This window comes from Cupriavidus sp. 2SB (assembly GCF_005503625.1).
Lineage (GTDB): Bacteria > Pseudomonadota > Gammaproteobacteria > Burkholderiales > Burkholderiaceae > Cupriavidus.
This window is the reverse complement of record NZ_SCMX01000033.1, coordinates 1-56,910: the sequence shown is the minus strand read 5'-3', so window position 1 is coordinate 56,910 and position 56,910 is coordinate 1. Positions and strand designations below refer to the sequence as shown.

50 protein-coding genes (1 of these 50 only partly in view) are annotated in these 56,910 nt (G+C 63.6%); 22 read left to right on the top strand and 28 right to left on the bottom strand.

The window, feature by feature from the left end; genetic code table 11:
- Positions 1 to 742: the 5' portion of a helix-turn-helix transcriptional regulator gene (locus tag FFS21_RS16800; RefSeq protein ID WP_137925917.1), read on the bottom strand. 77 nt of this gene lie to the left of the window's left edge; only the first 742 of its 819 coding nucleotides appear in the window; the start codon lies at positions 740 to 742; its stop codon lies beyond the left edge, outside the window.
- Between the two features lie 497 nt (positions 743 to 1,239).
- Here FFS21_RS16800 and FFS21_RS16795 point away from each other — a divergent pair, with 497 nt between their 5' ends.
- From FFS21_RS16795 to FFS21_RS16785, 3 genes are all read left to right on the top strand, one after another.
- Positions 1,240 to 3,039 carry a methyl-accepting chemotaxis protein gene (locus FFS21_RS16795; RefSeq protein ID WP_137925916.1) on the top strand — a complete coding sequence of 600 codons (1,800 nt, stop codon included), beginning with the start codon at positions 1,240 to 1,242 and terminating at the stop codon, positions 3,037 to 3,039.
- A gap of 272 nt (positions 3,040 to 3,311) precedes the next feature.
- Complete coding sequence (locus FFS21_RS16790) at positions 3,312 to 4,454, top strand: DUF6402 family protein (protein WP_137925915.1); 1,143 nt, start codon at positions 3,312 to 3,314, stop codon at positions 4,452 to 4,454.
- Between the two features lie 4 nt (positions 4,455 to 4,458).
- Positions 4,459 to 4,824 carry a hypothetical protein gene (locus FFS21_RS16785; RefSeq protein WP_137925914.1) on the top strand — a complete coding sequence of 122 codons (366 nt, stop codon included), beginning with the start codon at positions 4,459 to 4,461 and terminating at the stop codon, positions 4,822 to 4,824.
- 82 nt (positions 4,825 to 4,906) lie between these two features.
- Here the strand turns inward: FFS21_RS16785 and FFS21_RS16780 are convergent, their stop codons facing one another.
- From FFS21_RS16780 to FFS21_RS16740, 9 genes are all read right to left on the bottom strand, one after another.
- Entirely contained in the window at positions 4,907 to 5,863 is a 957-nt protein-coding gene (locus FFS21_RS16780) for a phosphatidate cytidylyltransferase (RefSeq protein WP_137925913.1), read from the bottom strand.
- A gap of 2 nt (positions 5,864 to 5,865) precedes the next feature.
- A complete protein-coding gene (locus tag FFS21_RS16775) occupies positions 5,866 to 6,507 on the bottom strand; it encodes a lysophospholipid acyltransferase family protein (protein ID WP_137925912.1) in 642 nt (213 codons plus the stop codon).
- 8 nt (positions 6,508 to 6,515) lie between these two features.
- Entirely contained in the window at positions 6,516 to 6,944 is a 429-nt protein-coding gene (locus FFS21_RS16770) for a hypothetical protein (protein ID WP_137925911.1), read from the bottom strand.
- On the bottom strand, positions 6,941 to 8,311 hold the full coding sequence (locus FFS21_RS16765) for a phosphatase PAP2/dual specificity phosphatase family protein (protein WP_137925930.1): 1,371 nt from the start codon (positions 8,309 to 8,311) through the stop codon (positions 6,941 to 6,943). Before FFS21_RS16765 ends, FFS21_RS16770 begins: the two co-directional genes overlap by 4 nt.
- Before the next feature lie 14 nt (positions 8,312 to 8,325).
- Positions 8,326 to 10,101 (bottom strand): bifunctional alpha/beta hydrolase/class I SAM-dependent methyltransferase, encoded by a 1,776-nt coding sequence (locus FFS21_RS16760; protein ID WP_137925910.1) that lies wholly within the window; start codon positions 10,099 to 10,101, stop codon positions 8,326 to 8,328.
- 53 nt (positions 10,102 to 10,154) lie between these two features.
- Positions 10,155 to 10,763, bottom strand: coding sequence for a CDP-alcohol phosphatidyltransferase family protein (locus FFS21_RS16755; RefSeq protein ID WP_137925909.1), 609 nt, complete (start codon positions 10,761 to 10,763; stop codon positions 10,155 to 10,157).
- Positions 10,764 to 11,451: 688 nt separating this feature from the next.
- A complete protein-coding gene (locus tag FFS21_RS16750; protein WP_137925908.1) occupies positions 11,452 to 13,665 on the bottom strand; it encodes a xanthine dehydrogenase family protein molybdopterin-binding subunit in 2,214 nt (737 codons plus the stop codon).
- 40 nt (positions 13,666 to 13,705) lie between these two features.
- Positions 13,706 to 14,689 carry an FAD binding domain-containing protein gene (locus tag FFS21_RS16745; protein ID WP_137925907.1) on the bottom strand — a complete coding sequence of 328 codons (984 nt, stop codon included), beginning with the start codon at positions 14,687 to 14,689 and terminating at the stop codon, positions 13,706 to 13,708.
- Positions 14,689 to 15,258, bottom strand: a complete 570-nt coding sequence (locus FFS21_RS16740) for a (2Fe-2S)-binding protein (RefSeq protein WP_137925906.1) — start codon at positions 15,256 to 15,258, stop codon at positions 14,689 to 14,691. The genes FFS21_RS16745 and FFS21_RS16740 overlap by 1 nt, the downstream gene beginning before the upstream one ends.
- A gap of 213 nt (positions 15,259 to 15,471) precedes the next feature.
- Between FFS21_RS16740 and gcvA the strand changes: the two genes are divergently transcribed.
- Positions 15,472 to 16,365, top strand: a complete 894-nt coding sequence (gcvA, locus tag FFS21_RS16735) for a transcriptional regulator GcvA (RefSeq protein ID WP_137925905.1) — start codon at positions 15,472 to 15,474, stop codon at positions 16,363 to 16,365.
- Here gcvA and FFS21_RS16730 read toward each other — a convergent pair.
- The 7 genes from FFS21_RS16730 to FFS21_RS16700 are packed head-to-tail and all read right to left on the bottom strand — an operon-like array spanning position 16,362 to position 22,083.
- Positions 16,362 to 17,564: a CaiB/BaiF CoA transferase family protein gene (locus FFS21_RS16730; RefSeq protein ID WP_137925904.1), complete on the bottom strand. Its 1,203-nt coding sequence runs from the start codon at positions 17,562 to 17,564 to the stop codon at positions 16,362 to 16,364. The two genes, gcvA and FFS21_RS16730, sit on opposite strands and share 4 nt — an antisense overlap.
- Positions 17,554 to 17,955, bottom strand: coding sequence for a PaaI family thioesterase (locus FFS21_RS16725; protein WP_137925929.1), 402 nt, complete (start codon positions 17,953 to 17,955; stop codon positions 17,554 to 17,556). The genes FFS21_RS16730 and FFS21_RS16725 overlap by 11 nt, the downstream gene beginning before the upstream one ends.
- 5 nt (positions 17,956 to 17,960) lie before the next feature.
- Entirely contained in the window at positions 17,961 to 18,944 is a 984-nt protein-coding gene (locus tag FFS21_RS16720; RefSeq protein WP_249359447.1) for a Bug family tripartite tricarboxylate transporter substrate binding protein, read from the bottom strand.
- Between the two features lie 46 nt (positions 18,945 to 18,990).
- Complete coding sequence (locus FFS21_RS16715) at positions 18,991 to 19,794, bottom strand: enoyl-CoA hydratase/isomerase family protein (protein ID WP_137925903.1); 804 nt, start codon at positions 19,792 to 19,794, stop codon at positions 18,991 to 18,993.
- Positions 19,795 to 19,803: 9 nt separating this feature from the next.
- Positions 19,804 to 20,568: an SDR family NAD(P)-dependent oxidoreductase gene (locus FFS21_RS16710; RefSeq protein ID WP_137925902.1), complete on the bottom strand. Its 765-nt coding sequence runs from the start codon at positions 20,566 to 20,568 to the stop codon at positions 19,804 to 19,806.
- A gap of 1 nt (position 20,569) precedes the next feature.
- Positions 20,570 to 21,715 carry a thiolase family protein gene (locus FFS21_RS16705; RefSeq protein ID WP_137925901.1) on the bottom strand — a complete coding sequence of 382 codons (1,146 nt, stop codon included), beginning with the start codon at positions 21,713 to 21,715 and terminating at the stop codon, positions 20,570 to 20,572.
- 14 nt (positions 21,716 to 21,729) lie between these two features.
- Positions 21,730 to 22,083: a Zn-ribbon domain-containing OB-fold protein gene (locus tag FFS21_RS16700; RefSeq protein ID WP_137925900.1), complete on the bottom strand. Its 354-nt coding sequence runs from the start codon at positions 22,081 to 22,083 to the stop codon at positions 21,730 to 21,732.
- 264 nt (positions 22,084 to 22,347) lie between these two features.
- On the opposite strand from FFS21_RS16700, the gene FFS21_RS16695 reads away from it, so the two are divergent.
- Positions 22,348 to 23,913: a phage integrase family protein gene (locus tag FFS21_RS16695; protein WP_137925899.1), complete on the top strand. Its 1,566-nt coding sequence runs from the start codon at positions 22,348 to 22,350 to the stop codon at positions 23,911 to 23,913.
- On the opposite strand, the gene FFS21_RS16690 is transcribed toward FFS21_RS16695, so the two are convergent.
- Positions 23,910 to 24,926: a ParB/RepB/Spo0J family partition protein gene (locus FFS21_RS16690; protein ID WP_137925898.1), complete on the bottom strand. Its 1,017-nt coding sequence runs from the start codon at positions 24,924 to 24,926 to the stop codon at positions 23,910 to 23,912. The genes FFS21_RS16695 and FFS21_RS16690 overlap by 4 nt on opposite strands.
- Positions 24,927 to 24,930: 4 nt before the next feature.
- Positions 24,931 to 25,575 carry an AAA family ATPase gene (locus FFS21_RS16685; protein WP_249359451.1) on the bottom strand — a complete coding sequence of 215 codons (645 nt, stop codon included), beginning with the start codon at positions 25,573 to 25,575 and terminating at the stop codon, positions 24,931 to 24,933.
- Here FFS21_RS16685 and FFS21_RS32705 point away from each other — a divergent pair.
- Both FFS21_RS32705 and FFS21_RS16680 read left to right on the top strand, forming a co-directional pair.
- Positions 25,523 to 25,648 carry a hypothetical protein gene (locus tag FFS21_RS32705; protein ID WP_283205144.1) on the top strand — a complete coding sequence of 42 codons (126 nt, stop codon included), beginning with the start codon at positions 25,523 to 25,525 and terminating at the stop codon, positions 25,646 to 25,648. The genes FFS21_RS16685 and FFS21_RS32705 overlap by 53 nt on opposite strands.
- A 353-nt stretch (positions 25,649 to 26,001) precedes the next feature.
- The gene (locus tag FFS21_RS16680) at positions 26,002 to 26,205 is read left to right on the top strand and encodes a cold-shock protein (RefSeq protein WP_006159056.1); all 204 of its coding nucleotides are present in this window, start codon (positions 26,002 to 26,004) and stop codon (positions 26,203 to 26,205) included.
- A gap of 108 nt (positions 26,206 to 26,313) precedes the next feature.
- On the opposite strand, the gene FFS21_RS16675 is transcribed toward FFS21_RS16680, so the two are convergent.
- Positions 26,314 to 27,408 (bottom strand): replication protein RepA, encoded by a 1,095-nt coding sequence (locus FFS21_RS16675; RefSeq protein ID WP_137925896.1) that lies wholly within the window; start codon positions 27,406 to 27,408, stop codon positions 26,314 to 26,316.
- Positions 27,409 to 29,032: 1,624 nt separating this feature from the next.
- The gene (locus tag FFS21_RS16670) at positions 29,033 to 29,236 is read right to left on the bottom strand and encodes a cold-shock protein (protein ID WP_092139416.1); all 204 of its coding nucleotides are present in this window, start codon (positions 29,234 to 29,236) and stop codon (positions 29,033 to 29,035) included.
- A gap of 303 nt (positions 29,237 to 29,539) precedes the next feature.
- Between FFS21_RS16670 and FFS21_RS16665 the strand changes: the two genes are divergently transcribed.
- Complete coding sequence (locus tag FFS21_RS16665) at positions 29,540 to 30,868, top strand: NCS2 family permease (RefSeq protein WP_137925895.1); 1,329 nt, start codon at positions 29,540 to 29,542, stop codon at positions 30,866 to 30,868.
- 958 nt (positions 30,869 to 31,826) lie between these two features.
- Entirely contained in the window at positions 31,827 to 33,203 is a 1,377-nt protein-coding gene (locus FFS21_RS16655) for a sigma-54 dependent transcriptional regulator (RefSeq protein ID WP_137925893.1), read from the top strand.
- Between the two features lie 161 nt (positions 33,204 to 33,364).
- On the opposite strand, the gene FFS21_RS16650 is transcribed toward FFS21_RS16655, so the two are convergent.
- Together FFS21_RS16650 and FFS21_RS16645 are read right to left on the bottom strand one after the other, a co-directional pair.
- Entirely contained in the window at positions 33,365 to 33,697 is a 333-nt protein-coding gene (locus tag FFS21_RS16650; RefSeq protein WP_137925892.1) for a hypothetical protein, read from the bottom strand.
- An 852-nt stretch (positions 33,698 to 34,549) separates the two neighbouring features.
- Positions 34,550 to 34,753 (bottom strand): hypothetical protein, encoded by a 204-nt coding sequence (locus FFS21_RS16645; RefSeq protein WP_137925891.1) that lies wholly within the window; start codon positions 34,751 to 34,753, stop codon positions 34,550 to 34,552.
- 229 nt (positions 34,754 to 34,982) lie between these two features.
- Between FFS21_RS16645 and FFS21_RS16640 the strand changes: the two genes are divergently transcribed.
- The 5 genes from FFS21_RS16640 to FFS21_RS16620 all read left to right on the top strand — a co-directional run bounded on the left by FFS21_RS16640 (position 34,983) and on the right by FFS21_RS16620 (position 41,305).
- Positions 34,983 to 35,978: a YihY/virulence factor BrkB family protein gene (locus FFS21_RS16640; protein ID WP_137925890.1), complete on the top strand. Its 996-nt coding sequence runs from the start codon at positions 34,983 to 34,985 to the stop codon at positions 35,976 to 35,978.
- A 128-nt stretch (positions 35,979 to 36,106) separates the two neighbouring features.
- The gene (locus FFS21_RS16635; RefSeq protein WP_137925889.1) at positions 36,107 to 37,699 is read left to right on the top strand and encodes a peptide chain release factor 3; all 1,593 of its coding nucleotides are present in this window, start codon (positions 36,107 to 36,109) and stop codon (positions 37,697 to 37,699) included.
- A 153-nt stretch (positions 37,700 to 37,852) separates the two neighbouring features.
- A complete protein-coding gene (locus FFS21_RS16630; RefSeq protein ID WP_137925888.1) occupies positions 37,853 to 39,136 on the top strand; it encodes an MFS transporter in 1,284 nt (427 codons plus the stop codon).
- A 234-nt stretch (positions 39,137 to 39,370) separates the two neighbouring features.
- Positions 39,371 to 40,174, top strand: coding sequence for a DUF3800 domain-containing protein (locus FFS21_RS16625; protein WP_137925887.1), 804 nt, complete (start codon positions 39,371 to 39,373; stop codon positions 40,172 to 40,174).
- 222 nt (positions 40,175 to 40,396) lie between these two features.
- Positions 40,397 to 41,305 carry a mechanosensitive ion channel family protein gene (locus tag FFS21_RS16620; RefSeq protein ID WP_137925886.1) on the top strand — a complete coding sequence of 303 codons (909 nt, stop codon included), beginning with the start codon at positions 40,397 to 40,399 and terminating at the stop codon, positions 41,303 to 41,305.
- A 199-nt stretch (positions 41,306 to 41,504) separates the two neighbouring features.
- Here the strand turns inward: FFS21_RS16620 and edd are convergent, their stop codons facing one another.
- The gene (edd, locus tag FFS21_RS16615) at positions 41,505 to 43,331 is read right to left on the bottom strand and encodes a phosphogluconate dehydratase (protein WP_137925885.1); all 1,827 of its coding nucleotides are present in this window, start codon (positions 43,329 to 43,331) and stop codon (positions 41,505 to 41,507) included.
- A 266-nt stretch (positions 43,332 to 43,597) separates the two neighbouring features.
- Between edd and zwf the strand changes: the two genes are divergently transcribed.
- From zwf to FFS21_RS16590, 5 genes are read left to right on the top strand one after another with little or no spacing between them, the layout of a single operon-like run.
- Entirely contained in the window at positions 43,598 to 45,046 is a 1,449-nt protein-coding gene (zwf, locus tag FFS21_RS16610) for a glucose-6-phosphate dehydrogenase (protein ID WP_137925884.1), read from the top strand.
- 39 nt (positions 45,047 to 45,085) lie between these two features.
- Positions 45,086 to 45,775: a 6-phosphogluconolactonase gene (pgl, locus tag FFS21_RS16605; RefSeq protein ID WP_137925883.1), complete on the top strand. Its 690-nt coding sequence runs from the start codon at positions 45,086 to 45,088 to the stop codon at positions 45,773 to 45,775.
- Entirely contained in the window at positions 45,772 to 46,770 is a 999-nt protein-coding gene (locus FFS21_RS16600) for a glucokinase (protein WP_137925882.1), read from the top strand. The genes pgl and FFS21_RS16600 overlap by 4 nt, the downstream gene beginning before the upstream one ends.
- Before the next feature lie 16 nt (positions 46,771 to 46,786).
- Positions 46,787 to 47,497, top strand: coding sequence for a response regulator (locus FFS21_RS16595; RefSeq protein ID WP_137925881.1), 711 nt, complete (start codon positions 46,787 to 46,789; stop codon positions 47,495 to 47,497).
- A complete protein-coding gene (locus FFS21_RS16590) occupies positions 47,497 to 48,831 on the top strand; it encodes a sensor histidine kinase (protein ID WP_137925880.1) in 1,335 nt (444 codons plus the stop codon). Before FFS21_RS16595 ends, FFS21_RS16590 begins: the two co-directional genes overlap by 1 nt.
- Positions 48,832 to 48,932: 101 nt before the next feature.
- Here FFS21_RS16590 and FFS21_RS16585 read toward each other — a convergent pair whose 3' ends face one another.
- Entirely contained in the window at positions 48,933 to 49,868 is a 936-nt protein-coding gene (locus FFS21_RS16585) for a 2-hydroxyacid dehydrogenase (protein ID WP_137925879.1), read from the bottom strand.
- 396 nt (positions 49,869 to 50,264) lie between these two features.
- On the opposite strand from FFS21_RS16585, the gene FFS21_RS16580 reads away from it, so the two are divergent.
- The gene (locus FFS21_RS16580; protein WP_249359445.1) at positions 50,265 to 51,998 is read left to right on the top strand and encodes an OPT/YSL family transporter; all 1,734 of its coding nucleotides are present in this window, start codon (positions 50,265 to 50,267) and stop codon (positions 51,996 to 51,998) included.
- A gap of 52 nt (positions 51,999 to 52,050) precedes the next feature.
- Here the strand turns inward: FFS21_RS16580 and FFS21_RS16575 are convergent, their stop codons facing one another.
- The gene (locus FFS21_RS16575) at positions 52,051 to 52,245 is read right to left on the bottom strand and encodes a DUF1059 domain-containing protein (protein ID WP_137925878.1); all 195 of its coding nucleotides are present in this window, start codon (positions 52,243 to 52,245) and stop codon (positions 52,051 to 52,053) included.
- A 118-nt stretch (positions 52,246 to 52,363) separates the two neighbouring features.
- Between FFS21_RS16575 and FFS21_RS16570 the strand changes: the two genes are divergently transcribed.
- Positions 52,364 to 53,020, top strand: coding sequence for a DsbA family oxidoreductase (locus FFS21_RS16570; RefSeq protein WP_137925877.1), 657 nt, complete (start codon positions 52,364 to 52,366; stop codon positions 53,018 to 53,020).
- A 27-nt stretch (positions 53,021 to 53,047) separates the two neighbouring features.
- On the opposite strand, the gene FFS21_RS16565 is transcribed toward FFS21_RS16570, so the two are convergent.
- On the bottom strand, positions 53,048 to 54,124 hold the full coding sequence (locus FFS21_RS16565; RefSeq protein WP_137925876.1) for a porin: 1,077 nt from the start codon (positions 54,122 to 54,124) through the stop codon (positions 53,048 to 53,050).
- 478 nt (positions 54,125 to 54,602) lie between these two features.
- Positions 54,603 to 56,006 (bottom strand): class II fumarate hydratase, encoded by a 1,404-nt coding sequence (fumC, locus tag FFS21_RS16560; RefSeq protein WP_137925875.1) that lies wholly within the window; start codon positions 56,004 to 56,006, stop codon positions 54,603 to 54,605.
- Positions 56,007 to 56,258: 252 nt separating this feature from the next.
- Between fumC and FFS21_RS16555 the strand changes: the two genes are divergently transcribed.
- On the top strand, positions 56,259 to 56,630 hold the full coding sequence (locus tag FFS21_RS16555; RefSeq protein WP_130393972.1) for a hypothetical protein: 372 nt from the start codon (positions 56,259 to 56,261) through the stop codon (positions 56,628 to 56,630).
- Positions 56,631 to 56,910: the final 280 nt, after the last annotated feature.

Sequence of the window (56,910 nt, the reverse complement as noted above, 5' to 3'; positions counted from 1 at the left end):
CCCAGTTCAACGTGGCGCCGCGCTGCAGGGCCACGTACACCGCCTCGCCCTTGTTGCGCACATGCAGACGCTGGTAGAGCGTGCAGGCATGCGTCTTGGCCGTGGCCACGGAGATATTCAGCAGGCGGCTGACCGTCTTGATCGGATAGCCACGTGCCAGCAGGGCCAGCACTTCGTACTGGCGCTCCGTGATATTGAGCAGGTGCGAGCCGGCGGCGGGCGTTTCATGCGTGGTCACCGGCGCGGCAACGTGCGCGCCGACACCCGGCAAGTCCACCGGCACGCTGTGCAAGGGCACCACGATGGGGGCTGCGGCGTGGCGGGTTGCCAATGACTCCGCCTGGCGAGCCGGCGGCAACTGCGACGGGAAGCACTCCCCACCGGCCAGCACCAGCCGGATCGCGGCTTCGAGCGCATCCGCCGAGCAGGTCTTGGCCAGCAGGCCGCGCACGGCCTCGGGCAGGCCAGTATCCGGCAGCGGTGCCGGCACATGTTCGGCCAGCACCAGCACGCGCAACGGTTGCAGGCGCGTGCAGAGATCGCCCAGCATCTGCCAGCCCTGCGCGGCATCGGTCGGCAAACCGAAGATCAGCAGGTCGGCGTGGTGGGTCCAGGGGTCGGGTTCGTGCAGGCTGCCCGGATCGAGATCGACGAGATCGCCGGGAACATGCGCCTGCGCCAACAGGTGGCGTAATCCAAGGCGAAGCAGTGGATGTGGCTCGAGCAAGAGGATGGTGGCCATGGCCGTTCACTTCTTATTGGCGCGTCGCCGGGTTCGCACTGCCCCTGCGGCACGCTGGTTGGACGTGATCCGCTTTTGGCGCGGCTTCACTTCCATACGATCCCCATCGCCTCCCGAGCTTCGCCGCGCCCCGTCCTGGCTCGCTTGCTACGCCCTCCCTCGGAGAATGTTGGATCGCCCCGTTTGCGTATGTAACGCATTAGATGCTTCTAAATACAGATTCAAATTAAATTGAATTCTGATGTTCAGCATAGGAATGTCGCTGATCGAATGCAAGTTGATGTTGCAGTGCGGCGGGTTTTCCCTTGGTTGTATGGCAACTGCACCTGGGAGATATGACAAATGACCCGCCAGGCCCGAACGATCGTTCGATTCGCTGGAAAGTGATCCGGAAATCGCTATGTTGCAGCGCACTAAAGACTGCGCGAATTTCGCCGTCAATGCGTCGGCAATCCTCCTGCCCAAATCCGGGCCAACCTGAGAGAAGAGTTCAACACATGCTTTCCTCGCTCCGCGCGCGCATCGTGGCCCTATCCGTGGCCATCGTGATCGCAGCGCTTGCTGCCAACGCCTTGGTCAACCAGCTAGTGGCACGTGCCTATAACGACGAAGCCATCGACAACAACCTGGCCGCCGTGCAGACCGGTCATGTGGACGCCATTGCCGAATGGGTGGCCAGCCATACCCAGATGATCCAGTCCCTGCAGGATGCTGCGCTTCAGGAAGATCCCATTCCCTCGCTGCGTCTGGTGTCCAACGCCGGCGGCTTTATCAAGACCTATGTTGGCTACGCCGACAAGAGCCACCGCTTCTCCGATGCCGCCGGTCTCAAGCCCGACTACGACCCCACCGCCCGCCCCTGGTACAAACAGGCCGTGGCCGCCGGCAAGCCGATCGTGACCCCGCCATACATTGCGGCGAGCAGCGGCAAGCTGGTGGTGACGTTTGCGGTACCTGTCGTACGCGATGGCGTCGTGAAGGGGGTGATCGGCGGCGACGTGGCAATGGATGCCGTGACGGCAAATGTCCGTTCGATCCATCCCACGCCGAACAGCTTTGGACTGCTGGTGGCACGCAGCGGCCAGATCGTGGCGCATCTCGACGACAAGCTGACGCTGAAGCCCGTTTCCGATCTGGTGCCTGCGCTCGACGGCGAGAAGCTGGGCGCGCTGGTATCGGCCACGGAGCCTGCTGAAGTAAAGGTGGCGGGTGCCGCAAAGCTGCTGCGCGGCCGCGAGATTCCGGGCACTGACTGGGTGGCCGTGATCGCGCTGGACAAGGCCGAGGCCACGGCCGGCATGCGATCGGTGCTGATTGCCTCGCTGATCTCGCTGGTGATCGTGGCATGCGCGGCCGCCATCATCGTGGCCGGCGTGACGGCGGTATCGTTCCGCCGCCTGTCGGGCATTCGCGATGCCATGATCGCCATCGGCTCGGGCGATGGTGACCTGACCAAGCGGCTTGCTGCGGAAGGCACCGATGAAGTCGCGCAGATTGCACGCGCCTTCAATGCCTTCGCCGACAAGCTCGTCCACGTGATGCGCCAGATCCGCGACGCGAGCGAATCGGTACACGTCGCTGCAAATGAGATTGCGGAAGGCAACGCCGACCTGTCGCGTCGCACCGAATCCGCCGCCGCCAGCCTGGAGCAGACGGCTGCATCGATGGAGGAAATTACCGCCACCGTTGGCCAGTCGGAATCGTCGGCCCGCCAGGCGGACGATTCCGTCACGCGCGCGCAGCAGGTGGCCACCGATGGCGGCACGTCAATCGAAAACGCCATCGTCACGATGGGCGACATCGAGCGCGCCGCCGTCAAGGTCTCGGACATCATCGGCGTGATCGAAGGCATCGCCTTCCAGACCAACATCCTGGCCCTGAACGCTGCCGTGGAAGCCGCCCGCGCAGGCGAACAGGGACGCGGCTTTGCCGTGGTGGCCGGCGAGGTGCGCGGACTGGCCCAACGCAGTTCCCAGGCCGCCAAGGAAATCAAGACACTGATCGAATCGACGGTCAGCAGCGTCAACGCGGGTTCCGGCCAGGTACGCCTGAGCGGCGAAACCATGCGCGAGATCGTCGGCAACGTCGGCCGCGTCACGCAGATCATCGGCGAAATCTCCCAGGCCGCCCGCGAACAGACGCGCGGCATCCAGGAAGTGAACGTCGCCGTCAGCCAGCTCGACCAGATGGTGCAGCAGAACGCGGCGCTGGTAGAGCAATCGACAGCAGCAGCGGCAGCGCTGCAAGGGCAGGCTTCGACGCTGGCGGGCGTGGTGAGGACATTCAGGCTGGAGTGATCGAGCAGTTTGCGAAACTCTGCCGGTTCGCTCCCCTCTCCCGCTCGCGGGAGAGGGGAGAACACCACGGGTCGATCGAACCGGCGGCGTGCAGGACACCTGATTTTCGGAAATTTTCTATATCTGCCGTTACCAGTCTTAAGCAGTATGTTAGGCGCCCGACCCGGAGTGCCCAACTATTCCTCAAGATGACGACCGATCGGAAGTATCCATTTTTCGAGAAGGGCTTACTGTTACCGCGCTGGAAGTTGGAAAAGGAACCAGCTCACTGCATGGCAGTAGACGCAAAGGAATACTGTCTTGCGACGGATCGCTCACCACCAGCACTTCGCGATCAACCGCCAGCTCCCTCGGCACCCAAAAAGCCGCCCAAATCGAAGCGACCATTCAAAAGCCTGATCGAAGTCCTTCTCGACTTCAAAGAATGGCTGGACACACCCGCACCACCCAAGCCTCGGCCCCGACCCAAGGCCGTGCCGACACCAAGGCCGAAGGCAACACCAACGGGGCGGCCCTCGAAGAAGCCGGAGGTCAAGCCATTCGACCTGCTTGATGTTCCGGACGCCATGGACCGCATACATTGGCCCATGTCGGCCAAGGTCATACGAAAGTGGTTCGCTGGGGAACTGAACTACTGCACAACAATTGCGGGGGCTGCACACGGCATCAACCAGAACGGCAGGCCATTCCCCCCGAGCATGATCGATACAACAATGTTCTCGCTGGACTGGATACGGCAATATCCACGCGCCCGCGCTGCGCTTGAGGACCTGATCAACTACAGGATCTTTTCATCCTCCGCAAAACGAGTCCTCGCTTCCAAATTCAAAGACAAAGAGACTTCCCCATATTTTCGTGATGGCTGGCGGGACTGCGAGGGCGACTTGCATCGATTTCATGCAACGTATCAATTTCAGTTTGCACGAGTTGACACGGATGTCGCGGATAAATTCGCGATGCTCTTGCGAGGGGCAGCGCTGCCAAACGGCATATTCATGGATGATCTATATGGATCCCTGGGTGCATTCGCATTCTACGCGTCCATCGGTGAGCACTATTTCTATTCGCGTGGTGCTCATGGAGGCCGACTGGAGATCCATAGTGCATATCTATACATGCGCGATGTATTTACGTTCTTTGATAGGGACGCCGATACGCAGTACTTAGGGCATTGGAATAAGACGGGCTTCATCATTCCTATGCGAATAGCGATGGCGCATCACATCACGAACAGCGATTGGCTTATGTTTCCTGTTGCGCGAAACGGGGCCATATCAACTGCCGAAGTTTATTATCCGATTTGCAATCGAGACTACAGAAACTGGCAGTTCAAACACAAGCAAGGAGGTGATTTGATACTGTATTCAAATAAAAAGCTCATCAAGTTGTCAGAGCCTATTGTTGTTGAGGTTTGATCTAATGAAAAAGTGGAAAGCATGGAAGAATATTCTTGGAGCTGTGCTTTTGCTCGGTGGCGCCTGGTACCTTTGCGTCTACGGCTACGGCGCTCTTCTGCGGTCGAAAGCGACGCACTGCGAACGTGAAACGCATGGGAAGTACATTGCCGAACGTTGTGCGCTGCATCCCGAGTTTTGGGTGATATTCCGTTTATACGACGCGCAGAGCAACGAGTTGCTTGCAGAGCGTACCTATGATGATCCGACCTTTTCCTCGCCCATTTGGGAGGATGGCCATGTGGCCTATGACGTCAGCCCACAGAACGGTGATGGAATTTTGACATTGCCACCCTCATGGCTGGATAAATGGCGATCCAAATTGCCGTAGAAGTCCGCAAGTGCCGCCGGTTCGCTCCCCTCTCCCGCTCGCGGGAGAGGGGAGAACACCAGCGGTCAGTGCCCACGTTCGACTACACCACCCACCAATACCGCGTGATATGAAAGAACACCGGCGCGGCGAACACCACCGAGTCCAGCCGATCCAGCATGCCACCGTGGCCTTCGATCATATGGCCCCAGTCCTTAATACCGCGGTCGCGTTTGATGGCTGACATCACAAGGCCGCCCAGGAAGCCCATCAGCGCGATCACCAGTGCCACGGCGCCGGCCTTGAGCGGCGAGCCGTACGGTGTGATCCACCACAGCGCGGCGCCCAGTGCTGTTGCGCTCAGCACGCCGCCGATAAAGCCCTCCACGGTCTTCGATGGCGATAGCTGCGGCGCGATCTTGCGTTTGCCGAGGATCTTGCCCCAGACGTACTGCAGCACATCACTGCCCTGCACCACGATCACCAGGAACGCGATCAGCAGCAGGTTGCGATCCTCGAATCCTTCGATGGGCAGCGTGAGCAGCGCAGGCACGTGCGAGATGCAGAACACGCAGATCATCACCGCCCATTGCACACCGGCACATCGCTCCAGGAACCGTGTCGTTTCCGACGACAGCGCCGAGAGAATCGGCAGGAACAAGAACGCGTAGACCGGGATGAAGATCGAGAACAGCCCGTACCAGCCCGTGTACACCAGCACGTACTGCACCGGCAGGAAGAAGAAGAACGCGGCGACGATGGCGCGATGATCGCCACGGCGCGTGGTGGTGATTGTCACGAACTCGCGCAGCGCGTAGAACGACAGCAGCGCGAACAGCACCACGATGGCGCCGCGCCCCATGGCGAACACCACACCGAGGATGCCGATCATCCACCACCATGCGTTGATGCGCGATGTCAGGTTGTCGATCACGCCGTGTGGCTGCCCCTTTGCCACGCGCCAGCGCAGCACCGTTGCCACCACGGAAGCCAGGATCAGCACGCAGAAGGCGCCGGCAAACAGCAATTGGGTTTCGCGAATCATGTTCAGGGCTGGCATGTTCAATCGAGTTCCGGTGCAACAGACAGCAGGCCCGCACGGGCCCGTGCGAGGAACGCTTCCTTGGTTTCGTCCGCCTCGATCTGCAGCGGCGTGCCGAACGTCACCGTGCAGAGCAACGGCACGGGCACGATCTCGCCTTTCGGCATCACGCGGTTCAGATTGTCGATCCACACCGGCACGAACTCCACCTCCCCCGCCGGGCAACTGCGCGCAAGGTGATACAGCCCGCTCTTGAACGGCAGCAAACGTTCCTCCGTGGTGTTGCGCGTGCCTTCCGGAAACAGGATCAGCGATGCGCCATCGGCCAGCACTTGCGTCATCTGCGCCACGGGGTCCGGCGCCACGCCATCGCGCGCACCCGAGCGGTCGATCAGCAACGCGTTGAACACGTCGCGGCCGATAAACCGGCGCAGCGGCGACTTGAGCCAGTAGTCGGCGCCGGCCACGGGACGCGTCACGGTACGCAGATCGGGCGGCAGGCTGCCCCATATCAATACGAAGTCGCCGTGGCTACTGTGATTCGCGAAATACACACGTTGCCGCGCCATCGGCACCGTGCCATTCCAGCGTGCCTGCATGCCCGTGAGCAGTCGCGCAAACCCGATGATCGCGCGAGCAACGATTCTTGCCGTCCAGTTCATTCGATGTCCTATCTCAGCAGCAGGATGGCGATGGCGATGAGCCATTGCACGGCCATCAACGCCGCCGCGATTTTCAGAAAGCGCGTCGCGCCGCGCGCCCGGTCTGCCATCGGCCGGCCTGCGCGTGCGACAGGCATCCAGCCAAGCGTGGTCAACGCGGCGTCGAGGTCAGCCAGTTCCGCTGCATGCGTCGAAGCGAGTGCCTTGAACAACGTTCGATCGATTTCCACACGCACCAGCAGCCAGAGTTGCACCGCAGCCACCAGCGCGGCCATGCCACCGGCCACCTGCCAGAAGACGCCCGCCGAAGCCATGATGCCCGCCAGCGTTACGTTGAGCAGCGCCAGCACAAGCGCCGCGATATTGAGTCGTGCCGCGGCACGCAGCGCACCCGCCGTGGCGTGGGCAAGCCATCGCGCGGTATCGTCTTCCCTCATGCCACCTCCTCGTCGATATAACGCTGTAGCGCGGCAACACTGGTCGGCCCCAGCACCACGGGCCGTGACGCACGTAGTATCGACAACACCTGCTGGACATCGATGATCCGCCGATGCCGCGCGAGCCAGCACGCCACCACCAGTGCACTGCGCGAATAGCCGAGCGCACAACAGACCAGCACCGTGCGGCCTTGCTCATGCCACTGCTCGATCTGCGTCACGGCATCGCGCAGTTGCGCAGGCGACGGAACGGTCAGGTCGAGCACCGGAACGCAGCGATAGGCTGGCGTATGCGCGAGACGCGGAAACTCCGCAGTCAGGTCGAGCAGCGCATCGGCATTGGCCTGTGTCACTTCATACTGCGTGGGCAAGCGTCCGATCCAGACACGATCAGCCACATGGCTCACCGCATCGTGATGACGCGTCCACCAGCGCGAATTCAGGAAGGCGCCGCCGAGATACGGCGCGAGCGTCCACCACGCCGCCATCGACATCGATCCATCGGCGCCCTTGCCAAACGCATCGGCACGTCCCGTTCGATAAACGAGCGCCACGCACGCCAGCGCAAGCGCCACCCACGCCAGCACGAGCCATGCGGTCACCGACCATGCCAGTGCGATCAGCGAAAGAACCCCGGCGCCCAACGCACCCACGCCATAGCGTCGAGCAAGGCTACGTGCGCGCGCATCGGGCTTCGACGCCGCCACGGCGATTCGCACCCCGCTCACTTCCGCCTGCGCCAGCATCGCAGGCAACGGAAATGCGAACACGCACAACCAACCCACGAGCCAGCCGGTGGGCACATCGATCATATGGTGTTGATACGTGGTGAGCACCGAAACTCCGATCAGTGCGAACCACCCATGCAGCAACCAGCGCCAGCGCGCGGACAGATGCATCGCATAGGCCACCCACAGCACGACCAGCAGACTGATATGCAGCGATGGCGCCTGATTGAATGGCTTGTCGAACTCTCCGAGCAGCGCGAAGAGTTGGCCCGGCAAGCCATCGACGACAGGCCGCTCGAACGAGAAGCGCAGCGGAAACGCGATAAAGCACGCCACCGAGATCAGTTGCGCCATCAGCAGACGCTTGACGTGCACAATCAGTCCGGCGCGCGTCTGCCAGAGAAAGAACGATATGCCATACAGCAGGTCGATCGACCAGTAGGGAACGATCGTCCATGGCACGAACGGGATGTGGCGCTCCCACGCGTAGTGGAAGACCGCCACCTCCGCGCGCTGGCTCGCCACCCACGTGGCGAAGTTGTAGCTGGAGAAGAACAGCACCGCCATGCCGGCCAGCAGCAGGAGCGCGAGCTTCCAAGGGCGGCCTTCGGTCGCGGCTGCGGCTTCGGCTGCGGCCATGCGATCCGGCGACGTCACGCGCGGTCCTCTACGCGACGCGCAAGGCTGACCGTGAAGATGCCCCAGCGATCCACGCGTTGCGCAATCTTCTCGAATCCTGCTTCACGCACCAGCTGATCCATCTCGGCTTGCGAGCGGCGGCGCATGACCCAGGCCGACCCCGCGCGATGACTGGTCAGTGCGCGCGCAATGAACTCAAGTTGCGGATGCCACGGCTGGCCCGTGTACACGAGATAGCCGCCGGGTTGCACCGCGCGTCCGAGTCCGCCGAGCGAGCGCGCAATCATGTCGTTGTCACCGAATAGCTCGTAGAGACCCGAGACGATGGCGAGCGTCGGTGCGGGATCGAGCGCGGCGAGGTCATCGCCATCGAACGCATCGCCCTTGCGGAATTGCGCAATGTGCTCCAGCCCCTTCGCACGAATCAGCGCCTGGCCCTGTTCCACATTGATGTCGCTGTAGTCGCGCAGCAGGATCGATGCCACGCTCGCCCCATTGAGCCGCGCCTTCTGCGATGCCAGCGCCTCCAGCACATAGCGGCCATGACCGGCCGCGATATCGACGATGCGCACCGGCACGCCCACAGCTACCAGCCGCGCCATCGCCTCGCCGATCAGCTCCTCCACATGCACCTTGCGCTGGCGGATACCCTGCCAGCCGATGGCATCCAGATAGTTGCGGTCGGCCAGCTTGCCGATACCGAAACGGCCCGCTGGCGTGTTGCGATACACATAGTCGAGTGTCGAGCCCGAATCGAAACCCGTGGCATGGCCCAGGCGCACGCCTTCGGACATCATCCCGCCCAGCCGCAGGCTCGCGCGGGTGAGCGCCCAGTACAGCGCGGCCGGGCTGCCCGGCGGCAGTGGCTGGGCCAGGCGGTCCGCCTCGTCGCGGAACGCGCCCTGGCGATCCGCATGCCGCAACGAGACCGATGGCGATGGCGTATCGAATTCGCGCACGATGAAGTGGCGCGCGGCATCCACGGCCTTCGCGCGGTCGCGTTCACCGAGCGTGTCGTGATAGAAGCCGTCGAGCACCACCTTCTGCTTCACGCGTGAGCCAAGGCGTTCGAAGAAAGCATCCTGCGGGCCGCGATGCACCACCCAGTCGGCACCGGAGATCAGCAGTTGCGTCGGGACGGTGATCGCCGCAGCGTCGGCCACGATGCGTTCGGCGGTCTCGTAGAGATCCAGCAGGATGTTCACCGCGATGGGTCGCGTGATCAGCGGATCGGTCTCGTAGCTCGCAATGCGCGCGGGGTCGTGCGTCAGGAATTTCGCCTTCACATAACTGTTGACGAAGAACTTGCCGCGCAGCTTGTGCATCAGCTTCAACCCGGGCCGCGCAAACGGCACGTACAGCTTCACCTTGAATGCCGGCGATGCCAGCACGAGGCAGCGGATCTGCGGCGCGTAGTCATGCACCCATGTGGTGGCCAGCACGGCGCCCACGCTCTGCGCCACCACGGCCATGTCCCGCACGGCAATGCCATGCGTGGCGACGATGTGATCGACAAAGGTCTGGATATCGCGCACGGACGTGGCGAGGCTCGGGCTGTAGCCGCGCTCGCCCGGCGATCTGCCATGGCCGCGCGCATCCCACGCAAAGAACGCGTGATCCGGCAGGTTGAATTCGTCTACCAGATGCGCGACACGTCCCGAGTGCTCATGGCCGCGATGAAACAGCAGCACGGCGCCACGCGGTGTGGACGATTGCGCAGGCCAGTACCGATAGAACAGCGTCTGGCCATCGTGGGTATCAAACTGGGATTCGATCGGGGTACGCGGCATGGGCTGACTCCATGGTCGGTGATGTCGCGACTGCGTTAAGTTCGGTGCCGCGCTCAGCGCGCGGCGTTGGCTTGCGCTTCCTGCACGCCGCGCTGTACGCGCCGCACGATGGTCAGGATCGACAGCAGGCAAAGCGCCACCCAGATCCAGTGGCCATACGCGCCGGGCCCGAAGCCGAGTCCGAGCCATAGGCCCAGCGCACCGAGCACCAGCGCGCGGTCGCTCTTGCCGAGCGGGCCGTCATAGCGGCGACTCGCTCCGGCGAGCGGACCGATCAATCCCGCGCACTCGACCACCACCGCCAGGATCGCGAACGGCACGACCACGGTGCCGAAGGGCAACACGAAGGGAATGACGAGCGCGAGATCGGAGACGATGTCACCCAGCTCGTTGAGGTAGGCACCCAGCGCGCTCTGCTGGCCGTGTTCGCGGGCGAGCATCCCGTCAATCGCGTTCAGTGCCATGCGTACGAAGAGCCAGAGCGGCATCAGCAGGAAGATGCCGGGGAGCCATATCAACGCCCCCACCATCCCTGCCACGACGATCGAGCCCAAGGCAGCCACCGTGGTGACCTGATTGGCGGTCACGCCGCGATCTGCCAGCCGCTGGACCAGCGGCCGCAGCCATGCCTGGAATTTTGGTTTGATCTGATAGAGCGTCAATGCCTTCTCCCCTCGCCGGTATGCCGCGCGTGATTGCCGCGTCTGGCGGGGATGCTATCGGGGTCGTCTCGTTGTGTAAATAACGTCACAACGCCGCTTGCCCCAAATCAAACGCGTCCATCGATACCACGTATACCGGGGTCGCTGACGCTTGGCGCATCTATTCAGAAGATAACTATTTCCACCTCCCGAAAAGGACCCAAAAGTCTTCCGGCGAATGATCTGAATTTCGAGGTCTGCTTCGCGTGAAGGCGCACATTGTGGCGATGTGCGGCGCAGGGGTGCAACGCGTATACCTCGTATACGTATACGCTCAACGCGTTTCCATCCCGCTTCCGGCCACGACGCGAAGGCGTCCTGATCCCCCTCGCCGCAACGCAAAGCGTACTCACTGCTGCGTATGTTTTTCCTTTTAAATCAATGACGCAGAAACAGAGATGAAAAACGGCGTTTGGCGGGAATCAAGCGCCGCAAACGTGTGAGCACGCAGTGGAAGAGCGAATGGAAATTTCGCAGGGCAAGGCCGCGCAAACTGCGCTTCCGGTCCGCCAGGATCGGCCGGAAGCGTATGAGGCATTCGTGAGGTGCATTGTGGGATGAATGAAGGGGATCATCAGCGGCGCCTCGACATTCGTTCTATCGATTGCGCCGATACCGGCTTGGCACCCCGTCCGCGCCCCTTCCATCCTCATCCCATCAGCTTTTCCATCGTGATGGGCAGCTCGCGGATGCGTTTGCCTGTGGCGTGGAACACGGCGTTGGCCACGGCTGCCGCAAACCCGGTGATGCCGATCTCGCCGATGCCACGCGCGCCGAACTCGTTGAACTCCAGGTCCGGATAGTCGAGCAGGATCACGTCGATTTCGGGCTGGTCGGCGTGCACCGGCATCACGTACTCGGCGTAATTGTTGTTGCCGGGCATGCCGTTACGCTCGTCGTACTCGGTGGCTTCGAACAATGCCATCCCCACGCCCATGACGATGGCGCCCTCCACCTGGTTGCGCGCGGTCAGCGGATTGATGACGCGGCCCACATCGATGGCGCTGACCACGCGTGCCACGCGGATGCGCGAGATGCCCGGGTCCCAGCGCACCTCCACGAAATGGACGCCGAATGACATGTAGGAAAGCTTGTCGGAGTTCGGTGCGCCGTTCGAATGCGCAAATCCATCGGCGCTGGCAAAGCGCTGCACGTCGAGCACTTCGACGTAGTCCACGCTGCGTGTGCCATCGGTCAGCTTGCCGCCCTCCATCTTCAGACTCTCGGGCTTGGCGCCCGCAAATACGCCGCCTTCCTGCGTGGCGTAGGCGCATAGCTCCGCAACGGCATTGCGCGTGGCTTCGGCCACGGCAGGCAGCACGCTCGCGGTGGCCCACGAACCGCCAGCAACCGGTGCCGCCGGCGATGATGAATCGCCAATCTTCACATTGATCTTCTCGAACGGCAGACCGGTCAGTTGGCTGACGGTCTGCGCCATGATCGTGTACATGCCGGTGCCGATATCCTGCACGGCAGAGGTAACCTCCACCGTGCCATCGCCCAGCAGGCGCACGCGTGCTTCCGCCGGTGTGCGCCACGCATCCCAGTTGCACACCGCCATGCCGTAGCCAATGACTTCATCGCCATCGGTCATCGACCCCGGTTGTGGATGGCGTCGATCCCAGCCGAACTTTGCCGCACCCTGCTCGATAGCCTCGCGCAGATGGTTGCTCGACCATGGCAGGTCGTTACCTTCGTCGCGCGTGGAGATATTCGCGAGCCGGAACTGCAGTGGGTCCATGCCGCATGCCAGCGCCAGTTCATCGATGGAGGATTCCAGCGCGAACAATCCCGGTGCCGCGCCGGGCGCACGCATCGACGTCGGCGCGCCCCGATGCACGTTGGTCGTATGGTGACTCACGGTAACGTTGGGGCACGAATACACGCTCTGCGTCATGCCGCCGCAGTTCTCCACGTATTGATCGATGAAGGACGTGGTGTTGACGGACTCGTGCCGGATCGACGTGACCTTGCCCTCCACCGATGCCGACACACGCATGCGCTGGCGCGTCTCCGGGCGGTGCCCGGTGGTGGTGAACATGAACGGTCGCGGCACCACCAGTTTGACTGGTCGTTTCGTCATCTTTGCCGCCGCGCTGGCCGCTACGGAATGCGGCCACAGGAAAAGCTTCGAGCCAAAGCCGGAGCCGATGAACGGCGCATCCACGGTCACACGCTCGGGTGTCAGGCCAAAGACCTGCGCGATGGTATTGCGATGCACGGTCGCGCCCTGCGTGGCCTCGTACAGGTGCAGATCGTCATGCTCCCACCAGGCCAGTGTGGCGTGCATTTCCATTGGGTTGTGTGTTTCAACGGGCGTGCGGTACGTGGTATCCACTTTCACCGCTGACTGGTCGAATGCGGACTCTGCCGTGCCGCGCGTATGGCCCATGCCGGCATCGTGCAACCCGTTGGCGCGAATGCCGTGCTCCAGGTCCACGATGGCCTCGTCGCCGGCATACTGCGCCTTCACGCGATACGCGGCTTCGCGCGCATGCTCGAAGGTATCGGCCACGACCAGCGCCACCATCTGTCCGCCATAGTGGATCGTGTTGTCTTCGAACGGCAGGCGGTGTTCGTCGGTAATGGACGTAGTGAGGATCTTCGCAACGGAGATCCCGCTCCTTGGCGTCCGGTAGAGGCGCGGGAAATTATCGTGATGCAGGATATCGACCACGCCGGGCACGCGCCGCGCATCGTCGAGATCGAGCGCGACGATGCGGCCGCTGGCCACGGTGCTGTAGACACCGTATGCATGCAGCATGTCGGGGAACGTCCGGTCGGCGGTATAGAGCGCAGCGCCGGTAACCTTGAGACGGCCGTCGATGCGGCGCGGCGAGGCGCCGATAGCAGTAGGGTTCACGCGAATCTCCCGAAAGAAAGGGAAAGGGCGGGCAGGCGTATTACGCCATGAAGCGCGACAGGTTGCGGATCACCGCCTGCTGGCCGAGCAGCAGCTTGAAGCCGTTCTGCCCATACGACTGCGCGCCGGACATCGCCGCTGCGGCAGCGTCGCGAATCCGTGCATCGTCGATAGACTTGCCGCGCAGCACCGCTTCCGCGTTCTCCGCGCGCCACGGCTTGGTCGTGACACCGCCCAGCGCGATACGGATATCGCGCACGGTCGTGCCATCGAGGGCGATCACCACTGCACTCGATGCGAGCGCGAACTGGTACGAGCCCCGGTCGCGCAGCTTCAGATACGCCGAGCGGCTGTCAGGCATCGGCGGGTCCAGCGTGACGTGCGTGATGATCTCGCCGGGTTCGAGGGCGTGCTCCTTCCAGGGCGTATCGCCCGGCAGCAGGTGAAAATCCGCGAGCGGGACTTCGCGCCGCCCTTGCGGCCCCTGTATCTGCACCGAGGTGCCGATGGCCACCATCGCCACGCACATATCGGAGGGATGCGCGGCAATGCACTGCGCGCTGCCGCCAAGCACCGCATGGACGTTGCGATTCAATCCGTCGACGGCGGAACATCCCGATCCCGGCTCACGCTTGTTGCAAGGCGACACGCCATCGCGGAAATAGCCGCAACGCACGCGCTGCATGACGTTGCCGCCCGTGGTGGCCTTGTTGCGCAATTGCGTGCTGGCGCCCGAGAGAATGGCCTGGGACAAGGCAGGGTAGTGCTGAGCGATGTGGTCGTGGCGCGCGAGGTCGGTATTGCTGACCATCGCGCCGATCCGCACACGGCCGCCATCGAGCAGTTCGATCTGGTCCAGTCCGAGCTTGTGGATGTCCACGACATGCGCGGGCCGCATGACATCGAGCTTCATCAGGTCGAGCAGCGTGGTGCCACCGGCCAGATACACGGTATCGCCCGCCCGGGCGTGCATGGCAATGGCCTGTTCCACATCGGCCGCGCGTGCATAGTCGAAGTTTCGCATCAGGCGCTCCCTGTACGCTTGGCACGCGCATCCTGGATGGCGGTCACGATGTTCCGGTAGGCCCCGCAGCGGCAGATATTGCCGCTCATCGCCTCGCGCACCGATGCATCGTCGGCGGGAATCCGCTTGTCCTGCAGGACGCCCACCGCACTCATCATCTGCCCCGCAGTGCAGTAGCCGCACTGGTAGGCGTCGTGATCCCAGAACGCCTGCTGCACCGGATGCAGTGCGCCGCCTGAAGACAGGCCCTCGATGGTCAGGATGTCGTCGCCGTCGTGCATGACCGCCAGCGAGAGGCAACTGTTCACGGTCACGCCGTTGACGATCAGCGTGCAGGCACCGCACTGGCCGTGGTCGCAACCTTTCTTGGTGCCGGTGAGATGAAGCTGGTCGCGCAGTGCATCGAGCAGGATGGCATTGGCGGGTACGGTGAGCCGGCACGCGGTGCCGTTGACGGTCAGCGAGACAACATGCGTCCCGTCCGCCATCGCTTCAAGCGCGACGGTCGGCGGTGCAGGGGCAGGCACCGGCGCTCCGCCTTCGACGGGCACGTTCGTGGGGTCGTCCATGGCTTGTTCTCCTTTCGGTGCGCACGTGCTACCCGCATTGCACACTTGTCATGTGCAGCGCGCAGGTCCGGCGCGGTTGCCGCTCTTACTTTATTCAGACTTTCAGCGAATGCAAGAATGTACGGACATGGCTTCACGCCGCGTGTCCATGTGCGCCGGATCGGTGCAATCCCTCGATTGAGGATTTCTCAAGCGCATGCCAGAATCCGCGCCATGGATCGACTGCCCCCGCTCAATGCCATTCGTGCCTTCGAGGTCGTGGCGCGCCGCCTCAGCATCACGGTTGCCGCCGAAGAGCTGCACGTCACGCCCGGCGCCGTGAGCCGACAAGTGCGCACGCTGGAAGATGCGTTGGGTCTTCAGTTGCTCGTGCGCGGCCATCGACAAATCACGCTGACGCGTGCGGGCGAGGAGTATTACCGCGGCGTGACCAAGGCAATGGATGCGCTGCGCGATGCCACCTCGCGCCTCACACGGCGTACGCGCCGCACGCAACTCAAGATTCGCGCGTACACCACGTTCGCCATGCGCTGGCTGATTCCGCGTCTCTCCAGTTTTCATGCAGCCAATCGCGGGATCGAAGTCCTGCTCACCGCATCGCTCGATCCCGTCGATTTCCGGCGCGAGGACATCGACGGCGCGATCCGTCTTGGCGATGGCAAGTGGCCGGACGTCAACACGTACCGGCTTGTCAGCAACGTGCTCACACCGGTATGCAGCCCCGCGCTGGCAACGGCCGTACGCAAGGCGGGCGACCTGCAGCGCCAGGTGCTGCTCCATTCGATTGCACGCCCCGATGACTGGGCGTTCTGGCTGGCCGCCTCGAAGGCCGAGGGCGAGGTGGACTCACGCAGCGGCATGACGTACCAGAGTTCCGCCATGGCCTACGCGGCGGCGCTCGAAGGCCAGGGCTTCGCCATCGCGCAGCGCTTTCTCGTGGAAGACGACCTCGCCTCGGGCAAGCTCGTCGCACCGTTCCGCAAAGTCGTGGACATGGGCGATTTCACGTACTACCTGCTCACGCCATCGGATCGCAAGGAAAGCCCGAGCATGGCGACGTTCCGAAAATGGCTGCTCGCGCAGTTCGGGGAAAGCGCTGACAGCTAGGCTTCGACGCCATGTATGACGGCGGCCTCACGCATCGCACGGATCTCCGCTTCGCCATAGCCGAATTCGCGCAGCACCGCTGACGTATGTTCGCCGCACCTCGGCGCTGGCCGCACGGTGCGTGCATGGGCACTGCTGCTGGAGATCGGGAAGCCCGGCATGCGAATCGTGCCATGCACGGGGTGCTCGGCCTGCACGATCATGCGATTCGCGGCGGCTTGCGGATGCGCCACCACATCGTCATAGGTCGCCACGCGCGCGCACAGGATGTCGGCCTGTTGCAGCGTATCGATCCACGCATCGGTGGTGCGCGTGGCGAAGACCGCCGTCAATCGCTCCACCATCTCCGTACGATGGGCCACACGCTGCGGCGAGGTCGCGAAGCGCGGATCGTCGATCATGGCGTCGAGCTTCAGGATTTCGCACAGCCTGCGCCACCGATCAGGCATGTAAGCCGCCACCATGATCCAGCCATCGGCAGTGCGGAATGCCTGATTCGGCGCGGCGTACGGTGCCGCGCTTCCCGCGCGCACCGGCAACTGCGCATCGGCCAGATACGACGTCAGCGACGACTGCTGCAGCGCCAGCGCAGCGTTGAACAGATTGACATCGAGATGACCGCCCCGACCATCGCGCGCACGCTGCGCCAGTTTCGACACGATGCCGAGCGCGGCGATATAGCCCGTCATCACATCCACCACGGGCGCCTGCACCTTGCATGGCTCGCTGCCGGGTGTGCCGATCAGGCTCATGAGTCCCGCATCGGCCTGCAGGATGCCATCCACACCCGCATGCTGCGCGTATGGGCCTTCCTGCCCATATGCGGAAATCGAGCAGTAGATCAGTGCCGGTTGTTTGGTGCAGAGTTCGGCGGGACCGAGGCCGAGGCGAGCCATCACGCCGGGCCGCATGCTTTCCACCACGATGTCGGCGCCAGCGATCAATCGGTGCGCCACCTCTGCACCCGCATCTGTCTTCAGATCGATCGACACACCCTGCTTGTTGCGATTGAAGCCGTGAAACAGCGCGCTGTCATCGCCGATCCAGCCCGGCCCCAATCCGCGCCCCATCTCGCCGTGGGGTGGTTCCACCTTGATCACGCGCGCGCCCATGTCGGCCAGCAGCATCGTGGAGACCGGTCCCGCAGCAATCTGCGTGAAGTCGATGACGGTCACGCCTTCCAGTGCATTACCGAGCATGGTCGTTGCCTCCTGCACGCTTGAACGTGCCTTGCGCCGTCGCGATCAGCGCACCCGTTTCGTCGATCAGCTCGGCCGACGAGAAATAGATGCTGCGGCCCGCACGCGTCACCGTGGCGGTTGCGCGCACCCGGCCTGCGCTCACCTTGCCGAGATAGCTGATCGACAACATCAATGTCACCGCATTGCCCAGTTCGCCATCGCCCTGTTGCAAACCTGCGTAGCCGCATGCGGCATCGAGCAGCGTGGCACTGACACCGCCCTGCAGCGTGCGCTGACGGTTCAGGTGACGTGGCTCGATATCGAGTTCAAACGTACACGCGCCGGGCGCGACGCTCGCCAGCCGGATACCGAGCGATTCGAGCAGCGGATTGTCGAGCGCATCGTTCATGTTGGTCACATCGCCACCTTGATGTTGTTCTCGGTGATCACACGCTGCCAGCGCGCGAGCTCCCGCGTGATGTAGGTCTTCAGTTCGTCCGGCGTGGAGCCCTTGACCTCGAAGCCCTGCTTCGTGAACTGATCGGCCAGGTCGGGCGACTTCAGCGCGGCCATCATCGCGGCGTTGATGCGATCCACCACGGGACGCGGCGTCTTGGCCGGGGCCAGCAGGCTGTACCAGAGTTCGGCTTCGTAGCCCTTGAGTCCAGCTTCGGAGAACGCCGGCAGCTCGGGCATCAGTTGCGTGCGCTGCTGCCCTGCGATGCCGAGCGCACGCAGCTTGCCCGCGCGCACGTACTGGATCACCGATGCAAACGTGGCGAACGACACCTGCACCTGATTGCCCATCAGATCCGCAATCGACGGACCCGTGCCGCGATAGGGTACGTGCAGCAGTTCGGTGTGATTGAGTTTGGCAAACACTTCACCGGCCAGATGTTGCGGCGTGCCCGGGCCGGGGCTGCTGTAACTCACCTTGCCCGGATTGGCGCGCGTGTAGTCGACAAACTCTTTCAAGGTGCGATACGGCTGCGTCATGTTCGACACGAGCACCAGTGGCACCGAGCCGATGCGTCCCACCGGTTCGAAATCGCGCTCGATGTTGAAGGGCACCTTCATGCCCAGGTAGGGATTCATCGTGACCTGGCTCGATGCAATCACGAGCGTGTAGCCATCGGGCGCGGCATGCGCCACGTAGTCGGCGCCGAGGTTGCCCCCGGCACCTGGCTTGTTCTCGATGATGACGGGCTGGCCCAGTTGCTGCGACATCTTCGGCGCGATCAGCCGCGCAAGAATGTCATTCCCGCCGCCCGGTGCGAACGGTACGACGATCGTGATCGGCTTCGAGGGAAACGGCGCCTGCGCGGAAGCCGTGGCCGTGGCGCCGACGGCGATCATCGTCAGAACGGTGCGCGTCAGCTTTCGCATGAATGGGTGCATGGTTGTCTCCTTGATATTGGTATCGGTATGGGTGTGTTCTTGTAGCCTAGCGGCCAACGAAGCGGGGTGTTCGTTTTTCTGCAAACGCCTTGCGTCCTTCGATCCGGTCATCGGTGTCGCGCAGCGCGCCCCAATAAAGTTCGGTCAGATCCTGCGCGTCGGCGTCGGACAGGTGCGCCGTCTGGCGCGAGAGCTTCTTTACCGCTTGCACTGCTAGTGGCGCGTTGTCGGCAATCCTGTGTGCAAGGGCGAGCGCGCGATCGAGCAAGGCATCGGGCGCCACGGTTTCCGATACCAGTCCGATCCGTGCAGCGGCTTCCGCATCGATACGATCCCCTGTCAGCACCATCTGCATCGCGTGCGCGGATGGCACCGCTTTCAACAGTCGATGCAGACCGGATACGGCGGGGATCGACCCCACGCGCACCTCGGGCAGTCCGAAGCTGGCTTGCGTCGATGCGATGCGCAACTCGCATTGCAGCGCGATCTCCAGACCCGCACCGAGGCAGTGTCCGTTGATCGCCGCGATCAACGGCTTTGCACACTGCAAGCCGCTCAGATCCATCAACCGGATATACAAGCCACGTTCGGCGGCGACGTCCGGTGCGTGGAACATCGCCTCCGCATAGCTGGCTGGCGATACCTGCGTGCCCTTCAGATCGGCGCCCGCGCAGAACGCACGCGTACCGCTGCCGGTGAGCACGGCGACGTGGATGTCGGCGCGGTCCCTGATTTCGCACAGGTGCTGGCGTAGCTGATGCAACGTGGGGATGTCGAGCGCGTTGAGCGCGTCGGGCCGGTCTATCGTCATTAGCGCGACGTGACCTTCGATGTGCAGATGTACGGTCATCGCATCCCCCTACACGCTAGGCGACGACAGGCTGCGGCCACCGCAGACATACAGCGTCTGGCCCGTGACGTACGACGCGCCGGGACTCGCGAAGAAACGCACCGCGTTGGCGATATCGTCCGCCGTGCCGATCCGCTGCGCCGGCACCGACTTCTGCAAACGCGTCTGCACCTCGGGCGCGAAGTTGCGGAACAACGGCGTGTCGACGATGCCCGGCGCCACGGCGTTCACGGTGATGCCCTGCGATGCGAACTCGATGGCCAGCGAGCGCGTCAGACTGACCACGCCGCCTTTTGCTGCCGAGTAGTTGGCCTGCCCGAATCCGCCGAGCCATGCGCGCGACGAGATGTTCACGATGCGCCCATAGCCGCGCTCCACCATGCCCGGCAACGCCGCGCGGCAGCACAGGAACTGCGAGCGCAGGTTGGTATCGACCACAAGATCCCAGTCCTCGTCGCGCATTTTCAGGAAACGCATGTCACGCACGACGCCCGCGTTGTTCACGAGGCAGTCGATGCGCCCCATCGTGCTGGTTACGTGCTCGAACGCGGCGTTGACCGCTGCGGACTCGGTCAGGTCCACCGTCACACCCATGGCGCGATGGCCCGCGTGAATCAATCCTGCGACGGCATCGGACAATGCCGCCGCGTCTCGGTCGAACAAGGCCACGGCCATGCCCTGGTCTGCCAGCGCGGTAGCGATGCCAAGCCCGATGCCGCGTGCGGCGCCCGTGACTACCGCTACCTGGCACGTATCTGTGGAAGGTGTGTTCATCTCAGACTCCCAGCACATGCACCGACGATGCGGCATGGTCCACGCCGGCGATGCCGCCACCGGTGCATTGCGTCAGGCCGATCCGTGCATCGGCCACCTGCCGGCCAGCGGCGCGTTCCTGCAACTGCCACATGATTTCCACCATCTGCGCGATGCCTGTGGCGCCGAGTGGGTGGCCCTTGGCGAGCAGGCCGCCGCTTGGATTGACAGGCACACGTCCACCGAGTCGCGTTGCACCCGAGCGCAGCAACGGCACCGCTTCGCCCGGAGCCGCCAGTCCCAATGCCTCGTAGTACAGCAGTTCGGCAATCGTGAAGGCGTCGTGCAGCTCCACGACATTTATATCCCTGGGACCGAGACCCGCCTGTTCATAGGCCTGCCGCGCGGCGCGTGCCGTGATCTCGGCATCGAGGATGTCGTCATCGGCACCTTCGCGGATGCCCGATACCACCACCGATGACAGCACGCGCACCGGGCGATATCCCTCGGGCCGTCGCGTGGTCATGATCGCCGCCGCCGCGCCATCCACCTGTGATGGGCAGCACTGCAGCAGCGTCAGCGGATCGGCAATCATGCGCGACGCAAGCACCTCCTCGACCGTGGTCTCGGTGCGTTGCTGCGCGTAGGGGTTCAGCGCGCCATGGCGGCGATTCTTCACCGCCACCGTGGCAAGGTCCACGGCGGTGGCATCCCGCTCGTGCAGGAACCGCGTGCCACGCATGGCGTAGACCGCCGGCAGCACCATGCCCGCCGAGGCGTAGAGATCGGTCATATCGTCGTTGCGCTGCATCGGGATCGTGCCGCCACCCAAGGCGGTCAGTTGTTCGATACCGAAGACGAGTACGGTCTTGTACTGCTGCGCCAGCAATGCATGGCGCGCAAGATGGACGCCCGTGGCGCCGCTCGCGCAGGCGTTCTCCACGTTGTAGACCGGAATGCCCTGCAGGCCGAGATCGCGCACGATCAATTGCCCCAGGATCATGCCGCCGAGCACGTTGGCGCAGTAGACCGCCTCGATATCGGCCAGTTCGATACGCGCATCCTTCACCGCATCCAGAATGGCGCGCTGCGCCAGCTCCGGCGCCATGACGCCGGTATGTCGCCCGAACGTCGTCATCGCGCCGCCGGAAATGTAGATGTCCTGCATGATCTTGATCCTGTTCAGTCCTGCACTGCCTGGAACACGTAGCCGAAGGTGTCGCTGGACACGGGCACGTAGCGGGCGCCAATCGTCGGGCGGTCTTTGCCTTCGAGTCGGCCGAATACACGCAACGGACCATCGAAATCGACATAGCCCAACGCGTAGGGCGGGAGCCCGGTCTTCGGCGCGGGATGGATGACGGTGAAGCTGTAGACCGCGCCGCTGCCGTGCACGGGCACCGTGGCGTATTGCGACGCGAGCGGCGAGTGTTCCGCCACGGCGGGGAATCGCCACGCGCCGGTGGTGTGATGACGCGACGCTTGCAGCGCGGGCGGGGAGTCGGAACTCCAGAGGTTGGGGGTCGTGCTGGACACGAGAGTCTCCTTTGTCGAGGGGGTGCATGGCCGTGCGGTGACTGGATAGTGGTCGGTGGCCAGTGCGTCGACAAACGAGTTTTCGGGACGGATCGCTTGCGTTTCTCTCAACTGAAACTTTCGGCGCGGCCACGTCACCCTCGCCTTTTGTCCAAAAATAATTTACATTGCACTTTGGTTGGCAGATTGGCCCGGATCATTTCGGCACCTGCCGATTGTTGTTGCAATTCAATCACTTACGGACGAAAGGGGACGTGGCCAAACATGGCGGATGATCGCGATACGCTGGCGGCAACCAAGCTCACGCGCACCGAATTTGCGGTGGTGCGGGCCTATGCGCAGGGCATGCGGCCGGTGGATATCGCCAATCGGTATCTGGTGGATCCGGACGATGACGAGGATCTGACCGAACATCAGGCGATTCAGCGCATCCTGGCGCTGCGCGACCGGTTGGTGCAGTTTGCGCTGCAGCATGACCGTCCCGATATCGCAGAAATGTTCGAAGCGCTGCGCGGGCGCTCCGATACCGGGATGTCGCGCCGGGTAGAGGCGCTCTCGTCGATCGAGCAGCTTGGGCAAGGCCGACCGTTACCGACGCATCCGGTGACGCTCTGGTTCGGCCCCAGCCTGGCTCGCCGCATGGTGGCAGCGGAATTGCGTACCGTGGCGGATCTGGTTGCACTGGCCAATCGCCGGGGCAGCAGTTGGTGGCGTCACGTGCCAAGGATTGGGCGCCATTCCGCGGAAACCATCGTCAGATGGCTGCGCGCCAACGACGACGGCGCTGGGATGCGGCTGCGGACTTTTGTGCGCTCGCCTGGGGATAATACGCCTTTAAAGGCACTTATTGCTTGTCCATTGGGGCCTTCGATGGCGTATCCCGTACCCTTTGAATCGATGTTGCCAGCGCCGCCGTTCAGTCTGGAACTGGCATGGGTCGGCGACTGGCTGAACACGCATCAGTCACGCAACACGTGGCTGAGCTATCGACGCGAAGCGGAGCGGCTGCTGCTCTGGGCAGGGCGGAACGGACTGTCATTGCGAGACCTGAATGGTGAATCGCTTGCCTCGTATCACGCCTTTCTTGCAGACCCCCAGCCTTCGGCCTTCTGGTGCGGCCCCGCCAGTCCTCGTGACAAGATGCATTGGCGTCCATTCGAAGGACCGTTGCGGGCGAGTTCTTGTGCGGCATCGCTGCGGGTGGCGCGGGTGCTGCTCAAGGAAATTCGTCGCCGGGCTGGCGAACCTGCACGGTCCGGCATCGGGTCACTGGGAGAGGCAAGACACGCGCTGAACGTTTCAAATGCAACGCCGGGCGTGTCGGTTGCGAATACGTTGACCGTGTCGCTTCCCATCCCCGCATTCCTCGACTGGCTCGCTCGGGACAACCCAAATCCACAACAGCGCGCCGCGCTTGCCGCCGCATTGCTGATTGCACGCCATGGAGTCCGGGTCGTGGAGTTGGCGGCGCTACGGTTGGGAGATGTGGAGGCGATTGGCGACAGCGGCCGGCTCTCGCTCTCGGCCAAAAGCGCCGCACGGCGGAAGCCTATGCTGCTGGAACCTGAGGCGTGGGAGGCACTGCGCAAACACTGGGCTGACCGAGGGCTGCCCGACTTTGGCGAGCGCGACTGGAATGCGGAAGTCGCACTGCTCGCGCCGACAGCGTTTCCAGACACCGTGCGCGGGAGCGCCAAGCGTGGGCAGCGCTTGGCGGGCTACTCGGCAAGCGGCCTCGATCGGCTCTTGCGTGCGAGTTGGAAACGCTTCGCCGCAGCGCACGGTGGTGTGCCGGCGGACTTCTCGCCCGGCCGGCTCAGGTTGAATTAAAGCAACGTCTTGTCCAGGCCGAAGCGGGCCTTCAGGACTTCCAGCAAGTCTTCCCGCGCGTTTCGGTCGGTGAGCTGCACATCCAGCATCACGCGGCCCGAATCCCATTCCTTGATCGTGCCAAGCAGTTGGCCAGACTCAGTACGGATCTTGTATTGGCGGCTGATTTCCTTGACCTTGCGCGACTTGCCTTCCTGCATCTGCTTCCGGATCGATTCCACCTCGCGGCTGGACAATCCGTCGTTCATGATCCGGCCCGCCAGTTCGCGCGTACGGTCCTCACCTGCGAGCTTGAAGTACAGCGTGAGTTCGTACCCGGCCGCGATGCCGATGGCGCTCGGCCGTTCACGCATCACGGCAATCACGGAGTCCGGCAGCTTCAACAGCGCCAGCGTCTTGTTCACCGTGCCGGCCGACATCCCTGTCAGCTCACAGATTTCGTCTTCCTTTTGAACCTTGCCCTCATCCAGCAGCTGACGCCATGCGATGGCATTATCCAGCGCCGATTGGTCGGAGCGCTGTTCGTTCAGCAGGAACGACAGACGGTAGAAGTCGAGATCGCTGAGATCATTCTCGACAAAGCATTCCATCTCGAGCTTGCCGGCTGACGCCAGGGCACGCTTGCGATAGTGACCGTCGATGAGGATGAAGTGTCCGGGTCGCGTCGGATCCGGCGCAGCAAGACCAGGCGTTTTTTGTCCGTGCGTGGCAATCGACGCCGCGCGTTCCTGCACGACGGCAGGATCATAAATGCGACGGGCGTTGAAGGGATTGTCGTGCAACTGGGCGATGGGAATGCGCGCCAGCACGCGCCCTTCCATCGCTTGCACCTCACTTTCAGCGCTGAAAGTTTGCGCCGCCTGGCCCGCGCGTTGGCCCTGCAACAGGCCGTTCGGATGGTCAGAGAGTGCGGCCTCGGCCCGTGCAAACCGATCGACGGCGTCGTTCCGCGTCTTTTCTGCCGCCATCCCGGCGAGCATGCCTGCCTTCAGGCTCTTCAATTTCGTAGTCATTCCATTACTCAATCAGGGACAGTATCTCGTCCACCATCATGTCCACTTCCTGGATGGCTTCGCGCGCGCCCGGTACGCCGTGTACGGTGCAGCCCATGGCCAGGCACTCGCGGAATGCCGAGCGCGAACCGACCATGGAGTTCAGAAGCGGCACCTCTGGATCGTCGCCAAGAATCTCGATGGCCTGACGCGCGATCGAGACGCGGCGCTGAACCATGTTGGCCGCCACCCGAATTTGCAGCGTTTCATTCTGTACCTGGGCATGCTGCGCCAGTGTCTTGGCAGCCACGGCTGCCCAAAGATCCGGCGGAGACGGTACGACCGGAATGATCGCCAAATCCGAAATCAGCAAGGCACTCGACGGCGCCGCCGAATGTACCGCAGGCGGGCAATCCACCACGATGTAGTCGTAGTCGTTCATGAACTTCCGAACCTCCCGGTGCATGGCACCGCCGGACGGAGCCAAACCAATCACCGAGGCGGGAAACGGCCGTTCATCGCTGGCTTGCGCTGCCCAGCGCGTGGCAGTGCCTTGCTCGTCCATATCGACAAGCAGGGACCGCGCGCCACGCAGCCCCAGCGTTCCAGCAAGGTGCATGCTGACGGTTGTCTTGCCGCAGCCGCCCTTCTGGTTGAAAACGGTGATGATTTTTGCCGGCACTTCGGTCTCACTTTCAGCGCTGAAAGCGCCGGATGATGATGTTCAGTTAGCCGAACTTTAGCGAAATCGACTTTGCGCCACAACCCATTTTTCTGAGCATTTGAATAAAACACTGTAAAACGGCGCCGGGCAATGGATACCCCTTAAGCAGGGCACGTGTCAGGCGCAGATTTCGCTACATCAACTGTGCGGGATTCTTCTTCTTGAAAAGCGGTAGAGAATCCGCCTAAAGTAAAGGTGGTGCGCATTACGCCGCACATGACACCGCAACACATTGTGGTTATGATGCCCGCTACAGTCGAGTCAAGTCGTGTTACCTCGTTGGCTTCCGTTCGGTATCTACGAGAACTCAGCGTGCTTGAACGGTTGTTTGCGTTTTGTGTAAAACGAACTTGCTTCGAAAGGAAATCTGTTATGGCAACCGGTACGGTCAAGTGGTTCAACGAGACCAAGGGTTTCGGCTTCATTACCCCCGATGATGGCGGCGCCGATCTGTTCGCTCACTTCTCCGAAATCCAGGGTTCCGGCTTCAAGACCCTGAAAGACGGCCAGCGAGTGACGTTCGAAGTGAAGCAGGGACCGAAGGGTCTGCAAGCCTCGGCGATCAAGCCGGCGTAAGCGGAACCACAGTGGCTGGTCAGGCGGGAGGTCTCCGGTCCGATCAGTGACGCAAAAAAGGCAAGCTCTCGCTTGCCTTTTTTGTTTGTGCAGCGCGGTTGGAGGCTGTCAGCCCAGCTTGCGCACGCTCGTGCGCGACGGCTGCAGAATGAGCGCCTTCGAGGAGTCAGCATCGACCTTGGCGCCCGGATAGACCACCAGCACATCCTTGAGAGCCTTGCGGAACAACGCACGGAACTTGCGCTCGCTCTCCGTCTCGGTCCCGAACTGCATTTGCAGCGCTTCCCACGGGATCTCCGTGCGGCGCTGGATGGTAAAGAACCGGTAGGTCAGCCACGAATAAACGTCCAGCGCAAATGGCGACTGCTTGAGCGCCTTCAGCGCGCGCATATCGACCGGTACCGGACGATTCACCAGTTCGTTGAAAAACGGCTCAGACAGCACCACAAAGCTCTCGAACATCGAACCTTGGCCCGGCTGCATCGGGTCCCACCACGTCGACAACTGGTCGGCCAGCAGATAGCCCACGCGGTCGATCGACATCGGCTCGTGGTTGGGCGGCTGATTCGGCAATTGGATCGACTTGTTCTGCACGATGGCGATCGTCGCCGAGAACAAGCGGATCATCTGCTGGCGCACCAGCGTCATCGTGCCGCGCTTGCCACCCGTCGCCATCGGAATGCCGAGGTTGTACATGAACTCGGACAAGGAATTGCCAAGCGAAATGCGACGATCCTCCACCGTGCCGGTGAACTCGCCGCGCTTCTTCTTGGCCATGATTTCCTTGCCGATCCACGCCAGCATCAGCCGTGGATAGGATCCGTACGGATAGCCTAGCGAAACGGTTTCGGAAACCAGTTTCTGCTTGCCATTTGCCGCCTTTTCCGCGCGTTGCTGCGTGAAGTAGCCAGGCTGGATCATCAGCGAGATATTCCCGCTGGTGCGTGTCCACACAGGTGGCGCGCCCTTGGGCGCGCGATAGGGCAGCGTGACCTGCACACTGGCACGGCTAAGGAAGCCGACTTCGCCACTTTGCCACGCGTCCTCGCGTTCCATGGCCTGGGCTTCATCGAACAGGCGCTGGAATTTTTCGGACGGAACGATGGCGCTCTCGTTTCCAGGAACGATGATGCGCGACGGTTCGACGTCGGCGTCCAGCGTGGCACGTTCCGCTTCGGAGGCCATAGAGCGTTTGATCGGCATGTTGGTGATTTCGGATTACCCGCCTTTTTACGCGATCACGTATACGTTGTCACGCAGAAACGGGTACGTATACGCGATCAATGCCGATTCGCTGCGGTTGAGCCACGACTTCAGCGCCTGCTCTTGCGCAGGAGATCGCTTGGTGCATTCCTGCCGTCCGGGCTTTCAGCGTCTCGCTTGCCACAGGGGCTTCCTGGAAGCGGTCTGTTTCCTGGCCGGGTATCCGGCGACTGGCGAGATGACAGACACACGGTGGGCAGCCCGTCAGGGTTGTCCACGGTTGGCTGCTCATCCACTACAAGTAAACGATACCGATACGGGTTAACTACTCGTAAACCGTATACGGAGACAAAACAGCGTTGATTACAAACAGGTTTACATGCCTCTCCGTACCCGATTCTGCGCACTTTTGTACCTGTTTCTGCGAAGGGCCGAACCCGAATCTGCGACCGGGCGAACCCGTTTCAGCGTAAACAGCGAACCGGATTCTGCGGGGATAACCTGCTGATCTCACAGGGTTTTCCACAGCGGGATCGATAAAAAGCGTACCCGTTTCTGCGCCCCCGCGCTTGCCGCCCCTCCCGATCGTGTCTTGTGCCCGCTGTAGGGACGCTTATCCACGCAGAATCGGGTACGTTTTTGGCGCGCACGCTCTTGCCCACTGCGTTGGGATTGCGAAATCCGCACGCCTGGCGGCCCGATTCCGTACCCAATTCTGCGACAAAGGGCTTGGACGCTATTTTTCGACGGTGCGTACCCAATTCTGCGGCGTACCCGTTTCTGCGGATACCCGCATGGCGGGATCGGGAAAGCAAAAGCGTACCTGTTTCTGCGAGGCTGGTGCGCCTTCGCATTTGTCCGGGCGTACCCAATTCTGCGTGAAGCTGGATCGGGCGCCATGATGTATGGGCAACATTGCCCGCGTATACATCGTCTGCGGCGAAAGCTACCGCCAACTAGCGGTGTGAAACCGAGCGGTCGCCATTTCCGCACCGTACCCGTTTCTGCGGACGGTATACGTATACCTGCTGCCCGGCAGGTGCCACGACATGTCTCCTGAAACACCCACCGTACCCGTTTCTGCGGACCAACGGCTGCCAACTGCGTACCTGTTTCTGCGCCGCACTTTCTGACATGTGGTCTTGAGGGTGGAAAGGCACCTGGCGTACCCGATTCTGCGTGGATAACCAGACTGCCTAAAAGTGAGGCGGGATAAGCGCAGCCTGCCACGGCGTACCCGCGACAAAAAGCGGGCCGAGCGTACCCGTTTCTGCGCAGATGCGACACGACTCTGAAGCCGGGCTGGCGTACCCATTTCTGCGGCGATCAAAACGCGGAGGATGGATTGCGTACCCGTTTCTGCGAACTCGACGGACGCGAGGCGCGTGCGCCCGTGCACAGTCGCGAGCCGCGTCGAATCAGCCCCGTGCGTGGCGTGGATCAGACGAATAAAGGATGGAGCCCGTCACGCGGATCGGCGAGAGGCGACAGAGGTTGAGCCCGATCGGGCTCGTGCCCGAGGTGGAGGGATGCTGCGGAGAGGTGGGAAGGACGAAAAAAAACCCGCCGTCTCCGGCGGGTTCTTCACAACCATCGGCACGCCATCAAGGCATGCCGGCGGTCATTACATCGGGGTGATGTTAGCGGCTTGCAGACCCTTCGGGCCGTTCTTGACTTCGAACGACACGCGTTGGTTTTCCTGCAGCGACTTGAAACCATCAGCGCGGACTTCCGAGAAGTGCGCGAACAGGTCATCACCACCTGCGTCCGGCTTGATGAAGCCGAAGCCCTTGGCGTCATTGAACCACTTGACGATACCGGTTTGCATGATATTGCTTTCCAAAAAATGTGAAAAAAGAAACCGATGGCACACACCACCGTACTGCCAACTCAAGGAAAGGACACCATGGACAACCGAAGTACCAGACGGTGGCTAACGAATGAACTGTTGCCTCGTCGCTTGAATCTGCGCCAGATTTATACGGGGGATTGACGCGCCCGTCAAGGCAGGGGTTTTCCCCAGCGGGGACTGCCCCGTCCCGGTGCGCTTGTGGGATCATCCCGCCTTTCCCAAATTTGCCAGGAGCGAGTTGCCTTGCCGCTCCGCCCTGGAAGCACCTGGAGATCACCCATGTCAACGCCCGCCGCCGCGCCGTCCGCCGGCCTGCTCGAGCGCATTTTTCGTCTGCGGGAGCACCAGACCGATGTCCGCACGGAAATCCTCGCGGGGGTCACTACATTCCTGACGATGGCCTACATCATCTTCGTCAATCCGAGCATCCTTGGGGACGCCGGCGTGCCGAAAGATGCCGTGTTTGTCGCCACGTGCCTGGCGGCCGCCATCGGCACGCTGATCATGGGTTTCTACGCAAACTATCCCATTGCGATGGCGCCGGGCATGGGTCTCAATGCCTACTTCGCCTATACCGTGGTCAAGGGCATGGGGCTGCCGTGGGAAGCCGCGCTCGGTGCGGTGTTTATCTCCGGCTGCCTGTTCCTGGTTGTGACGCTGTTCCGCGTGCGCGAGGCCATTGTCCGGGGCATTCCGCCGACGATCCGCGGGGCGATCACGGCGGGTATCGGCCTGTTCCTGGCGATCATTGCCTTGCACAGCGCCGGCATCATCAAGGGTCACCCGGCCACGCTGGTCACCATCGGTGACTTGCATCAACCGCCGGCCGTGCTGGCCATCCTGGGCTTCTTCGTCATCGTGGCGCTTGACCGCCTCAAGGTGAAGGGCGCGATCCTGATCGGTATCCTGCTGACCACGGTGCTCAGCTTCGTCTTTGCCGGCAACCAGTTCCACGGGGTGGTCTCGGCGCCGCCGTCGATCTCGCCCACGCTGTTCAAGCTCGACATCTCCGCCGCGCTGTCCATTGGCATCCTCAATGTGGTGCTGGTCTTTTTCCTGGTCGAGCTGTTCGATGCAACGGGTACGCTGATGGGCGTCGCCAACCGGGCCGGCCTGCTCAAGGCCGGCAAGATGGACCGGCTGAACAAGGCGCTGATGGCGGACAGCACGGCCATCATGGCCGGTTCGCTGCTTGGCACATCTTCCACCACCGCCTATATCGAGAGCGCGTCTGGCGTGCAGGCCGGTGGCCGTACTGGATTGACGGCGGTGACCGTGGCGGTACTGTTCCTGGCCTGCCTGTTCATCGCCCCGCTGGCGGGCGCGGTGCCGGCGTATGCCACGGCGCCCGCGCTGCTATACGTGTCGTGTCTGATGCTGCGCGAACTGGTGGAGATCGACTGGTCCGATGTCACCGAGGTGGTGCCCGCCGTGTTGACCGCGCTGGGAATGCCTTTCACCTATTCGGTAGCCAATGGCGTGGCATTCGGCTTCATCTCCTATGCGCTGCTGAAACTGCTGACGGGCAGGGCGAAGGATGTGCCGCTGATGGCGTGGATCATCGCCGCAGTCTTCCTCTTCAAGTTCTACTACCTGCCAGGCCACTGATCGCGCGTATCCGGCACTGCAACAGCGCAGGAACGGTGCTTGACCACACAACGGGGGACCGCCTGGCGCCGTCCCCCGTTTTTTTTGGCAGAGCCGATAGATGTGTTCAAAATGAAAACGATGACATTTTCGGCGCACCTCACCTGAACGCGTACCCGTTTCTGCGTCGGGTTACGCGAACGGCTGTTTCACGGCGTACCTGTTTCTGCGAGGAATGTGAGTGCTCATTTACCTAGTAGGCGCGGTAAAAAGGCGCTTTCACGTCTCATACAAAAGTATGAGACTTGGCTGAAAGCGAACATTCCGGGCTGGACAAAAGGGGTGAAATGCACTGAACTAGAACCGTGGCAAAAATTTGAGGGCGCGCAACGGCGCCCTTTCTTGACTCCGGGAAAAGGCGCCTGCCAGCTGGCCAGAGGTAGCGCGTTCCGCAGTCGGCCACGGTTGCCGGGACAGTACAAGGCAACCGGCCAAACGAGACCGTCAGGACAGGCGGCTTTCGCCACCACGGAAGAGAGCATGCGGATACACGCATGCCGACATCGTCTCTCCTATCGACTCGAATCGAGCAGGGACAGACCGAATAAAGACAGTTCGAATCCAGAACGAAGACAGTGGTAAACGCGAACGTGTAGTGCCGGGGGATGTTGTTCAACGGGGAACAGATCATGACCGCAGGAGAAATCCGGCGTCCCGCCATCGGGCCGATCCATCAATTCGCCAACCATTCGTTCCAGGCAGACTGGGCGGAGGTCGGTCACGTCCATGGCAAGCGGCGACTTGCATGTCGCGCTCGCGCCAGCGCACGACAATCACACAGTCCGTCCAGATCGTGAATCCCCAGACGTTGCGCGCGGAGCCATCCGCGCAGCCAGCGGAACCCGACCGGGCCGGGTGGCCCGCTGCCGCGCCTGCGGCAGGGCGTTCCGCAACCAACAAGAAGCCCAGGGAGAACGTCATGGACCGACTGTGCAAGGCGGCGACACGCTCCGCACAGATCGTGCTCGTGTCGCGGTACGAGGATTTTGGTTTCAATGCGAGCCAGTTTGGTTCGGGGTGGGAAATCCGCCGGGTTCAACAAGTCAGCGGCCTGGAGCGCGCGGTGCGAGGCAGCTCGCCCATGGCGGGCATACTCGACCTGCAATCGGCCTATAGCGATGCGGAGCTGACCCAGCTCGAACAGGGTCTGCAGCACCTGCATGTCATGTGGGTGGCTATCACGTCGACGGCCATGCTCGAGGATGAGCGCGTGCGGCGCCTGATCCGCGACTACTGCGTGGATTACGTACGCACGCCATTCTCGTTCGACGAACTGCTCTACACGCTCAAGCATGCGCACGGCATGGCCTGCCTGCATGGTGCGCGACTGCCGGAACCCCCTGCCGCAAAGGGGCCGATGATTGGCGAATGCCAGGCCATGCGCGTGATGTTCCGCTCGCTGGCCAAGGTGGCTCACAACGATGCGCCCGTATTCATTTCGGGGGAATCGGGCACGGGCAAGGAGCTTGCCGCCCAGGCCATCCATGAAGCGTCGAGCCGTCGCAAGGGGCCGTTCGTGGCCATCAACTGCGGCGCGATTCCATCGCATCTGGTGCAGTCCGAACTGTTCGGCTACGAGAAGGGTGCGTTCACGGGGGCCAATGCGCGCAAGATCGGCTGGATCGAGCAGGCGCAGGGCGGCACGCTGTTTCTCGACGAAATCGGCGACCTGCCGCTGGAGAGCCAGGTGGCCCTGCTGCGTTTCCTGCAGCAGGGCACCATCACCCGGCTTGGTGGACACCAGTCCATTCCCTTGGACCTGCGCATCATCTCCGCCACGCACGTGGATCTGGTGCTCGCGCAGGGCGACGGGCGCTTCCGTCCCGACCTGTTCCACCGGTTATGCGTGCTGACGCTGACAATTCCGCCTTTGCGCGATCGCGGCGAAGACATCCTGCTGCTGGCAAACGCTGTGCTTGCCGAGCATGGCCACGAAGCCCATCGCCGGATTCGCGGGTTCTCGTCGTGCGCCACACAGGGCATGATGCAGTACGGCTGGCCGGGCAATGTCCGCGAGCTGATCAACCGCGTGCGGCGTGCCATCGTGATGACCGACAACCGTAAGATCACGGCCGAGGATCTGCAACTGAACGGTGGCGTGGAAGTTCCGCGCAAGACGCTCGATGCGATACGCGAGGAAGCCGAGCGCGAGGCGATCCGCACGGTGATGGCCAGCCATGGCTTTCACGTCGTGCCGGCGGCGCGCGAACTCAACGTATCGCGCGTGACGCTGTACCGGCTCATGCATAAGCACAACATCCGCGTCGATCTTCAGGCTGCTGCAACGGGGGAATAACGCGGGCGGTCAACGCACCACGTGCAGGCGTGCAGGGGTGTAGTGCCAAGGGGGATCCGGCGACGTCCGCTCGCCGGATCCCCTTTGTCCTTCCGCCCGGACAGCGGCGGCAGGCTAACGCGGCTTGGCCCGCGTAAGAACTCCCAAACTGACTTTCAATGTCAGGTCATGCCGATCTTGCCGCGTCGTCCACGCGGCGGCGCACTCCCGTCCGGCGATGGCCTGCCCGGCACTACGTCATGCGGGTCCATCAGGTTGTCACGTGCCTGACGCTCGGCAGGCGCCGCAGCGGGTGGCGCAGCGCGGTCGTCCGGCTTGTACTGCATATCGCCCCAGGTCCAGCCGAACGCCCTCACATAGCTGTCATTGCTCACGGCCGCGTGGCTGTTCGGGTTGGCGTAGTCGGGGCGGTCGAACCATGCGTAGTTTCCGGCCAGCGCCGGGGCTGCCGCAGTCGAGAACAGTGCCATGGCGGCGGCAACTCTGGCGAACATGTGTGGCTCCCTCCCTTTTTATAAAAGGTGCCCGCCGGGGGACGGAGCACGTAAACCGGTTTAGGCCCGCACGCGCGAAAAAGCAACCGCCGGTTGCCGGGCCTGACGGAGATATCGCGGGCCGCCCGTCAATAAACGGGACACCCGTTGCGCTGCCGGCTGGCAGCGGTGGCCGCGCCTCGGTTGGCTGATGCACAGAACGACGCGGCAGGGCGTGCGGTCTGCCGTGGAGACGGCAACAGGGGCGGCGACAGCAACTCGCTGACAGTGGGGGCTGGGCCGGCAAGCCGATGGGCACGCCGACGCGCGTTCATTCGCGCTGGTGGATGACGCATGGCAGTGTGGTCTCCTGCGTTCTGTTCGAATCGTTATTGGACTCTGACTTCTCCCTGCACCGACTAGAGCGACAAGTGTGCCAATCGCCTGCAAACCATTGTTTGATAAGGCATTGGCGCGCGGCCTGGTGGAAAGCCGGGGCGAAATGGCGGGCTGCGGGCCGCAATCGGTTACGCCGATGCAACGACAAGCGGACGCTAGGTCGCGTCGGCTCGCTGACCGGCGTCCGATGCCTCTTCATTGGCCACGCCCGTGCGGAACCCGGGAACGCGACGCGACGAAAGAGTCAGGCCCTCAAGTGGGACGCGACGCCTTTCACATGGCGGAAAACAGACATCGATGTCTGCAATGGCGCCCACATGGCTGAAAGTGACGGGAAAATGATCCCCATGCGTCCGCACGCGAGCGTGCCATGGGCGGGCGTGCATCTGGTTGCAACGCTGAAACCCGCACGGGTCCGCAGAAACGGGTACGCCCGGATGCCTCGGGGGAACAGCGGCCGGCTGCTTTAGCCCATCAGCGAGGCGTGGCGGGGGCGCCGGAGGCCGCAGTGACGGGCGCGTTGGTGCCGGAAATCGGCTTGGGTCCCGGACCCGGTGCCGGGTTGCGTTCGCAGCCGGCCATCAGCGTGGCCCCCGCGGAAAGGCAAAGTGCCAGCAGTGCCGAACGAGCGACCACAGCACGCGCGGCGATCAGGCGCCGCACAAGAACATTGCGCATGGGAGAAGCCTCCTGTCATCGGCATGTGTGCCTTGCTTAACTACTGTAGCAGTGCAAACGGCTGTTGCGCGACAAGCGATCTATGATGGACCTACACATCAGACGCTGGCCGACAGACAACCCCGGTTGCACCGGTCAGGCTGATGAACGTGGCAGATGCGCCACCTCCGCGTGGGCTTCATCCCAGTCAGTAGGAGCCCGGGGCAAGTCAGGACAGGACCGAAAACGCATGCATTCCGACAACGCGCCCGACCATTCGCACGCAGTGCCCCCTAAGCCGCAGCGCGGCCGTTGGCTGCCCGATCGGCATACCGGGACGCGCACGGTGCGCGTGGTGTCGGCATCCATTACCGCCTGGTTCGATCACAGGGCGGCGAGCAAGGGCGCCGCCCTGTCCTTCTACATGCTGTTCTCGCTGGCGCCGATCCTGGTGCTGGTGATATCGATCGCCGGGCTGTTCTTCGGTGCCGAAGCCGCGCGTGGCGAGATCTTCGCGCAGCTCGATGGACTGGTCGGCCCCCAGGGCGCTGCGGCTATCCAGGAAATCCTGGCCGCCACGCATCGTGCAGGCGGCAGCGGCGTGGCCGCGTTGATCGCGATGGGCATTCTCGTGGTGGGCGCCACGAGCGCCTTTGCCGAACTCAAGAGCAGCCTGGACGATATCTGGCAGGCGCCGCCGCCCCAGGGCGCGGGCTGGCAGAAGCTGCTACGTGCGCGGATGGCCTCGTTCAGCATCGTGCTGGCGCTAGCATTCATGCTGCTGGTGTCGCTGGTGGTCAACGCGGCGCTGGCCGTGGTCAACCGGTTCTGGGGCCAGCTCTGGACGGCCTCATGGTTTGCGCCAGTGGCGGACGTGATCTCCACCGCGTTCTCGTTCGCCGTCGTCACCGCCTTGTTCGCCACCATCTTCAAGATGCTGCCCAACGTGCGGATCTCGTGGAAGGACGTGCTGATGGGCTCGATCATCACCGCGTTGCTCTTCTCCATCGGCAAGCGACTGATTGGCCTGTATCTGGGCAACAGCGCCGTGGCGTCATCGTACGGTGCGGCGGGATCGGTCGTGGCGCTAATGCTGTGGGTGTACTACTCGGCGCAGATTTTCTTCTTCGGCGCGGAGCTGACCCGCCAGTACGCGTTGCAGTTCGGCAGCCTGCGCGGGCATGATCCGGCGCGCGAAAACCGTGGCGTGCCAACCAGCACCCCGGCAGGCGGCGCGAACCGGTAAAATAGCGCCCCATCCGAAGCCGGGAATCGTTCCCGGACCGCCATCGCGCCCCAGCCGTTCCGCCTCGCCGCTGCCTGCAGCCGGCGCCAGTGCTGGCTTCGGGGCGCTACTACCAGGTTCCTCTAGCCGTGAGTTCGCTCGTTTCCGAAATTGCGCGTCGCCGCACGTTTGCCATTATTTCCCACCCGGATGCGGGTAAGACCACGCTGACCGAGAAGCTGCTGTGGTTCGGCGGCGCCATCCAGGTGGCCGGCGAAGTGCGCGCGCGCAAGGCCGACCGCCACGCCACGTCCGACTGGATGGAACTGGAAAAGCAGCGGGGCATTTCGGTGACCTCGTCGGTGATGCAGTTCCCGTACCAGCCGCGCGCCGATCTGCCGGAAAACATCGTGAACCTGCTCGACACCCCGGGCCACGAGGATTTTTCCGAAGACACGTACCGCACGCTGACGGCGGTGGACTCCGCGGTGATGGTGATCGACTCGGTCAATGGCGTGGAAGCGCAGACGATCAAGCTGCTGAACGTGTGCCGCCTGCGCGCGACGCCGATCCTGACGTTCATGAACAAGCTGGACCGCGAAGGCCGCTCGCCCATCGAACTGCTCGACGAAATCGAAGACGTGCTGAAGATCCAGTGCGCGCCGATGACGTGGCCAATCGGCATGGGCAAGGCGTTCCGTGGCGTGTACCACATGATCGACGACAAGGTGCAGCTGTTCGACCCGAAGGGGGAGAAGGGCACCTCGGCGCTGCTCGACGGCCTCGACAATCCCGAACTCGACCGCATCCTCGGCTCGCAGGCCGATGAGCTGCGCATGGAGATCGAACTGGTGCGCGGCGCGTCGCACACGTTCGACCGCGAAGCCTTCCTGGCCGGCCGCCAGACGCCGGTGTATTTCGGTTCGGCCATTAACAACTTCGGTGTGCAGTCGCTGCTGGACGCGCTGTGCCAGCTCTCGCCGCCGCCGCTGGCGCGCCAGACCGAAACGCGCACCGTGGAGCCGCAGGAGGCCAAGTTCAGCGGCTTCGTGTTCAAGATCCAGGCCAACATGGACCCGCGCCACCGCGACCGCATCGCCTTTGTGCGCGTGTGCTCGGGCCGCTTCGACCGTGGCATGAAGCTGCTGCATGTGTCGCAGGGCAAAACCGTGGCCATCAACAACGCCATCACGTTCATGGCGCAGGACCGCAACACGACCGAGGAAGCCTTCGCGGGCGACATCATCGGCGTGCCCAACCATGGCACGATCCGCCTGGGCGATGTGTTCACCGAAGGCGAACCGCTGCGTTTCACGGGCATCCCGTCGTTCGCGCCGGAATTCTTCCGCCGCGCGCGGCTCAACAACCCGCTCAAGGTCAAGCAGTTGCAGAAGGGCCTGCAGCAGTTGGCGGAAGAGGGCGCCACGCAGATGTTCCGCCCGCTGGTCTCCAACGACCTCGTACTGGGCGCCGTGGGCATGCTGCAGTTCGATGTGGTGGCGCACCGCCTTGAACACGAATATGGCGTCGATGCGATCTTCGAGTCGCACGAATGCGCGACTGCTCGCTGGCTCAAGGGCGACCCGGCCGAGATCGAAAAGCTGATCGACAAGGCCGGCCACAACGTGGCCCTCGACGGTGCGGGCGATCACGTCTACCTGGCGCCAAGCATGGTCAACCTGCGACTGACGCAGGAGCGTTTCCCGAACATCGAGTTCCGGGAGACGCGGGAAATCGCCTAATCCTGTTTGAACGCCTGCATCCACCGCGCCGGCGGGTAATGTGTCAATCACGATACAAAGCCAGTCGGCGCGTGTCCGGGTTCCCGGATAGAATCGGCGGTTTCGCCATGTACGCGGTTGCGTACATGGCACCTCCTCGCCGCCAACGCCCCCATGTCCTCCGCCCCCGCGCAGCCGGCCAATGAGCCGGACAACGTCTTTCGCGACCCCGCTTTCCGTCATTTCTGGTTTGCCCGGCTGTGTACCACCATCGGTTACCAAATCTTTACGGTTGCGGTGGGCTGGCAAATGTATGCGCTCACTAACGACGCGTTCATGCTGGGCATGGTGGGGCTGGTGCAATTCCTGCCGTCGATTGTCCTGCTGCTGATGTCGGGCCATGTGGCCGACCGGTTCGACCGCCGCATCATCGTCCGGACGTGCCAGATGCTGGAGGCGGTCATTGCGATAGCGATGGCGGTGGCCAGTTTCTCGGGCTGGATCACCAGCCAGTACATCTTCCTGTTCGTAGCCTTGATCGGCGGCTGCCGCGCGTTCGAAACGCCAACGCTGCAGGCATTGCTGCCGAGCGTGGTCACGCCGCGCCAGTTGCCGCGCGCGGTGGCACTGGCCAGTTCGGCTGCGCAGGCGGCCATCATCATCGGCCCGGCACTGGGCGGGTTTGCCTATGTGGCCGGCCCCGGCGTGGTCTATTCGATCAGCGCGGTGTTGTTCGCGATTGCAGCGATCCTGGTGTTCACGCTGAAACTGCGCCAGGCACAGCAGAGGCTGACCACGCCGGTCAGTGTCAAGACGCTGTTTGCCGGGTTCGCCTACATCCGCAGCAATCAGGTGCTGCTGGGCGCCGTGTCGCTCGACCTGTTCGCGGTCCTGCTCGGCGGCGCCACGGCCCTGCTGCCGATCTACGCCAAGGACATCCTTCACACCGGCCCGTGGGGGCTGGGGTTGCTGCGCTCGTCCCCAGCCATCGGCGCATTGGTCACGGCACTGTGGCTGGCCCGACATCCGCTGAACCGACGCGTGGGCCGCGTGATGTTCAGCGCCGTGGCGATTTTCGGCGTGGCGACGATGGTGTTTGGCATTTCGAAATGGCTGCCGCTGTCGATGGCCGCACTCGTGGTGCTGGGCGCCTCCGACATGATCAGCGTGGTGGTTCGCCAGACACTGGTACAGCTCGATACCCCCGACGACATGCGCGGCCGGGTGGGTGCGGTCAACTCGGTCTTTATCGGCGCTTCCAACCAGCTGGGCGAATTCGAGTCGGGGGTCACCGCCGCGCTGCTCGGCCCAGTCGGTGCGGTGCTGCTCGGCGGGATCGGTACGATCTGCGTGGTGGCCGCCTGGATCAAACTGTTCCCGATGCTGACCAACCGGGATCGGCTGCATGACCATCAGGTGGAGGTTGTCAGCCAGGAGAAGGCGGCACCGGCACGTTGATGTTGCGGCGTGGCTACGACTTCCTGTGTTTGTGTGACCGCGGAGCGTACCCGTTTCTGCGTTACGTCAGTGTTTCGCGCTACGTCCGTTTTGGTCTGTTGCCCGCTAAGAATTAGCTACCTAGAATGCATCCCAACGCATTCGGTCTTGTACCGGGTGCCCAGCCTCCGAGGCCCGCAACGATCTGATCGTTGCGGGCTTTCGTGTTTTATAGCCGGCAGGAGCGAAATTCAGGTGCAGCACTACGTTGTTTATCTAGACGAATTCGGTCATATCGGGCCCTACGTTGCAAGAGACCACGCCAAGTACAACGACAGTCCGGTTTTCGGACTGGCGGGATTCATGCTTCCTGTCGCACAGGTGCGTGAGTTTGCCGTCTACTTCTACAAGTTGAAGTGCGGATTGCTCGCCTGGGATCTGATGCACAAGAATCCTCGCGATCTTCCCGCCTGTCGTTGGGAGAAGAAAGGCTCTGCATTGTTCACGGCCCGCAATGTGCAGATCTACCGGCCGTTGCGACAGGCAACCTTCCGATTGTTGAATCGAATTGCCGCCGTTGGTGGGCATGTTGTCTACACCGGAGAACGCAAGGCATCGCAGATGGGCGTGCATGTCTCGGCGGAGATGTTCAGGCGTCAACTTCTCTGCGCGATCAGGCAAGTGGACGGGCACTGCGCGCAGACGAATTCCACGTGTCTGGTTTTGCTCGACCAACAGGATGCAGGCGACGACTGGCGGGAGCGCAACGTCGAAGCATGCACTGTGGCGATGTTCGAAGGGGATGCGAAGTGCCGCAGACTGGTCGAGCCCCCCTTGCAAGGAGAGAGCCATCTCTTCCAGACCCTCCAATGCGCCGATTGGCTCTGCGGACTCATTGGCCGGCTAGCCGCACATGCTGCGGCACCCAACGAATACGCCGACTGGGCTGTATTTCACAAGTATTTCCATGATCGTGTCCGTGACGTGGCGTTGGTGAGCAGCGGTATCCGCCCGCCAGTTGAGGTCTTGGCTTCAGGGCCGGTTTCGGAACTGGGCTAGCGGGGAGAAGCGACCGGCACAATCTGCGCAGGAGTTGTAAAGACTTCACACACGGCGCCTCGGTTGGGAGAGGTGACGCTAGGGATTCCAAGAGGGGCCGGCGTGTGGCATGCGCCCGCACAACGGCCCACGCAGAAACGGGTACGCTTTTTCCTCTCGCCGGCCCGTTCTGGCACATCCTTCGCAAGTCTTGTCGGTTTTGCCATTTTCCGGAGCCGACGCATGGACTTGAATTTCATCGATCACGCCAAGCTGGAGGCCACCTGGGCCTATCTGGCCCAGTTCGCCGTCAGTCAGGGGTTGAATTGCCTGGCCGCGCTGGCGATTCTGCTGGCCGGGTGGTGGCTCTCCGGCCGGGCCGCGCGCGCGTTGCACAACGGTTTGCGGCACACCCATGTGGATGACACGCTGCGCCCGATGCTGGCCAGCGTCGCGCAATGGGTCGTGCGGGTGCTGACCGTGGTGCTGGTGTTGTCCCAGTTCGGCGTGCAGACGGCCAGCATCATCGCCATGCTTGGCGCGGCGGGGCTGGCGATTGGGCTGGCGCTGCAGGGAACGCTGCAGAACATCGCGGCCGGGATCATGCTGGTGTTGCTGCGGCCCTTTCGGGTGGGGCAGTACATCGACGCGCAAGGCGTGGCCGGAACCGTGCGCGAGACGGGGCTGTTCATGACCGAGCTGAAGACCTTCGACGGCGTCTGCCTGCGCGTACCCAACGGCAAGATCTGGGGCAGCCCGATCATGAACTACAGCGAGAACCCCACGCGCCGGATGGACATCGAGGTCACCGTCACGTTCGACAGTCCGATACAGGCGGGGCTCGACGCCCTTCGCGCCATGCTCGACAGTGACAAGCGGTTGCTCGAATCCCCGGCGCGCGAGGTCATGGTGGTGCGCTACACCGACCGTGGCGTCACGCTCAACGCGCGCTACTGGACGTCGAACGATGACTTCTGGAGCGTGCAGTACGGGATGTTCGCCAAGCTGAAGCGGACGATGGAGGATGCGGGTTGTCGAATCGCGGTGCCGGTGCAGGAGGTTCGGGTGCCGGAGGTGGTCGATGCAGACAATGAGCGCGAAGGCGGAGATGGGTATCGCGAGCGGATCTTGGTGTCGGGGAAGCCGAACTGAACGAGCTGAAACGTACGCAGAAACGGGTACGCTTTCTCTGCCGCTGACCTGCTCCCCTCTCCCGCGAAGTGGGAGAGGGGCTGGGGGTGAGGGCCCGGAGTCTCAACGCGCGATGGCGGAATTTTGAACCGCTAAGCCCTCACCCCCGACCCCTCTCCCGTAAGCGGGAGAGGGGAGACAGACGTTGGGAGAGCGCTAGTCATTCCTCCTCCCCAAACAACGAACAAGCCCCCGTTTCCGCCGTTCCCACATGCTTGCGGAACCCCCCAAACAGATCGCGCCCCACGCCATGGCGGTTCGGCGTCAGGTCAGGTTTATCGGCGTCGCGCGCAGAGAGTTCGGCGTCAGACACCTTCACCGTCAGCACACCAGCCGGGGCATCCACGCGCACGATATCTCCCGTGCGAACGCGCCCGATGGCACCCCCCGTCAGCGCCTCGGGGCAAACATGGATGGCTGCCGGCACCTTGCCCGAGGCACCCGACATGCGTCCATCGGTGACCAGCGCCACATGGAAGCCGCGATCCTGCAGCAGCGTCAGCGTCGGCGTGAGCTTGTGGAGTTCGGGCATGCCGCATGACGCCGGGCCCTGCCACGGCAGCACGGCGATAAAGTCCCGTTCGAGTTCGCCGCGCTTGAATGCCGCCAGCACGTCGTCCTGATGATGGAACACGATGGCAGGGGCTTCCACCACCTGATGCTCGGGCTTGACCGCAGAGGTCTTGATCACGCAGCGGCCCAGGTTGCCGTCGAGCACCTTGATGCCGCCATCGGGGGCAAACGCATTGCCGGGAGTACGCACGATGGTGTCGTCCAGCGGCTGCGTCGGGCCATCGGTCCAACCCAGCTTGCCGTCGCGCAGCGTGGGCTCGCGCGTGTAGTCGCGCAGGCCACGGCCGACGATGGTGTTCACGTCGTCATGAAGCAGCCCTTCGGCCAACAGGCCCTGGATGACGATGGAGAGTCCACCCGCCGCCTGGAACTGGTTCACGTCCGCCTTGCCGTTCGGATACACGCGCGCCAGCAGCGGCACGGCGGCGGAGAGTTCGTCGAAATCGTCCCAGGTCAGCTGGATGCCGGCCACGCGCGCCATGGCGATCAGGTGCAGCGTGTGGTTGGTGGAGCCGCCCGTGGCCACGAGTCCGACGATGCCGTTGACGAACGCGCGTTCGTCGAGCACCTCGCCAATGGGCATATAGCGCTCGCCACCATGCACGAGCTTCAGCGCCTGCCGCGCCGATTCACGCGTGAGCGCCTCGCGTAGCGGCGTGCCCGGATTGATGAACGCGGTGCCCGGCAGATGCAGGCCCATGATCTCCATCAGCATCTGGTTGGAGTTGGCGGTGCCGTAGAACGTGCAGGTGCCGGGACCGTGATACGACTTGGTTTCCGCTTCGAGCAAGCCGTGCCGGTCGATCTTGCCTTCCGCGTAAAGCTGGCGGATGTGGGCCTTCTCCTCGTTGCCGATACCGGTAGTCATCGGCCCGGCCGGCACGAACACGGCAGGCAGATGGCCGAATGACAGCGCGCCCATCACCAGCCCCGGCACGATCTTGTCGCACACGCCGAGGTACAGCACGCCATCGAACATCTGGTGGGACAGCGCCACGGCGGTCGCCATCGCAATCACATCGCGCGAGAACAGCGACAGGTCCATGCCGTCCTGGCCCTGCGTCACGCCATCGCACATGGCCGGGGTGCCGCCGGCGAACTGCGCGGTGCCGCCGGCTTCGAGCGCGGCCTCCTTGAGCCATTGCGGATACGTTTGCAGTGGCTGGTGGGCCGACAGCATGTCGTTATAGGCCGAGACGATGGCGAGGTTGGGACGCTCCTGCGCCTTGAGCCGGATCTTGGCGTCGTCGGGCATCGCGGCCACGGCGTGGGCCAGGTTGGTACATGAGAGATTGCTGCGCTCGACCTTCTGGCCGGCCATGGCGCGGGTGCGGTCGAGATAAGCCTGCCGGGTCGGGGCACTGCGGGCCACGATGCGGGCCGTGACCCGTTCAAGGACGGGGTGTCGGGGCATGGGGATCTCCTGTGGGGGCGCTTCTCAGCGTAGCCGAAAACGGCGGACGCCACCGTCACGCAACTTTCATGCACGCCGCCGCACAATCCGGAAGGCACGCAGAAACGGGTACGCTCTGGCCCTGGATACTGCCTGGCAGCCATGCCGCGCGCACAAGCGCGGGCGAGTGACGTAACATGGCCGAAGCATTTGGCTGGAACCAAAGCGCCACCCGGTGAGACTCATAAAGCCGGGGGGCAAACCCCCGCAAGGAGCCCAGGGTGAGCATGCCCGATTTCGACATGGTGCTGTTTGGCGGCACCGGTGACCTGGCACGGCGCAAGCTGCTGCCGGCCCTTTTTGATGCGCACCGCTGCGGTGTGCTGCATCCTTCGGCGCGCATCCTGGCCACGGGAAGCCACGAGCAGACCACCGAACAGTACAAGGCCACGCTGGAAGACACCGTGCGGCCCGGCCTGGAACATGCCCCGCCCGATGCCTGGGCTTCGTTCCTCGACCGTATCTGCTACGTGCAGGCCGATGCCCGCCAGCCGGCCCATTTCGATGCGCTGGCCGAGAAGGTGCTGGCCCGCAAGCCCGAAGTGGTGGTTTGCTACCTGGCCACCGCCCCGCACATCTTTGTCCCGATCTGCGAACAACTGGCGCGTACCGGCCTGAACACGCCGAATGTGCGCGTGGTGCTGGAAAAGCCGCTCGGGCACGATCTGGAATCGTCCGAGGCCATCAACGCGGCCGTGGCGCAGTTCTTCGCCGAGGACCAGATCTACCGGATCGACCACTACCTGGGCAAGGAGTCGGTCCAGAACCTGATGGCGATCCGCTTCGGCAATGCGCTGTTCGAGCCGCTCTGGCGCCGCGAGTGGGTGCAGGACGTGCAGATCACCATCGCCGAGGAACTGGGTGTGGAGAAGCGCGGCGACTTCTACGACCAGACCGGCGCGCTGCGCGACATGGTGCAGAACCACCTGCTCCAGATGCTGTGCATGGTGGCGATGGAGCCGCCGGCGAGCCTCAGCGAAGACGCCATCCGCGACGAGAAGATCAAGATCCTCAAGGCGCTCAAGCCGATCCAGCCGCAGGACGTGGCCGAGAAGACCGTGCGCGGCCAGTATCGCGCCGGGGCCATCGGCGGCAAGCCGGTGGTGGGCTACAACGAGGAGCAGGGCATTGCCCCCGACAGCCGCACCGAGACGTTTGTCGCGGTGAAGGCCGAGATCGCCAACTGGCGCTGGGAAGGCGTGCCGTTCTATCTGCGCACGGGAAAACGGATGCAGTCGCGCGTGGCGGAGATCGTGGTGCATTTCCGCGATGTGCCGCACGCGATTTTCCCCAAGCCGCTGGGTTTGTCACCGCAGAACCGGCTGGTGATCCAACTGCAGCCCGAGGAAAGTATCAAGCTGTACTTCCTGGTCAAGCAGCCCGGCGACACGCTGGAACTGACGCCCACCTCGCTCGATCTCGACTTCGCTACGTCGTTCAAGAAGCGTCGCGCCGGTGCCTATGAGCGCCTGTTGCTGGACGTGATTCGCGGCCGGCTCGGTTTGTTCGTGCGCCGCGACGAGCAGGTGCAGGCGTGGCGCTGGGTGGAGCCGATCATCGACACCTGGGAGCAGAGCACCGTGCCGCCCAAGCCTTACACGGCCGGCACCTGGGGCCCGGCTGCCTCGTCCGCGCTGATGTCGCGCGACAACGCGCTGTGGCACGAGGAAGTCTGACGCGTCGCTGAACACCCAAACCCACCCACAGGAGCCTCCATGCGCCAGTTCGAACATGCCACCGTGATGGACCAGGCCGAATCGCTGGCGATGTCGATCGGCCACGCGTTGGAACTCGTGATCAAGGCCAAGGGCTGGGCGGTGCTGGCGGTATCGGGCGGCAAGTCGCCGCTGCCGATGTTCGAGCGGCTGCGCTATCGCCCGATCCGCTGGGATGCCGTTACCGTGACGCTGGTAGACGAGCGTGCGGTGCCTCCCGATCATGCGGACAGCAATGGCGCGATGGTGCGCAACCATCTGCTGCGCGAAGGCGCGGGCGTCGCCGGCTGGGCGCCGCTGATCCGCGATGACGCCGAGGCCGCCGATCCGCAGCGCGCCGTCGCGCGCCTCAACGCGCCATTCCATCAGCCGGACGTAGTCGTGCTCGGCATGGGCGAGGACGGCCACACGGCTTCCCTGTTCCCGGAATCGCCCGAGTTGCAGGCGGCGCTGTCCGATCCGCAGCCGGGCTATGTAGTCACGCATCCCGGCACGGCGCCCCACGCGCGCGTGACGCTGAACCTCGCGGCACTGCTCGCCGCCGAGCGTACCTTCCTGGCCGTCTCCGGCGACAAGAAAAATGCCGTGCTCGAACGCGCGCTGGCCGCGCCCACGCCCGCGCTACCGGTCAGCGTGGTGCTGGCGCGCCATCGGCGCGGCGTCGATATTTTCCGAACCGAGAACACATGACCCACGGATACCCGCGCCTGCTGGCAGATGTCGGCGGCACCAACGTGCGCTTTGCGCTGGAAACCGCGCACATGCAGATCGGCGAGGTTACGGCCTACAAGGTGGCCGACTATCCGTCGCTGGAAGCGGCCATGCGCCGATATCTGGAGACGCTGGCGCCCGGCGGCCAGCCGCGCCATGCGGCCATCGGCCTGGCCAACCCGGTGACCGGTGACCACGTCAAGCTGACCAACCACAACTGGGCCTTCTCGATCGAAGGCATGCGCGACGCGTTGGGCCTGCACACGCTGGTGGCGATCAACGATTTCACGTCGCTCGCGCTGGCCCTGCCGTGGCTGCCCACCGAGGGGCTGGTGCAGGTACGCGACGGCACGCCCGTTGCCACGGCGCCCCGCGCGTTGATCGGTCCTGGCACTGGGCTAGGCGTCTCGGGCCTCGTTCCGGCGCCGGGCGGCGGTGCCGTGGCGTTGGCAGGCGAGGGCGGACACATCGAGGTGATGCCCGATACCGACGACGAATGGATTGCCTGGCGTGCCGCCCATGCGCAACTGGGCCGGGTGTCCGCCGAGCGCCTGTTGTCGGGTATGGGCCTCTCCCACATCCACGCCGCCCTGTCCGCAGAAACGGGTACGCTTTTGTCCGAACCGCTGACTCCGGCACAGGTCACCGAGGGTGCGCTGAAGCAGGGCGATCCCCTGTGCCGCCGCGCGTTCGACGCGTTTTGCGGCCTGCTGGGCTCGGTGGCCGCCGACGTGGCGCTGGTGCTTGGCGCGCGCGGCGGGGTGTATATCGGCGGGGGCATCGTGCCGCGCTTCGTCGATGCATTCCGCGGATCGCCCTTCAATGCCCGCTTCACGGACAAGGGCCGCATGGGCAAGTATCTGGCCGAGGTCCCCGTGTACGTGATCACGGCCGACTATCCCGCGCTGCCCGGGCTGGCGCGAGCGCTGGCCGACCGGCTCGAAGGCGATATGCGCCACGCCGCCCGCTCCTGAGACATCGAAGATCAACATGCGTGTATTGCTGGTGGAAGACGACGCCATGATCGGCGAGAGCGTGAAGGTGGCGCTGCGCCAGGAGGGCTTTACGGTGGATTGGGTGCGCGATGGCGACGCAGGACTCGATGCCGCCACGGACCAGCACGGCCCGCGCGCCGATGGTGGCTATGACATCGTGCTCCTTGACCTGGGTTTGCCGCGCCGTTCGGGCCTTGATGTGCTCAAGGCCCTGCGCGCACGCAACGTGCGCACACCGGTGCTGATCGTCACCGCCCGCGATGCCGTGGCGGACCGTGTGGCCGGACTCAATGCCGGCGCCGATGACTACGTGATCAAGCCGTTCGACCTGCAGGAACTGGTGGCGCGCATGCACGCGATGGCCCGCCGCGCCGAGGGCCGCGCGGAGCCGGAACTGCGCTATGGCGACATCGTGCTGAGTCCATCGACCCGCGAGGCAACGCTGGCAGGCGTGCCGGTGCGGTTATCCGCCCGGGAATACGCGCTGCTCTCTGCCCTGATGGCGCGGCCTGGCAAGGTGTGGTCCGTGGCGCAGTTGCAGGAGCGGCTGTATGGCTGGGATGACGAGGTGGGCAGCAATACCGTCGAGGTGTATATCCACGCGCTGCGCCGCAAGTTTGGCGCCGCAGTGATCCGCAATATCCGTGGCGTGGGCTACCTGATGCCGCAACTTGACGGCGGGGCGCCGGAACAGGCGGCGGACTGATGCGCTCGATTCAACGAACCCTGCTCTGGTGGCTGGCCGCCGGACTGGTCGCCGGCATCGCCGTGGCCACGGCACTGATCTACGGTCAGGCGCGGCAGGAAGCCAACGCGCTGTTCGACTACCAGATGAAGCAGGTAGCCGCCGCGCTGCCGAGCCAGTTCTCGGTGCCGGTGATGCCGCCGTTCGGCGCCAGCGATGGCGCATCGGCTGACCTGCTCCATGCCGATGAAGACGTGGTCATCCATATCTGGGATGGCTCGGGACGCAGCCTCTACCTGTCTCACGCGCAACCGGTGCTGCCGGCGCGCGCGGAGCTGGGCTTCTCCGATGCGCGGACCGAATCGGGCGAATGGCGCATCTACAGCGTGCAACTGGGGCCGGCCGTCGTGCAGATCGCCCAGCCGCAGAGCGCACGCCGGACGCTGGCCGCGCACATGGCGCTGCGCACCGTGGCGCCACTGCTGCTGTTGCTGCCGCTGCTGGCGTGGCTGATCTGGCTGGCCGTGGGGCGCGGTTTGCGGCCCCTGCGCGAGATTGCCACGGAAGTACGCGCGCGCGATGCCAATACACTGGCACCGCTGGCCGTGCGCGACATGCCCGATGAAATCGCGCCGCTCTCTGCTGCGCTGAACCAGTTGCTGGCGCGGCTGGCGCACGCCATCGACACGCAGCGCGCCTTCGTGGCCGACGCCGCCCACGCGCTGCGGACCCCGCTGACCGCGCTGCAGCTTCAGGCCCAACTGGTGGAGCGCGCGGACAGCGCCGAGGCACGGCAGGCGGCCGTGGGCCATCTCAAACAGGGATTGGAGCGATTGACCCACCTTGTGGCGCAGTTGCTGACGCTGGCGCGGCAGGAACCCGGCGCTGCACCGCCGCCGCATGAACCGGTGAATTTGCGCACGCTGGCGGGCGAGGTGGTGGCGCACATGTCGCAGGCTGCCATCGATCGCGATATCGACCTCGGGCTGGAAGAGAGTGGCGCGCAGGGGCCGGTCACGATCCGCGGCGATGCCGACGCGCTGCGCATCCTGCTGACCAATCTCGTCGACAACGCGCTGCACTACATCCCGAGGGGCGGGCGCGTGGATGTGCAGGTGGCCCATACCGCTGAAGGGATCGAACTGACGGTCACGGACAACGGCCCAGGGATTCCGGCTGCTGAACGAGCGAGGGTGTTCGACCGGTTTTATCGCGTACCCGATGCGCCGACTGGGGGCAGCGGACTAGGTCTGGCGATCGTGGCCGAGGTGGCGCAGTCGCATGGGGCTCGGGTGGCGCTGGAGGATGCGGCGCCGGGGCTGCGGGTGAGGGTGGTGTTTCCGGTGGTGGGGTAGGCTTTCGAGCGCAGAATTAGGCCACTGTCCCGCGATATGCGCTCCCCTCTCCCATGCAGTGGGAGAGGGGAGCAAAAACAGAGCGGGAAGCAAGGTGCCGCTCACCCCACCGGCGCCACCAGCGGCTCCCCGGCAAAATGCCGACGCGCGTTCTCCAGGAACTGGTTCACCGACGCCAGCACCGCCTCCGGCGACCAGCCGCCGACGTGCGGGGTCAGCACGACGTTCGGGCAATCGAACAATTCGACCGGCGGCGCCGGTTCGCTTTCATAGACGTCGAGCCCCGCACCGCCAACCTCCCCAGCACGCAGCGCATCGGCCAGCGCCTTCGTATCCACCACGCTGCCGCGCGCGATGTTCACAAGGTAGCCCGACGGTCCCAGCGCGCGCAGCACGGCGGTATCCACCATGTGCCGCGTCTCGGCGCCGCCTGGCGTAGCCACCACCAGATAGTCCGCCCACTCGGCCAGCGCCAACACATCGGCAAAGTACTGGAAGGGGACGTCCGCACGCGGACGGCGGTTGTGATAGCCGATCTCCAGGTCGAAGCCTTCGCCACGCCGGGCGATGCGGCGGCCAATCGTGCCTAGACCGATGATGCCGAGCTTTTTTCCGGACACGTTCGGCGGCAGCGCGATCGAACTGCGCCAGACGCCGTCCCGCGTGGCGCGGTCGAGAGTAGGCACGCGACGCACGGTGGCCAGCAGCAGCGCCATGGCGTGATCGGCTACGCAACTGTCGTTGGTACCCGCGCCATTTCCCACGGCAATCCCGCGCGCCTGACAGGCGCCAATCGGAATGTTCTCGTAGCCGGCGCCGAGCGCGCAGACCAGGCCGAGTTCCGGCATGGCGTCGAGTTCTTCGGCGGTGATGCCCGTGGTGCCGTTGGTCAGCAGGGCGCGGAAGGTCTTGCCGCGCGTGGCGATCTCCGTGGCGCGTCCTTCGGGCGTCGGGGCGTAGGCAACTTCGTATTGTTCGGAGACCAGGGCGAGATGGTCGGGTTCGAGCTGGATCAGGACAAGCAGGGCGGGCTTCATGCGTGACAGCGAGAGGAGAGAGGTCTTGTAGTGGATGCCGGCCGGGCCGACGCAACATTCTATGCCTGCCTCCTGCAGGCTGCCTGCGCCGGAAAGGTGGTTTCGGGCGATTGCCGCGCGCTGATTTCGTACGCAGAAACGGGTACGCTTTGCGATTTTTCGCTGGGTGGAACACGCAGAAATGGGTACGCTGGGAAGAAAACAGGCGGGTGTCGTAGCCCTCGGGTTGCTCCCCTCGCCCGCTTGCGGGAGAGGGGCCGGGGGAGAGGGCCAGCCGCAAAACTTTCGATGTGGCCGGCAAGCGGACCCTTCAGCCCTCACCCCCAACCCCTCTCCCACTGCGCGGGAGAGGGGAGCGAAACGGTACCAAACACCCCAACATCAAACTCACCACCCATGCCGCTCCCCCGCCCCAACACCTGGCAATACCACCTCCTCCTCGGCGCAGCCGGCATGCTCGTGCTTGGACCCCTGGGTGGTATCGCGGCGGCTTACATGAACTTCTCGCTCGGCTTCTTCGTCGGCGGACAGGTTCTTGCAGGCATCCTCGGCTCGGCCGTGACGGCGGGATACGGTGCATCGGGTAGGCACGGCGCCAACTACATCCAGACCGCCGCCGCATCCGTGGCGGGCATGGGTGGCATGGCCGTGGTCATCCAGGCCATGGGCTGGATGGGGATGGCCGAGCCGCCGTTGTGGCAGTTGATCGGCTACATGCTCTGCATCGGCATGTATGGCGTGGGCGTGGGCATGTTGTACACGCCGCTGCTGGTGGACCGGATGCAACTGACCTTTCCTTCCGGCCTTGCCGTTGCCAACATCCTGCGCGCGCTGACAGACCCGGTGCTGCTGCGCCGCTCGATTGCGCGGCTCGCCAGCGGCATGGGGCTGGGTGTGGTGGCGAGCGTTGGCGCATCGCGTATCGCGTGGCTTGGTGCGATCGATCTGTCGGCTTCCACGTTTGGGGCAGGGATGATCGTCGGCGCGCGCATTGGTGTGGCGGCGTTGGTTGGCGGCCTGGTGGGCTGGGCGCTGACACCGTATTTCGTATCGATTGGCTGGCTCGCGCCCGGCGACCCCTATCGCAAGATCACGTTCCTGTTCGCGCTCGGCATGATCATGGGCGCGGCGTTGGTCGACGTGCTGCTGTTGCTGGTCCGTGCATGGCAGCGCTCGCGTCAGGCTCGCCCCGAAGCCGCACTCACGCCCCAACGCTGGATTATTGCGTGGGTGGTGGCCTGGGGGCTGGCCGTGGTGGTGGCTGGCGTGGCGTGGTTCGGGCAGCCGGTTGGCTACCAGTTGATGGCGGTGCTGCTGGTGCTGGTGTTCGCGCTGGTCAACGGTATCTCGGTGGGCATGGTCGACCAGAACCCGATCTCGTCGGCCTTCGTGTTGACGGTGATCCTGATGGCTGCCGTGGGTTTGCGCGAACCGCATATCGGCCTGATCGCCGCGACGGTGCTGCTCGTCTCCACGGCGGAAGCGTCCGACATGCAGCAAGACCGCTCAACCGGCTGGCGGCTGGGGACAAACCGCATGGTCCAGTTCGGCTATCAGGTCGCCGGTATCGTGGCAGGCGCGGTGCTGGCCGTGCTGCTGGCGCGACTGTTCATGGAGGCGTACCCGGTATTGCGCCTCGATCAGACCGTACTGTCCGCCGACCAGCAACCCGCGCGCTGGACTTCGGCCATGACATACAAGATTGTTGGCGCGCTGCGCAGCGTGACCGAGGATCGGCCCTATCAGCGGCTGGCGGTGTGGATCGGTGTCGGCATCGGACTGGCAACGGAGATCCTGCGCAAGGTGATCCGCGCTTCGGATCGCTATCGCGCCTTCGTGGAACGCAGCCGGCGCGGCAAGGTAGCTGACTTCGTGCTCGATGCCGTGGTGCTGCCGTCGCCGTATGCATCCTCATTCGGCGGATTCGTGAACCTGCCTGCGGCGGCGTGGATGGCGGCGGGCGGTGTGGTGGCGAGTCTCGCGGAAAGCCGCACCCGGCCGGCATCGAAAGATGCAACGTTGCCGGAAGACATGAGTACCACGTCGCTGATCGGCGGCGGGCTGATTGCCGGCGATGCGCTGGCGGCGCTGGGATTCGGTATTGCGGGCTTGCTGGCGGTGATGCACTGAGCGGCGCGGGGCGCGCTCCGGTGTCCCCGCGCGTCATGCTGAAGCCAACAACCTACGCTGGCGGCGCACCGTCGTGGAAACACGCCTTGAGCTGTGTGCGCAGTTCGGGCGAGTCCTGATGCTCGTGGACCTGCACGGCATGCTGCACGGCGGCTTCGAGCAACTCTGCCTCGCTGTCCGCGCTCAGCGCGACCGTGCATTGTTTTTCACTGGGGAATTCGCGGCAATCGATGTATTTGCGTCCCATGGGAGTCTCCCGGCGCGAATGGATGGTCACGCCAGATCCAGTATAGGAGGCGCGTGCCCTGCAGGATTCGGCAAATCCGGCTACCCTGTCGCCACTTTCGAAGCTGGAAAAACAAGTCATGACCCAATCACTCAAGATCGACGTGGTATCGGATATTGCATGCCCGTGGTGCGCCGTAGGCATCGCGTCGCTGATGGTGGCACTGGATCGTCTCAAGGACGAGGTCGATGCCGAGATCGTGCTGCATCCGTTTGAACTGAATCCGCAGATGGGGCCGGAAGGCGAAGCCATCGTCGACTACCTGGGCAAGAAGTACGGCCGTACGCCGGCGCAGATTGCCGAGAGCCAGGCCATGATCCGCGAGCGCGGCGCCGCCGTGGGTTTCACGTTCGGTGCGCGTGACTTCGTCTACAACACGTTCGATGCACACCGGCTCTTGCAGTGGGCCGCCACGGAAGGCAAGCAGTTGCCATTGAAACTGGCGCTGCTGCAGGCGTATCACGGCGACGGCAAGGATCCGAGCAATCACGACGTGCTGGTGGAAGCCGCGCGCTCGGTGGGACTCGATGCCGAAGAGGCGCGCGACATCCTCGACAGCGACGAGTTTGCGCAGGATGTGCGTGATGAAGAACGCGAGTCGCAGGCCATGGGCATCCAGTCCGTGCCGTCGATCATCTTCAACAACCACTACCTGCTCTCGGGCGGTCAGCCACCCGAGGCCTTCGAGCAGGCAATACGCGGCATCGTGGCCGAGCAGAGCGGCAAGACCGCCTGACCGCCACGCGACGGATCGATCGGCCGATCAGAACGTGTGACGCATGCCGGCCATCACGCCCACGCGCGTGCTCTGGCTGACATCGGTGACGGGGGTGCCGCCCCAGTACTCGGTCTCGCGACCCACCGTGCCGCCGCGCGCATGCACGAGATCGGCCTCCAGGTACACACTCGTGCGCTTGGAGAATGCGTAGTTGGCCACAAGGGCGACACTGTCCGCGTTGCCGCCGCCAAGATGGATCGGCACCTCCTGGAACTGAGTGGTCACGCCCCCGGATTGCAGATATCGGTAGTAGGCGCCGGAGAGGTGTAGTGCCGGCGTGAGCTGGTATCCGAGTCCGGCGAAGACAATGTTGTAGTGCGCGTCGGTTGCCGATTCGCGCCGTCCCATGTGGCCCACGTATGCGCTGGCCTTGCCGAATGAATACGAGCCGCCCACCGAGTAGTTGCGGATCGTGTTCGCCCCATCGTCGCTGCGCCGCTGGTCGTACGCTATGCCCAGCGCCAGCGGTCCACGGTCGTACTTCACGCCACCGCCGAGTGTGGTGCCACGGTGCATGCCGCCGGGCTGTTCGCCCGCCCCGTAGTCCAGTTGCACCGAGAACGGTCCCACCTTGTGCTGGTAGACCACGCTGTTATTGATGCGGTAGTCCTGGAAGAAGATATCGCCGCCAATGTAGATGGGATCGGACCAGAAATTCCCCCAACCCTGATCGAGCGGATTGAACGCCCAGCCGATGTTGTTCACCGCGTTGTACTGGCGCCCGAACGTCAGGCTGCCCCAGTTTCCCGCCAGTCCCACGAATGCCTGCCGTCCGAAAAGCGCGTTGTAGCCCACCGTGCCGGTGTCGCTGTTGAAGCCGTTTTCGAGCTGGAAAATGGCGCGATTGCCGCCGCCGAGATCCTCGGTGCCTTTCAGGCCGAAACGGCTGCCGACCATGCCGCCGGAGACCAGTCCAACCTGGTCGTGATGCTGGCCGTCGATGTTCGAGGTGTACCGTACGGCCGAGCTGACGATGCCATACAGGGTGACGCCGGAGTCGGCGTAGGCGACGCAGGGCAAGAGCCCGGCCGCAAGCAGCCAAAGGCTGGCTGAAGACTTCACGAATTGTCCTCCGGAATACGGACCGGCCCGCGCGTATGCCGGCGGGCGGGTTCAGGCAAGTACCTGAGAGGGTTCCAGTCCCGCGCGGGAGTCTCTCGTCATGCGAATCACACGAAAGTCGCGCGGGGCGTTATCCGGGATGCACGCGGCGCAGCGGCGCAGGGCCCGGATCGAGGGTCGAAGCGGTTGGCGAATGCTGTGAGCGGGGCACAGGCAAGCCAGGAGCGAAGGCACGAAGCCTTGCGGGAACATCGGAATGTCCGCGGCACCTCTTCGACGAGGCCATGGCCGTACCCATCGCGACCTGCGGGAGGTCTGTGCGAGGTCTGTGATACGGCGCTGCCAGTGCTGCGGAAGGGGCGCATTTTACCGCATCGGGCCAAGCACTCCGTTTTGCGGCGACAAGCGCACAGGGATCGGGGCAAGAAAAAAGCTGCGTGGATACGCAGCCTTCTTCGTCAAGACCAGCCTTCCTGGCTCAGACTTCGATGGTCATCGCCTTGAAGTCGATCCACTGATCGAACTGCTCGTTCGTGACATGGCCGGAAGCAATCGCCGCCTCGCGCAGCGAGAGATTCTTCTTCACCGCGAGCTTGGCGATCTCGGCAGCCTTGTCGTAACCGATATGCGGATTCAGCGCAGTCACGGTCATCAGCGAACGTTCCAGCAGTTCCTGGATGCGCACGCGGTCGGGCTCCACGCCCTCCACCATGTGCTCGGCAAAGCTCGATGCCGCATCGGCCAGCAGCGTGACCGATTGCAGCAGGCTATAGACGATCACCGGCTTGTACGCGTTCAGTTCCAGCGTGCCCAGGCTGTTGGCCAGCGTGACCGTGGTGTGGTTGCCGATCACGCGGCAACAGACCATCGCCAATGCTTCGGCCTGGGTCGGGTTGACCTTGCCGGGCATGATCGACGAGCCGGGTTCGTTGGCTGGCAATTGAAGTTCGGCAAAGCCGGCGCGCGGACCCGAGCCCAGCAGCATGAAGTCACGTGCAATCTTCAGGAACGACGATGCGGTGGTGTTCAGCGCGCCCGACAGATCGGCCAGTGCATCGTGCGCGGCTTGCAGCGCAAAGCGGTTGGCGGCGGGCTCGAACGGCAGGCCGGTGTACGCGGCCAGCGCACGGGCAAAGGCTGGTGCAAAACCGTGCGGCGCGTTCAGGCCCGTGCCGACGGCAGTGCCGCCCTGCGCCACAGGCATCGCGCGCAGCATCGCCTGCTGCAGACGCGATTGCGCATCCGCTACCTGCGTCATGTAGCCGGAAAATTCCTGGCCCAGCGTCAGCGGCACGGCATCCTGCAGGTGGGTACGGCCAACCTTGACGATGTCGGAGAACGCCTCGACCTTCTTTGCAAAGGTCTGCTGGAGTTTTTCGAGCGAGGGCAGCAGTTCCTGCTGGATGGCGCGCGTGGCGGCGATATGCATTGCCGTGGGAAAGCTGTCGTTGGACGACTGGCTGGCGTTGACGTGATCGTTGGGGTGAACGGGCTTCTTGCTGCCCACCTCGCCGCCCAGCATCTGGATGGCGCGGTTGGAGATGACCTCGTTGAGGTTCATGTTGGTCTGCGTACCCGACCCGGTCTGCCACACCGACAGCGGGAACTCGGCTGGCCACTTGCCGGCGATGACTTCCTCGGCGGCACGCTCGATGGCATCGGCCACGTCGGGCTTCAATACGCCAAGCTCGCGGTTGGCGCGTGCCGCGCAGAGCTTGAGCACGGCAAAGGCTTCGATCAACGATGGCGGCATCTTCTCGCTGCCGATACGAAAATTCTGACGCGACCTCTCGGTCTGCGCCCCCCAGAGATGATCGGCTGGGACGGCAACGTCTCCCAGGCTGTCTTTCTCGATACGGGTGGCGGACGGCTTCTCGGACATGGACGGACTCCTTCGGACAAGAGAGATCGGCAGAGACCGTAAGCATAGACCGCTGGTGCTACATGCGCCGCATGCCCCTGCCATCGGCATGTGCATGGCCGCAGTTCTCCCTCTACAATGGGCCGTCACTGCAACGGGTCCCCGTGCGCCGGGTAGTTTGTGCCGATTCATTCGCGCCGAAAGCTGCTTGCACGCAGAAGCGCGAAGAACGCAGCAGTTGACGTCAACACCAAGTCAGAAAGGAAACACATCATGGGTGAAGCGAAACGGCGCGGCACGCCCGAGGAACGGGCACAACAGGCACAGGCTCGCGTAGACGCACTGCGGCCCGCGCAACTGGTCTGCGGACACTGCAAGACGGCATTCACCAACTTCGACGCCATCCCGGCACCGGACCTGCGCGGCATCGACGCCGTGTTCGGCGGCCAGTGCCCGAGCTGCGGCAACGATGTGGTGGTGTTCAGGGGCGAATCGAAGGCCGTGGCCGAAGCCATGCTGGCCTACGAACGCATGATGGGCGAGAGCGCGAAGCTCGGTTACCAGTCAGCCGACGGCCGGCATGTGGCATTCGATGCGGATGCCCCGCAGGCATCGGATGCTTCCGAGGAATCGACAAGACATTGATGGGGTGGTTTCGGCGCTGAAAGTTCAGTGTTTGACGTTGCTCCTCCCGATGTTTTGCTCCCCTCTCCCTCTGGGAGAGGGGCAGGGGGAGAGGGCAAGCGCATCAAGTCCTAACCAACTTTGCCAAGGACGAACCGCCGGCCCTCTCCCCTAACCCCTCTCCCGCTTGTATAGCCCGGACACATAGGTAACACCTGTTCGGAGACATGGGTAACACATCTAGACTGGCTGGCAGTGTCTTTTGGGAGACCTGCCATGCCGTGGAAGGAAGTGTCACTCA

What these genes read in the sequence shown, in the direction of transcription:
- FFS21_RS16795 (WP_137925916.1), top strand. Translation starts at nt 1,240, where the DNA reads ATGCTTTCCTCGCTCCGCGCGCGCATCGTGGCCCTATCCGTGGCCATC.
- FFS21_RS16790 (WP_137925915.1), top strand. Translation starts at nt 3,312, where the DNA reads ATGGCAGTAGACGCAAAGGAATACTGTCTTGCGACGGATCGCTCACCA.
- FFS21_RS16785 (WP_137925914.1), top strand. Translation starts at nt 4,459, where the DNA reads ATGAAAAAGTGGAAAGCATGGAAGAATATTCTTGGAGCTGTGCTTTTG.
- FFS21_RS16780 (WP_137925913.1), bottom strand. Translation starts at nt 5,863, where the DNA reads ATGCCAGCCCTGAACATGATTCGCGAAACCCAATTGCTGTTTGCCGGC.
- FFS21_RS16775 (WP_137925912.1), bottom strand. Translation starts at nt 6,507, where the DNA reads ATGAACTGGACGGCAAGAATCGTTGCTCGCGCGATCATCGGGTTTGCG.
- FFS21_RS16770 (WP_137925911.1), bottom strand. Translation starts at nt 6,944, where the DNA reads ATGAGGGAAGACGATACCGCGCGATGGCTTGCCCACGCCACGGCGGGT.
- FFS21_RS16765 (WP_137925930.1), bottom strand. Translation starts at nt 8,311, where the DNA reads ATGGCCGCAGCCGAAGCCGCAGCCGCGACCGAAGGCCGCCCTTGGAAG.
- FFS21_RS16760 (WP_137925910.1), bottom strand. Translation starts at nt 10,101, where the DNA reads ATGCCGCGTACCCCGATCGAATCCCAGTTTGATACCCACGATGGCCAG.
- FFS21_RS16745 (WP_137925907.1), bottom strand. Translation starts at nt 14,689, where the DNA reads ATGCGAAACTTCGACTATGCACGCGCGGCCGATGTGGAACAGGCCATT.
- FFS21_RS16740 (WP_137925906.1), bottom strand. Translation starts at nt 15,258, where the DNA reads ATGGACGACCCCACGAACGTGCCCGTCGAAGGCGGAGCGCCGGTGCCT.
- gcvA (WP_137925905.1), top strand. Translation starts at nt 15,472, where the DNA reads ATGGATCGACTGCCCCCGCTCAATGCCATTCGTGCCTTCGAGGTCGTG.
- FFS21_RS16730 (WP_137925904.1), bottom strand. Translation starts at nt 17,564, where the DNA reads ATGCTCGGTAATGCACTGGAAGGCGTGACCGTCATCGACTTCACGCAG.
- FFS21_RS16725 (WP_137925929.1), bottom strand. Translation starts at nt 17,955, where the DNA reads ATGAACGATGCGCTCGACAATCCGCTGCTCGAATCGCTCGGTATCCGG.
- FFS21_RS16720 (WP_249359447.1), bottom strand. Translation starts at nt 18,944, where the DNA reads ATGCACCCATTCATGCGAAAGCTGACGCGCACCGTTCTGACGATGATC.
- FFS21_RS16715 (WP_137925903.1), bottom strand. Translation starts at nt 19,794, where the DNA reads ATGACCGTACATCTGCACATCGAAGGTCACGTCGCGCTAATGACGATA.
- FFS21_RS16710 (WP_137925902.1), bottom strand. Translation starts at nt 20,568, where the DNA reads ATGAACACACCTTCCACAGATACGTGCCAGGTAGCGGTAGTCACGGGC.
- FFS21_RS16705 (WP_137925901.1), bottom strand. Translation starts at nt 21,715, where the DNA reads ATGCAGGACATCTACATTTCCGGCGGCGCGATGACGACGTTCGGGCGA.
- FFS21_RS16695 (WP_137925899.1), top strand. Translation starts at nt 22,348, where the DNA reads ATGGCGGATGATCGCGATACGCTGGCGGCAACCAAGCTCACGCGCACC.
- FFS21_RS16690 (WP_137925898.1), bottom strand. Translation starts at nt 24,926, where the DNA reads ATGACTACGAAATTGAAGAGCCTGAAGGCAGGCATGCTCGCCGGGATG.
- FFS21_RS32705 (WP_283205144.1), top strand. Translation starts at nt 25,523, where the DNA reads ATGCTGACGGTTGTCTTGCCGCAGCCGCCCTTCTGGTTGAAAACGGTG.
- FFS21_RS16680 (WP_006159056.1), top strand. Translation starts at nt 26,002, where the DNA reads ATGGCAACCGGTACGGTCAAGTGGTTCAACGAGACCAAGGGTTTCGGC.
- FFS21_RS16675 (WP_137925896.1), bottom strand. Translation starts at nt 27,408, where the DNA reads ATGCCGATCAAACGCTCTATGGCCTCCGAAGCGGAACGTGCCACGCTG.
- FFS21_RS16670 (WP_092139416.1), bottom strand. Translation starts at nt 29,236, where the DNA reads ATGCAAACCGGTATCGTCAAGTGGTTCAATGACGCCAAGGGCTTCGGC.
- FFS21_RS16665 (WP_137925895.1), top strand. Translation starts at nt 29,540, where the DNA reads ATGTCAACGCCCGCCGCCGCGCCGTCCGCCGGCCTGCTCGAGCGCATT.
- FFS21_RS16655 (WP_137925893.1), top strand. Translation starts at nt 31,827, where the DNA reads ATGGACCGACTGTGCAAGGCGGCGACACGCTCCGCACAGATCGTGCTC.
- FFS21_RS16650 (WP_137925892.1), bottom strand. Translation starts at nt 33,697, where the DNA reads ATGTTCGCCAGAGTTGCCGCCGCCATGGCACTGTTCTCGACTGCGGCA.
- FFS21_RS16645 (WP_137925891.1), bottom strand. Translation starts at nt 34,753, where the DNA reads ATGCGCAATGTTCTTGTGCGGCGCCTGATCGCCGCGCGTGCTGTGGTC.
- FFS21_RS16640 (WP_137925890.1), top strand. Translation starts at nt 34,983, where the DNA reads ATGCATTCCGACAACGCGCCCGACCATTCGCACGCAGTGCCCCCTAAG.
- FFS21_RS16630 (WP_137925888.1), top strand. Translation starts at nt 37,853, where the DNA reads ATGTCCTCCGCCCCCGCGCAGCCGGCCAATGAGCCGGACAACGTCTTT.
- FFS21_RS16620 (WP_137925886.1), top strand. Translation starts at nt 40,397, where the DNA reads ATGGACTTGAATTTCATCGATCACGCCAAGCTGGAGGCCACCTGGGCC.
- edd (WP_137925885.1), bottom strand. Translation starts at nt 43,331, where the DNA reads ATGCCCCGACACCCCGTCCTTGAACGGGTCACGGCCCGCATCGTGGCC.
- zwf (WP_137925884.1), top strand. Translation starts at nt 43,598, where the DNA reads ATGCCCGATTTCGACATGGTGCTGTTTGGCGGCACCGGTGACCTGGCA.
- pgl (WP_137925883.1), top strand. Translation starts at nt 45,086, where the DNA reads ATGCGCCAGTTCGAACATGCCACCGTGATGGACCAGGCCGAATCGCTG.
- FFS21_RS16600 (WP_137925882.1), top strand. Translation starts at nt 45,772, where the DNA reads ATGACCCACGGATACCCGCGCCTGCTGGCAGATGTCGGCGGCACCAAC.
- FFS21_RS16595 (WP_137925881.1), top strand. Translation starts at nt 46,787, where the DNA reads ATGCGTGTATTGCTGGTGGAAGACGACGCCATGATCGGCGAGAGCGTG.
- FFS21_RS16590 (WP_137925880.1), top strand. Translation starts at nt 47,497, where the DNA reads ATGCGCTCGATTCAACGAACCCTGCTCTGGTGGCTGGCCGCCGGACTG.
- FFS21_RS16585 (WP_137925879.1), bottom strand. Translation starts at nt 49,868, where the DNA reads ATGAAGCCCGCCCTGCTTGTCCTGATCCAGCTCGAACCCGACCATCTC.
- FFS21_RS16580 (WP_249359445.1), top strand. Translation starts at nt 50,265, where the DNA reads ATGCCGCTCCCCCGCCCCAACACCTGGCAATACCACCTCCTCCTCGGC.
- FFS21_RS16575 (WP_137925878.1), bottom strand. Translation starts at nt 52,245, where the DNA reads ATGGGACGCAAATACATCGATTGCCGCGAATTCCCCAGTGAAAAACAA.
- FFS21_RS16570 (WP_137925877.1), top strand. Translation starts at nt 52,364, where the DNA reads ATGACCCAATCACTCAAGATCGACGTGGTATCGGATATTGCATGCCCG.
- fumC (WP_137925875.1), bottom strand. Translation starts at nt 56,006, where the DNA reads ATGTCCGAGAAGCCGTCCGCCACCCGTATCGAGAAAGACAGCCTGGGA.
- FFS21_RS16555 (WP_130393972.1), top strand. Translation starts at nt 56,259, where the DNA reads ATGGGTGAAGCGAAACGGCGCGGCACGCCCGAGGAACGGGCACAACAG.